At 67.0% G+C, this 53724-nt stretch carries 61 protein-coding genes and 7 pseudogenes (2 of these 68 cut by a window edge); 31 read left to right on the plus strand and 37 right to left on the minus strand.

Annotation, left to right across the window (positions count from 1 at the left end):
- The 5 genes in view from PIB19_RS18775 to PIB19_RS18795 are tightly spaced (at most 46 nt apart) and all read left to right on the plus strand, a layout consistent with a single transcriptional unit that may run on beyond the window.
- Window positions 1–260: the 3' portion of a retropepsin-like aspartic protease family protein gene (locus PIB19_RS18775; RefSeq protein WP_271238552.1), read on the plus strand. Its footprint begins 223 nt before the window's first position; the window shows 260 of its 483 coding nt (coding positions 224–483); the start codon falls outside the window, past its left edge; its stop codon occupies window positions 258–260.
- A gap of 46 nt (window positions 261–306) precedes the next feature.
- Window positions 307–1206, plus strand: coding sequence for a DMT family transporter (locus PIB19_RS18780; RefSeq protein WP_271238553.1), 900 nt, complete (start codon window positions 307–309; stop codon window positions 1204–1206).
- Window positions 1203–1679 (plus strand): GNAT family N-acetyltransferase, encoded by a 477-nt coding sequence (locus PIB19_RS18785; RefSeq protein WP_271238554.1) that lies wholly within the window; start codon window positions 1203–1205, stop codon window positions 1677–1679. The genes PIB19_RS18780 and PIB19_RS18785 overlap by 4 nt, the downstream gene beginning before the upstream one ends.
- Window positions 1680–1682: 3 nt before the next feature.
- Window positions 1683–2000: a DMT family transporter gene (locus PIB19_RS18790; protein WP_271238555.1), complete on the plus strand. Its 318-nt coding sequence runs from the start codon at window positions 1683–1685 to the stop codon at window positions 1998–2000.
- Window positions 2000–2374: a TfoX/Sxy family protein gene (locus PIB19_RS18795; protein WP_271238556.1), complete on the plus strand. Its 375-nt coding sequence runs from the start codon at window positions 2000–2002 to the stop codon at window positions 2372–2374. The genes PIB19_RS18790 and PIB19_RS18795 overlap by 1 nt, the downstream gene beginning before the upstream one ends.
- A 321-nt stretch (window positions 2375–2695) precedes the next feature.
- Here the strand turns inward: PIB19_RS18795 and PIB19_RS23210 are convergent.
- The 3 genes and pseudogenes from PIB19_RS23210 to PIB19_RS18810 all read right to left on the minus strand — a co-directional run bounded on the left by PIB19_RS23210 (window position 2696) and on the right by PIB19_RS18810 (window position 5910).
- Window positions 2696–3351, minus strand: a pseudogene (locus PIB19_RS23210) (DUF1345 domain-containing protein).
- A 52-nt stretch (window positions 3352–3403) separates the two neighbouring features.
- Window positions 3404–3986 (minus strand): annotated as a pseudogene (gene ppa, locus PIB19_RS18805) (inorganic diphosphatase).
- A 34-nt stretch (window positions 3987–4020) separates the two neighbouring features.
- Window positions 4021–5910, minus strand: a complete 1890-nt coding sequence (locus PIB19_RS18810; RefSeq protein WP_271238557.1) for a M61 family metallopeptidase — start codon at window positions 5908–5910, stop codon at window positions 4021–4023.
- 127 nt (window positions 5911–6037) lie between these two features.
- Here PIB19_RS18810 and PIB19_RS18815 point away from each other — a divergent pair, with 127 nt between their 5' ends.
- Entirely contained in the window at window positions 6038–7330 is a 1293-nt protein-coding gene (locus PIB19_RS18815) for a methyltransferase family protein (RefSeq protein WP_271238558.1), read from the plus strand.
- Window positions 7331–7459: 129 nt separating this feature from the next.
- Window positions 7460–8383 carry a CsgG/HfaB family protein gene (locus tag PIB19_RS18820; protein WP_443018643.1) on the plus strand — a complete coding sequence of 308 codons (924 nt, stop codon included), beginning with the start codon at window positions 7460–7462 and terminating at the stop codon, window positions 8381–8383.
- Between the two features lie 52 nt (window positions 8384–8435).
- Here the strand turns inward: PIB19_RS18820 and PIB19_RS18825 are convergent, their stop codons facing one another.
- The 5 genes from PIB19_RS18825 to PIB19_RS18845 form a co-directional block, all read right to left on the minus strand.
- Window positions 8436–9812: a glutamate--cysteine ligase gene (locus PIB19_RS18825; protein WP_271238559.1), complete on the minus strand. Its 1377-nt coding sequence runs from the start codon at window positions 9810–9812 to the stop codon at window positions 8436–8438.
- 58 nt (window positions 9813–9870) lie between these two features.
- Complete coding sequence (locus PIB19_RS18830; RefSeq protein ID WP_271238560.1) at window positions 9871–10611, minus strand: 16S rRNA (uracil(1498)-N(3))-methyltransferase; 741 nt, start codon at window positions 10609–10611, stop codon at window positions 9871–9873.
- Between the two features lie 159 nt (window positions 10612–10770).
- Complete coding sequence (locus tag PIB19_RS18835; protein WP_271238561.1) at window positions 10771–11028, minus strand: EF-hand domain-containing protein; 258 nt, start codon at window positions 11026–11028, stop codon at window positions 10771–10773.
- Entirely contained in the window at window positions 11025–11300 is a 276-nt protein-coding gene (locus PIB19_RS18840) for a hypothetical protein (RefSeq protein ID WP_271238562.1), read from the minus strand. The genes PIB19_RS18835 and PIB19_RS18840 overlap by 4 nt, the downstream gene beginning before the upstream one ends.
- 22 nt (window positions 11301–11322) lie before the next feature.
- Window positions 11323–11559, minus strand: coding sequence for a hypothetical protein (locus PIB19_RS18845; RefSeq protein WP_271238563.1), 237 nt, complete (start codon window positions 11557–11559; stop codon window positions 11323–11325).
- A 117-nt stretch (window positions 11560–11676) separates the two neighbouring features.
- On the opposite strand from PIB19_RS18845, the pseudogene ubiA reads away from it, so the two are divergent.
- The 3 genes and pseudogenes from ubiA (at window position 11677) to PIB19_RS18860 (ending at window position 14759) form a co-directional block, all read left to right on the plus strand.
- Window positions 11677–12590, plus strand: a pseudogene (ubiA, locus tag PIB19_RS18850) (4-hydroxybenzoate octaprenyltransferase).
- A gap of 44 nt (window positions 12591–12634) precedes the next feature.
- A complete protein-coding gene (locus PIB19_RS18855) occupies window positions 12635–13981 on the plus strand; it encodes a TldD/PmbA family protein (RefSeq protein ID WP_271238564.1) in 1347 nt (448 codons plus the stop codon).
- On the plus strand, window positions 13974–14759 hold the full coding sequence (locus PIB19_RS18860) for a 3'(2'),5'-bisphosphate nucleotidase CysQ (RefSeq protein WP_271238565.1): 786 nt from the start codon (window positions 13974–13976) through the stop codon (window positions 14757–14759). Before PIB19_RS18855 ends, PIB19_RS18860 begins: the two co-directional genes overlap by 8 nt.
- 6 nt (window positions 14760–14765) lie before the next feature.
- Here PIB19_RS18860 and PIB19_RS18865 read toward each other — a convergent pair whose 3' ends face one another.
- Window positions 14766–15548: a class I SAM-dependent methyltransferase gene (locus PIB19_RS18865; RefSeq protein ID WP_271238566.1), complete on the minus strand. Its 783-nt coding sequence runs from the start codon at window positions 15546–15548 to the stop codon at window positions 14766–14768.
- Between the two features lie 87 nt (window positions 15549–15635).
- On the opposite strand from PIB19_RS18865, the gene PIB19_RS18870 reads away from it, so the two are divergent.
- Window positions 15636–16079 (plus strand): Rrf2 family transcriptional regulator, encoded by a 444-nt coding sequence (locus PIB19_RS18870; protein WP_271238567.1) that lies wholly within the window; start codon window positions 15636–15638, stop codon window positions 16077–16079.
- Here PIB19_RS18870 and PIB19_RS23215 read toward each other — a convergent pair.
- From PIB19_RS23215 to PIB19_RS18885, 4 genes are all read right to left on the minus strand, one after another.
- The gene (locus PIB19_RS23215) at window positions 16049–16474 is read right to left on the minus strand and encodes a hypothetical protein (RefSeq protein WP_336297188.1); all 426 of its coding nucleotides are present in this window, start codon (window positions 16472–16474) and stop codon (window positions 16049–16051) included. The two genes, PIB19_RS18870 and PIB19_RS23215, sit on opposite strands and share 31 nt — an antisense overlap.
- Window positions 16471–16773 carry a hypothetical protein gene (locus PIB19_RS23220; protein WP_336297189.1) on the minus strand — a complete coding sequence of 101 codons (303 nt, stop codon included), beginning with the start codon at window positions 16771–16773 and terminating at the stop codon, window positions 16471–16473. The genes PIB19_RS23215 and PIB19_RS23220 overlap by 4 nt, the downstream gene beginning before the upstream one ends.
- A 4-nt stretch (window positions 16774–16777) precedes the next feature.
- Window positions 16778–17983 carry a toxic anion resistance protein gene (locus tag PIB19_RS18880; protein ID WP_271238568.1) on the minus strand — a complete coding sequence of 402 codons (1206 nt, stop codon included), beginning with the start codon at window positions 17981–17983 and terminating at the stop codon, window positions 16778–16780.
- Between the two features lie 98 nt (window positions 17984–18081).
- The gene (locus tag PIB19_RS18885) at window positions 18082–18645 is read right to left on the minus strand and encodes an NADPH-dependent FMN reductase (RefSeq protein ID WP_271238569.1); all 564 of its coding nucleotides are present in this window, start codon (window positions 18643–18645) and stop codon (window positions 18082–18084) included.
- 97 nt (window positions 18646–18742) lie between these two features.
- On the opposite strand from PIB19_RS18885, the gene typA reads away from it, so the two are divergent.
- On the plus strand, window positions 18743–20566 hold the full coding sequence (gene typA, locus PIB19_RS18890) for a translational GTPase TypA (protein WP_271238570.1): 1824 nt from the start codon (window positions 18743–18745) through the stop codon (window positions 20564–20566).
- A gap of 45 nt (window positions 20567–20611) precedes the next feature.
- On the opposite strand, the pseudogene pgeF reads toward typA, so the two are convergent.
- From pgeF to lgt, 4 genes and pseudogenes are all read right to left on the minus strand, one after another.
- Window positions 20612–21372, minus strand: a pseudogene (pgeF, locus tag PIB19_RS18895) (peptidoglycan editing factor PgeF).
- Between the two features lie 10 nt (window positions 21373–21382).
- Window positions 21383–21892 carry a GNAT family N-acetyltransferase gene (locus PIB19_RS18900; RefSeq protein WP_271238571.1) on the minus strand — a complete coding sequence of 170 codons (510 nt, stop codon included), beginning with the start codon at window positions 21890–21892 and terminating at the stop codon, window positions 21383–21385.
- Window positions 21889–22941: a class I SAM-dependent methyltransferase gene (locus PIB19_RS18905; RefSeq protein ID WP_271238572.1), complete on the minus strand. Its 1053-nt coding sequence runs from the start codon at window positions 22939–22941 to the stop codon at window positions 21889–21891. Before PIB19_RS18905 ends, PIB19_RS18900 begins: the two co-directional genes overlap by 4 nt.
- A 20-nt stretch (window positions 22942–22961) precedes the next feature.
- A complete protein-coding gene (lgt, locus tag PIB19_RS18910; RefSeq protein ID WP_271238573.1) occupies window positions 22962–23846 on the minus strand; it encodes a prolipoprotein diacylglyceryl transferase in 885 nt (294 codons plus the stop codon).
- Between the two features lie 120 nt (window positions 23847–23966).
- Between lgt and PIB19_RS23770 the strand changes: the two genes are divergently transcribed.
- From PIB19_RS23770 to PIB19_RS18930, 6 genes are all read left to right on the plus strand, one after another.
- Window positions 23967–24935: a molybdopterin cofactor-binding domain-containing protein gene (locus PIB19_RS23770; protein WP_443018644.1), complete on the plus strand. Its 969-nt coding sequence runs from the start codon at window positions 23967–23969 to the stop codon at window positions 24933–24935.
- The gene (locus PIB19_RS23775; RefSeq protein ID WP_443018754.1) at window positions 24872–25837 is read left to right on the plus strand and encodes a molybdopterin cofactor-binding domain-containing protein; all 966 of its coding nucleotides are present in this window, start codon (window positions 24872–24874) and stop codon (window positions 25835–25837) included. The genes PIB19_RS23770 and PIB19_RS23775 overlap by 64 nt, the downstream gene beginning before the upstream one ends.
- Complete coding sequence (locus tag PIB19_RS23780) at window positions 25816–26199, plus strand: molybdopterin cofactor-binding domain-containing protein (RefSeq protein ID WP_443018645.1); 384 nt, start codon at window positions 25816–25818, stop codon at window positions 26197–26199. The genes PIB19_RS23775 and PIB19_RS23780 overlap by 22 nt, the downstream gene beginning before the upstream one ends.
- Window positions 26196–27203 (plus strand): ferrochelatase, encoded by a 1008-nt coding sequence (hemH, locus tag PIB19_RS18920; protein ID WP_271238574.1) that lies wholly within the window; start codon window positions 26196–26198, stop codon window positions 27201–27203. The genes PIB19_RS23780 and hemH overlap by 4 nt, the downstream gene beginning before the upstream one ends.
- Window positions 27204–27237: 34 nt before the next feature.
- Window positions 27238–27960 carry an acetoacetyl-CoA reductase gene (gene phbB, locus PIB19_RS18925; RefSeq protein ID WP_056610712.1) on the plus strand — a complete coding sequence of 241 codons (723 nt, stop codon included), beginning with the start codon at window positions 27238–27240 and terminating at the stop codon, window positions 27958–27960.
- Window positions 27961–28351: 391 nt separating this feature from the next.
- Window positions 28352–29323: an esterase-like activity of phytase family protein gene (locus PIB19_RS18930; protein ID WP_271238575.1), complete on the plus strand. Its 972-nt coding sequence runs from the start codon at window positions 28352–28354 to the stop codon at window positions 29321–29323.
- A 380-nt stretch (window positions 29324–29703) separates the two neighbouring features.
- Here PIB19_RS18930 and rpmB read toward each other — a convergent pair whose 3' ends face one another.
- Window positions 29704–30006: a 50S ribosomal protein L28 gene (rpmB, locus tag PIB19_RS18935; RefSeq protein WP_056610718.1), complete on the minus strand. Its 303-nt coding sequence runs from the start codon at window positions 30004–30006 to the stop codon at window positions 29704–29706.
- Window positions 30007–30167: 161 nt separating this feature from the next.
- Here rpmB and PIB19_RS18940 point away from each other — a divergent pair, with 161 nt between their 5' ends.
- Genes PIB19_RS18940 through PIB19_RS18950 form a run of 3 tightly spaced genes read left to right on the plus strand, consistent with a single transcriptional unit; the run spans window position 30168 to window position 31135 of the window.
- Window positions 30168–30461, plus strand: a complete 294-nt coding sequence (locus PIB19_RS18940; RefSeq protein WP_271238576.1) for a hypothetical protein — start codon at window positions 30168–30170, stop codon at window positions 30459–30461.
- The gene (locus PIB19_RS18945; RefSeq protein ID WP_271238577.1) at window positions 30461–30643 is read left to right on the plus strand and encodes a YqaE/Pmp3 family membrane protein; all 183 of its coding nucleotides are present in this window, start codon (window positions 30461–30463) and stop codon (window positions 30641–30643) included. The genes PIB19_RS18940 and PIB19_RS18945 overlap by 1 nt, the downstream gene beginning before the upstream one ends.
- Before the next feature lie 60 nt (window positions 30644–30703).
- On the plus strand, window positions 30704–31135 hold the full coding sequence (locus PIB19_RS18950; protein WP_271241034.1) for a nucleoside deaminase: 432 nt from the start codon (window positions 30704–30706) through the stop codon (window positions 31133–31135).
- Between the two features lie 9 nt (window positions 31136–31144).
- Here PIB19_RS18950 and PIB19_RS18955 read toward each other — a convergent pair whose 3' ends face one another.
- Window positions 31145–31822, minus strand: coding sequence for an OmpA family protein (locus PIB19_RS18955; protein WP_271238578.1), 678 nt, complete (start codon window positions 31820–31822; stop codon window positions 31145–31147).
- 118 nt (window positions 31823–31940) lie between these two features.
- Here PIB19_RS18955 and PIB19_RS18960 point away from each other — a divergent pair, with 118 nt between their 5' ends.
- Window positions 31941–33260, plus strand: coding sequence for a hemolysin family protein (locus PIB19_RS18960; protein ID WP_271238579.1), 1320 nt, complete (start codon window positions 31941–31943; stop codon window positions 33258–33260).
- Between the two features lie 13 nt (window positions 33261–33273).
- Here PIB19_RS18960 and PIB19_RS18965 read toward each other — a convergent pair whose 3' ends face one another.
- The 10 genes from PIB19_RS18965 to hisB form a co-directional block, all read right to left on the minus strand.
- Window positions 33274–33924 (minus strand): helix-hairpin-helix domain-containing protein, encoded by a 651-nt coding sequence (locus tag PIB19_RS18965; protein WP_271238580.1) that lies wholly within the window; start codon window positions 33922–33924, stop codon window positions 33274–33276.
- 146 nt (window positions 33925–34070) lie between these two features.
- Complete coding sequence (locus PIB19_RS18970) at window positions 34071–35609, minus strand: amino acid permease (protein ID WP_271238581.1); 1539 nt, start codon at window positions 35607–35609, stop codon at window positions 34071–34073.
- Window positions 35610–35708: 99 nt separating this feature from the next.
- Complete coding sequence (locus PIB19_RS18975) at window positions 35709–36086, minus strand: histidine triad nucleotide-binding protein (RefSeq protein WP_271238582.1); 378 nt, start codon at window positions 36084–36086, stop codon at window positions 35709–35711.
- The gene (locus tag PIB19_RS18980; protein ID WP_271238583.1) at window positions 36076–36396 is read right to left on the minus strand and encodes a phosphoribosyl-ATP diphosphatase; all 321 of its coding nucleotides are present in this window, start codon (window positions 36394–36396) and stop codon (window positions 36076–36078) included. Before PIB19_RS18980 ends, PIB19_RS18975 begins: the two co-directional genes overlap by 11 nt.
- 32 nt (window positions 36397–36428) lie before the next feature.
- Window positions 36429–36623 carry a hypothetical protein gene (locus PIB19_RS18985; RefSeq protein WP_271238584.1) on the minus strand — a complete coding sequence of 65 codons (195 nt, stop codon included), beginning with the start codon at window positions 36621–36623 and terminating at the stop codon, window positions 36429–36431.
- Window positions 36624–36668: 45 nt separating this feature from the next.
- Window positions 36669–37427 carry an imidazole glycerol phosphate synthase subunit HisF gene (hisF, locus tag PIB19_RS18990; protein WP_271238585.1) on the minus strand — a complete coding sequence of 253 codons (759 nt, stop codon included), beginning with the start codon at window positions 37425–37427 and terminating at the stop codon, window positions 36669–36671.
- A gap of 120 nt (window positions 37428–37547) precedes the next feature.
- Window positions 37548–38279, minus strand: a complete 732-nt coding sequence (hisA, locus tag PIB19_RS18995) for a 1-(5-phosphoribosyl)-5-[(5-phosphoribosylamino)methylideneamino]imidazole-4-carboxamide isomerase (protein WP_271238586.1) — start codon at window positions 38277–38279, stop codon at window positions 37548–37550.
- Window positions 38267–38869 carry an imidazole glycerol phosphate synthase subunit HisH gene (gene hisH / locus PIB19_RS19000; RefSeq protein ID WP_271238587.1) on the minus strand — a complete coding sequence of 201 codons (603 nt, stop codon included), beginning with the start codon at window positions 38867–38869 and terminating at the stop codon, window positions 38267–38269. Before hisH ends, hisA begins: the two co-directional genes overlap by 13 nt.
- Entirely contained in the window at window positions 38866–39138 is a 273-nt protein-coding gene (locus PIB19_RS19005) for a YciI family protein (RefSeq protein WP_271238588.1), read from the minus strand. Before PIB19_RS19005 ends, hisH begins: the two co-directional genes overlap by 4 nt.
- Complete coding sequence (gene hisB, locus PIB19_RS19010; RefSeq protein ID WP_271238589.1) at window positions 39138–39725, minus strand: imidazoleglycerol-phosphate dehydratase HisB; 588 nt, start codon at window positions 39723–39725, stop codon at window positions 39138–39140. The genes PIB19_RS19005 and hisB overlap by 1 nt, the downstream gene beginning before the upstream one ends.
- Before the next feature lie 100 nt (window positions 39726–39825).
- Here hisB and PIB19_RS19015 point away from each other — a divergent pair, with 100 nt between their 5' ends.
- From PIB19_RS19015 to PIB19_RS23225, 6 genes and pseudogenes are all read left to right on the plus strand, one after another.
- Window positions 39826–40308, plus strand: a complete 483-nt coding sequence (locus PIB19_RS19015; RefSeq protein WP_271238590.1) for an SspB family protein — start codon at window positions 39826–39828, stop codon at window positions 40306–40308.
- Between the two features lie 125 nt (window positions 40309–40433).
- Window positions 40434–41829, plus strand: a pseudogene (gene fumC / locus PIB19_RS19020) (class II fumarate hydratase).
- An 85-nt stretch (window positions 41830–41914) separates the two neighbouring features.
- The gene (locus PIB19_RS19025) at window positions 41915–42109 is read left to right on the plus strand and encodes a hypothetical protein (RefSeq protein WP_271238591.1); all 195 of its coding nucleotides are present in this window, start codon (window positions 41915–41917) and stop codon (window positions 42107–42109) included.
- A 48-nt stretch (window positions 42110–42157) separates the two neighbouring features.
- Window positions 42158–42808: a guanylate kinase gene (gene gmk, locus PIB19_RS19030; RefSeq protein WP_271238592.1), complete on the plus strand. Its 651-nt coding sequence runs from the start codon at window positions 42158–42160 to the stop codon at window positions 42806–42808.
- 533 nt (window positions 42809–43341) lie between these two features.
- Window positions 43342–45312, plus strand: coding sequence for a TonB-dependent receptor (locus tag PIB19_RS19035; protein ID WP_336297190.1), 1971 nt, complete (start codon window positions 43342–43344; stop codon window positions 45310–45312).
- A complete protein-coding gene (locus PIB19_RS23225) occupies window positions 45282–45461 on the plus strand; it encodes a hypothetical protein (protein ID WP_336297191.1) in 180 nt (59 codons plus the stop codon). Before PIB19_RS19035 ends, PIB19_RS23225 begins: the two co-directional genes overlap by 31 nt.
- Window positions 45462–45522: 61 nt before the next feature.
- Here the strand turns inward: PIB19_RS23225 and PIB19_RS19045 are convergent.
- The 6 genes and pseudogenes from PIB19_RS19045 to PIB19_RS19070 all read right to left on the minus strand — a co-directional run bounded on the left by PIB19_RS19045 (window position 45523) and on the right by PIB19_RS19070 (window position 49544).
- Window positions 45523–46201 (minus strand): annotated as a pseudogene (locus PIB19_RS19045) (ATP12 family chaperone protein).
- Entirely contained in the window at window positions 46198–46416 is a 219-nt protein-coding gene (locus PIB19_RS19050; RefSeq protein ID WP_271238594.1) for a hypothetical protein, read from the minus strand. The pseudogene PIB19_RS19045 and the gene PIB19_RS19050 overlap by 4 nt, the downstream one beginning before the upstream one ends.
- Complete coding sequence (locus PIB19_RS19055) at window positions 46413–47072, minus strand: HAD-IA family hydrolase (RefSeq protein ID WP_271238595.1); 660 nt, start codon at window positions 47070–47072, stop codon at window positions 46413–46415. The genes PIB19_RS19050 and PIB19_RS19055 overlap by 4 nt, the downstream gene beginning before the upstream one ends.
- Before the next feature lie 201 nt (window positions 47073–47273).
- Window positions 47274–48377, minus strand: a pseudogene (locus tag PIB19_RS19060) (RluA family pseudouridine synthase).
- Window positions 48374–48751, minus strand: coding sequence for a fluoride efflux transporter CrcB (crcB, locus tag PIB19_RS19065; RefSeq protein WP_271238596.1), 378 nt, complete (start codon window positions 48749–48751; stop codon window positions 48374–48376). Before crcB ends, PIB19_RS19060 begins: the two are co-directional and overlap by 4 nt.
- A 58-nt stretch (window positions 48752–48809) precedes the next feature.
- Window positions 48810–49544, minus strand: a complete 735-nt coding sequence (locus PIB19_RS19070) for a hypothetical protein (RefSeq protein ID WP_271238597.1) — start codon at window positions 49542–49544, stop codon at window positions 48810–48812.
- Window positions 49545–49660: 116 nt separating this feature from the next.
- On the opposite strand from PIB19_RS19070, the gene PIB19_RS19075 reads away from it, so the two are divergent.
- Window positions 49661–49876, plus strand: a complete 216-nt coding sequence (locus PIB19_RS19075; protein WP_271238598.1) for a hypothetical protein — start codon at window positions 49661–49663, stop codon at window positions 49874–49876.
- Between the two features lie 191 nt (window positions 49877–50067).
- Here PIB19_RS19075 and PIB19_RS19080 read toward each other — a convergent pair whose 3' ends face one another.
- Together PIB19_RS19080 and PIB19_RS19085 are read right to left on the minus strand one after the other, a co-directional pair.
- Complete coding sequence (locus tag PIB19_RS19080; RefSeq protein WP_271238599.1) at window positions 50068–50598, minus strand: glycine zipper 2TM domain-containing protein; 531 nt, start codon at window positions 50596–50598, stop codon at window positions 50068–50070.
- A gap of 168 nt (window positions 50599–50766) precedes the next feature.
- Entirely contained in the window at window positions 50767–51591 is an 825-nt protein-coding gene (locus tag PIB19_RS19085) for a class I mannose-6-phosphate isomerase (RefSeq protein ID WP_271238600.1), read from the minus strand.
- Between the two features lie 166 nt (window positions 51592–51757).
- Here PIB19_RS19085 and PIB19_RS19090 point away from each other — a divergent pair, with 166 nt between their 5' ends.
- Window positions 51758–52567: an outer membrane protein assembly factor BamD gene (locus tag PIB19_RS19090; RefSeq protein ID WP_271238601.1), complete on the plus strand. Its 810-nt coding sequence runs from the start codon at window positions 51758–51760 to the stop codon at window positions 52565–52567.
- Between the two features lie 168 nt (window positions 52568–52735).
- Window positions 52736–53724, plus strand: the 5' portion of a protein-coding gene (recN, locus tag PIB19_RS19095; RefSeq protein ID WP_271238602.1) for a DNA repair protein RecN. Its footprint extends 673 nt past the window's final position; only the first 989 of its 1662 coding nucleotides appear in the window; the start codon lies at window positions 52736–52738; its stop codon lies off the right edge, out of view.

Consider the following 53724-nt stretch of genomic DNA (forward strand, 5'->3'; position numbering starts at 1 on the left):
TGGTGGCGCTCACGCTCGACGATGCACGTCGCGCCAGAGTGAAGTTCGATCCCGACCAGTTCGAAGTGGTGGCACGCGGCGCCGCGGGCGACGTGATGGGCCAGCGGGTGATGATCGACGACATCGTCCTCGACGGGAAACGGGTGCGCGACGTGCACGCGGCGGTGATCGAGGATCTCGACGTGTCGCTGCTCGGCCAATCCTATCTGCGAAAGCTGCGTTCGGTGCACCTGACCGGCGACGAGATGCGGCTCCGCTGACAGGCGGCAGGTGACGCGGCCGCATGCGCCCGCTATTGCCCGCAGCATGCGGGTCCCTGCCACTGTTGCTCTGGGTGCGGCGTCCGCCGGAATCGCGCTCTATTCGATCATGGACGCGGTGATGAAGGCAGTGTCGATCGAGATCGGCGCGTACAACACCCTGGTCTGGCGGCTCGGCGTCGCGGTGCTGCTGACCGGCGCGGCCTATGCCTTCACGCGGCCCACCTTGCCGAAGCGCAGCACGATGAAGGTGCATTTCGGCCGCAGCGTCCTCGTCGCGGTGATGGCGATCTCCTTCTTCTGGGGCATCGTCCGCGTGCCGCTGGCCGAGGCGATCGCTTTGTCGTTCATCGCCCCGCTGATCGCGCTGGGGCTCGCGGCGGTCTTCCTCAAGGAGCAGATCGGGGCGCAATCGGTGTGGGGATCGCTGCTCGGGCTCGCCGGCGTGGCGGTCGTCGTCGCCGGGCGCGTGGGCGGCACGCACAGCCGCGAGACCGTGATCGGCATGATCGCCGTGCTCTTCTCGGCGGTGGTCTATGCGATGAACCTCGTCGTCGCGCGGCACCAGGCACAGCTCGCAAAGCCGCTCGAAATCGCTTTCTTCCAGAATTTGTTCGCGCTCGGGCTGCTCGCGCTGGCGGCGCCGTGGTGGCTCGCCGTGCCGGCGGCGCAGCATTGGCCCGGGATCGTCACGGCGGCCCTGCTCGCGATCGTCTCGCTGCTGCTGCTTTCCTGGGCCTATGCCCGCGCCGAAGCGCAGGTCTTGCTTCCGGTCGAATATACCGCCTTCATCTGGGCGTCGCTGATGGGCTGGTGGATGTTCGGCGAGAAGGTGACCGTCGCCACTTTGGCGGGCACCGTTTTGATCGTCGCGGGTTGTCTGCTCGCGGCACGAAAGCAAGGCGGCCGCGGTGCCGCTCCCGAAGCAGAGGCTGTACTCCCATGATTCATATCCGTCCCGCCACGCCTGCCGACGTGCCGCTGATCCTGGGCCTGGTGCGCGAACTCGCCGAGTTCGAGCGCGAGCCCGAGGCGGTGGTGGCGACCGAGGAACTGCTGGCGGCGGCATTGTTCGGTGAGCGCCCGGCGGCCGAGGCCGTGATCGCCGAAATGGACGGCACGCCGATGGGTTTCGCCTTGTTTTTCCAGAATTTCTCGACCTGGACCGGACGGCCGGGCATCTATCTCGAAGATCTGTACGTCACGCCGGCGGCGCGCGGGGCGGGCGTGGGGACCGCATTGCTGCGACATCTCGCCGGCATCGCGCTCGACCGCGGTTGCGGCCGGTTCGAATGGGCGGTGCTCGACTGGAACGAACCGGCAATCAACTTCTATCGCGCCATGGGCGCGGTCGGCATGGACGAATGGCGCGTCCAGCGCGTTGCGGGCGATGCGCTGGTGAAACTCGCAGGGAGATAGAAGATGGCGTGGATCTGGCTCATCCTCGCTGGTTGCTTCGAGATCGGCTTCACCACTTGCCTTCGCTATGCCGATGGCTTCCGCAACATTCCCTGGACGCTCGGCTTCCTCGTTTCGGCGACGCTGTCGATGGTGCTGCTCGAGACGGCAGCGCGCACCATCCCGATGGGGACCGCTTACGCGGTGTGGACGGGTATCGGCGCGGTCGGCGCGGTGGTGGTCGGCATGCTGTGGTTCGGCGAGCCGGCCACCGTCCTGCGCTCGCTGCTGATCCTCGGCGTGGTGGCCTGCATCGCCGGGCTCAAGCTGACGGCGCAATAATGGCGGTCGATGAGGACCTTGTCGCCTGGATCACCGAGGCGCTCGAACCAGTCGGCACCGTGACGATGCGCCGGATGATGGGCGGCGCGACGCTCTATCTCGCCGGCGCGCCGTTCGCGATCGTCACTTCGGACGGCGTGCTGCGGTTCAAGGCCGATGCCGAGAGCGACGCATTGTGGGACGCCGCAGGCTGCGAGCGCTTCAGCTACGAATTCCCGAACGGCCGGATCGGCACCATGAATTATCGCCGCGCGCCGGACGACGTGTACGACGATGCCGACGCGATGCGCGAATGGGCGGCGCTGGGGATCGCTGCCGGGCAGCGCGCGCCGAAGAAGAAGCCGAAGAAGGGCCAGGACAGCCTCGGGTCCTAAATTGACTCTTTTGGCCGAAACGGCGCGCATCACGTAATATTCTTTCGCGAAGCGGAGCGGGGTTGCGGACCTGTCAAAGAGCGGCGGGACTTCTTCCCGACGGCGCGAGCGAAGCAGGTGAAATCCTACATTGCAAGGTGGGATGCGCTCCCTCCCTGCAAGGGAGGGGCTGGGGGTGGGTGCGAGCGCAGCGAGCCCTGCGATGCGCATGGAAGAAAGAAAAGACCGGGCATCGAGCCCGCTCTTTTCTACCCACCCCCGACCCCTCCCTTGCAGGGAGGGGAGGTCCGAATGGAATAGCGGCCCCGTCGCCTATCAGCCTTACGATCCCCCCAGCACATTGATCGTGAACGCGACGATGCCGAGGTTGAACACGAATGCCGCGAGGCAATGCAGCGTCACCACCTTGCGGATGCCGCGGTCGGTGACGCTCACGTCGCTGGTCTGGAAGGTCATGCCGAGGCAGAAGGCGAAATAGACGAAGTCCCAATAATCGGGCTCGGGCTCCTGGGGAATTCGAGGCCCGCGGCATCGCCGCCGTCGCCGGCGCGGTAATAGAGATGGGCGTAGTGCAGCGTGTAGATGGTGTTGCTGAACACCCAGCACAAAATGATGGTGCCCACGATCAGCGCAATCGATCGCATGTCGGGCGTGTCGCCCTCCATCAATATGCTGGCGACCGCGACGAAGACGACGAGGCTCACTGCGAGAGTGAGGAACAGCAGCAACAGCCGATTGGCGTCGTTGCGGCTTGCCGAGCGACGCATGTCATCCGAGCGATGCCGCAGCAGCGGCAGCACGGACAGGAGGAAGATCGAGGAGCCGGCGTCGAAACCGACCATCACCCCCGTGCGCAGCCCCAGCGCGGGGATCGCGAAGAACAGGGCAATGGCAGTGGCGGCGATGAACAGCAGGAAACGCGGCGGCGCGATCACATTGCCGATCGCCTTGCCGTGCGCGAGATTCTTTCGTGCCATCGCCGCCCCTCCATGGCCTTCGCCACCTCCCCCGGCGGGGAGAGGGGCAGGATCAGCCCTGCGGCGTGTCGACGCCGGTCGCGTCGACCGATTCCGCCGCGGCCGTCTTGTCCGCGTTGTAGCGGTCGATCGCCTCGAGGGTAATCCGGCGCGCATCCTCGGCGCCGCCCCAGGTGCCGATGCGCACCCACTTCTTCTTCTCGAGGTCCTTATAGTGGGTGAAGAAATGCTCGATCTGCTCCATCACGATGCTGGGCAGATCGTCCTTTTCCTCGATGTCCGAATAATAAGGAAAGGTCTTGTCGTCGGGGACGCAGACCAATTTCTCGTCGCCGCCGGCTTCGTCCTCGAGGTTGAGCACGGCGATCGGGCGCGCGCGCACGACGCAGCCCGGGATGAAGGGCGAGCGTGCGATCACCAGCGCGTCGAGCGGATCGCCATCCGGCGAGAGCGTGTGGAACGAAGCCGTAATTCGCCGGATAGCGCATCGGCGTGTGGAGGATGCGATCGACGAACAGCGCGCCGCTGGCCTTGTCGAATTCATATTTCACCGGCTCGCCGCCGGTCGGGACTTCGATGATGACGTTGAGAGTGTGCGGCGGATTCTCGCCCACCGGGATCAAGTCGATACGCATTTCGGACCTTGCTTGGTTGGCGCCGCGCCCCGTCTCAGCGGGGCTGCAGCAACTTGTCGAGGCCAGCCTCTCCCGTGGCCGTCTTCACGAGGTGCGGATAGCGAAGCCCGCCATGATAGTCGATGGCGACTTCGCGGTAGCGATCGCCGCTTTTGAGCAGCAGCTTGATCGGATCCTTCGAACCCTTGGCGTCCTTGACTGCCTGCTTCAGGCGATCGCCGGTGTAGGCGCGGCCGTTCACAGCGACGATCTCGTCGCCGAGGTCGATGCCCGCGTCGAACGCCGGGCTGTCCCAGGCGACGGTGCTGATGCCCTTGGGACCCAGGGACAGTCCCAGCGAGTAAGCGAAATCCACGCTGGTCTTCGGCGTCGCCTTGTTGGGCTCCTCGGTATAGACCAGTTTGTAGCCGTTGCGCTCGAACCCGGCGAGCGGCGCGCGCTCGGACACCTGGTTCACGCGCTGGTCGAGCAGGGCGCGCCAGTCATAGGGCTGGATCGCGCCCAGCGTGCGGACGACGTCGTCGAAATTGTAGGTCACTTCGCCATAATCGCCGTCGCGGCCCTGGAAGAAGGCGCGGGCGAAATCGTCGATCGACTTGGTGCCCTTCGATTGCTCGCGCAGGATCGAATCGACTTCCATCCAGATCAGCAGGCCCTCGTTGTAATAATCCTCGGAACGCTGCCAGCTGACCCAGCCCTTGGGCGCGCGCGGCGTGATCACCGGATCGTTGGTGGTGTCGCCCATCGGCCGCCACGTGCGGGCGAGACGATTGTCGAGGCTGGCCATGATCGCGGCATAGCCTTCGAGCGTATTCTCCTTGGTCACCAGCCCCGAGCGCGCCTGGAAGACATAGCCCCAGAACTGGGTCTGGCCCTCATAGACCCAGAGCAAAGAGCCCCGGGTCGGGGTGCGATAATCGGGTGCCCAGAGATCGGCGCCGCGGCGATATTTGCCGTCCCAGCTATGGGTATATTCGTGGGGCAGCAGGTTACGGCCGGTGGGATTTTCGTCCCACTTGATGAAATAGCCCGGCTTCACGCCGTTCTCGGAGCTGCGGTGATGCTCGAGGCCGATCCCGCCCAGCTCGTCGCTGATCGAGAGCAGGAAGTGATAATGGTCGTATTGCTGCGATCCCATCGTCTTGACCGCCTGATCGACGAGGCGCTTGTGGGCGTCGATCTGCTCGGGCTTGGCCTCGAGTTCGTCGGGGCTGTCGGCGAAGACGTCGAGCGTCACCCGCGGGCTCAATTCGATCGGGCGGTAATAGCGGCCGGCGAGCACCGGCGAATCGACCAGCACTTCGTAGTTGGTCTTCTCATAGGTGTAGGTCGATCCGGTCACCTTCGACGGCAGGCCGGAGGCGGCGGACCAGCCCTCGAGATATTTCACCTTGGCCTGCACCGGGATGCGGCGCACGAAATAGCCCGCCGGATAGAGGCTCATTGAATTGAACTGGAGGCTCATCATCGCGGGCGTCATGACGATGCGGCCCTGATCGCCCGAGGTGGCCGAGGCGAACTGGAATTCGAGATCGAGCTTCTTCGCGCCTGAAGGCACGTCGATATGGAAGGCGAAGACGTCGACGGGGTCGCGCTTCCATTGCAGCCGCTTGCCGTTGGCGCTGATCTGCAGCCCGGTCAGCTTCTCGATCTCGCCGCGGGGGCCGTGCTTGCCCTGCAGCCATTTGGGATAGAGCAAAACCATGTGCCCGCTCTTGGCGACGGGGATGGTCTGCTTGACCCGGAAGATGCCGCGCTGGGTGTCGGTCGCGTCCACGTCGAGCAGCATCGTGCCCGGATAGGCCATGTCGCGTGCCTCGGGGATCGTATCGACGATCGGCACCGGCTGGGGCGCGGAGTTCTGCGCGATGGCGGGGGCGGTGGTGGCGAGAAGAAGAGCGGCGAACGGCGGCGCACGATGCATTGTTGGCGACCTCATCGGAGGAAGGGATGGCGGCACTTAGGCCCTGAAATCACAGGCGGTAAAGAGGCGTGCAGGCGCGCCGCATCCTTCACCGCTCCCTAACCATTGCGGCCTAGATGTTTCGGCCATGTATCACGACCCCGCACTCGCCGCGCGCGCCAAGGCCGATCCGCGTCCGCGCTCGGCGGTGAGCGGCGCCGTCGGGCTGGTCGGGCTGATCGGCATGACCGCGTGGGTGGGCGTCGCGCATGTCTTCAGGCTGGACGGGCCGTTCTCGGCGCTGGTCAACGTCGCCGCCTGCGCGCTGCCGATGGTGATCTGGTCACTCGCGGTCGACAAGGTGCATCGCAATCCCTCGACCGGGATCGACTGGAGCCTCAAGCGGCCGTGGCGCGAGACGCTCGACGTGTCGGTGACCAAACTCACCGGGCTGTGGCTGACCTGGGGCGCGATCGCCGCGATCTATGCGCTGAGCCGCGTCTGGGGCGAGACTCGCTATGCAAACTATCCCTTCGCGATGTCGTGCTTCGTCGCAGTGGCGCCGGCGCTGTTCGTGCTCTCGGTGCCCTATGTACTCTGGCTCGACCGGAAGCTGACCGATCCGCGCGACGGGGCCTGGTCGCTCGGCGCCTGGGCAATGGGCGCGGAGGGCTGGGACCGCGAGGCGATCTTCAACCATCTGCGCAGCTGGGCCGTGAAGGCGTTCTTCCTCGCCTTCATGATCGCGATCGTGCCGCCGGGCTTTGCCGAGTTCGTTTCGATCGATCCGATGACGGTGCTGCGCAATCCGGTGGGGCTGGCGATGTATCTCGTCACCTTCATGTTCGTGATCGACGTGGCGTTCGCGACCGCGGGCTACATCCTGACCTTCCGCCCGCTCGATGCGCATATCCGCACCGCCAATCCCTATGCGGCGGGCTGGACCGCAGCGTTGATCTGCTATCCGCCGTTCCTGCTGATGGGCGAGGGCGGGCCGCTCGATTATCACCAGGGCACTGCCGACTGGTCCTATTGGCTGGACGGGCATGCGTGGCTGCTGGGCGCGCTCGGCGCGATTTTGGTTGTGCTGACTGCGATCTATGCCTGGGCGACGATCGCGTTCGGGCTGCGCTTCTCGAACCTCACCCATCGCGGCGTGCTGACCCATGGCCCTTATGCCTGGACCCGGCATCCGGCCTATCTCTCGAAGAACCTCTTCTGGTGGCTCTCGACGATGCCGTTCCTCGCCACCACCGGCTGGCACGACGCAGTCCGCAACGCCGCGGTGATGGCGTGCGTCAGCGGCGTCTATTACTGGCGCGCCAGGACCGAGGAGCGCCACCTCGGCGGCGATCCCGCCTATCAGGAATATTCGGCGTGGATGGCGCGCAATGCGCCGGTGCCGCGCCTGGTCGCCCGGGTCACCGGCCGGCGCCCCTGAGCGTTGCGATCCGCCATCGACTTGTCGCGCGGGACTAGCCTTTGCGTCATTTCGCACATATGCGCAGTCCTGGGCATTTGATCATGAGTAAAGGGGAATCCGATGAAAGCGTTATTGTTCGCGGTTTCAGTGGCAACCGTGGCCCTGGCAGTTACGCCGGCCGCCGCGCAGGGCGCCCGCGCGTCCAAGGGCCAGAAGATGCAGGAAGCTGCCGCGGCCGACGTGCCGCGGTGCACGCGCAAGCTGGGCACCGTCGCGATCATGGACGGCGACGATCCCAGCTATTGGACCCAGAACCAGCTGGCGCCGCCGCAGAAGCTGCTGCGCGTGCTCGTCCAGCGTTCGGGCTGCTTCAACATCGTCGATCGCGGCACCGGGCTCAATGCCGCGACGCGTGAGCGCAACATCGGCGCCGGCCTCGGCATGCAGCGCGGCTCGAACGTCGGCCAGGGCCAGATCAAGGCGGCGGACTATGTGCTGGTCGCCGAGATCCAGAGCGCGAACAGCAACGTCAGCGGCGGTGGTGCCGCCGCGGGAATCGGCGGGCTGGTCGGCGGTCGCGTCGGCGGCCTGCTCGGCGGCATCAAGAGCAAGAAGATGGAAGCCAATACCCAGCTTTCGCTGACCAACGTCCGAACGACCGAGACGATCGCCGTCGAAGAGGGCTATGCCGCCAAGAGCAATCTGTCGTTCGGCGGCGGCGGCTTCCTCGCGATCGGCGGCGCGGTCGGCGGCGGCTATGACAACACCGATATCGGCCGCATCGTCACATTGTCGTTCATCCAGGCGTATAGCCGGATGGTCACCGGGCTCGGCCTGGTGCGCGACGGCGACCAAGGTACGGCCGGCGCGACGCCGACCAAGACCTTCACTGCACAGGCTCCCGTCGCGTTGCGGGCATCCGCCTCGGCCTCGGCCAGGGTCCTCCGGACGCTGCCTGCGGGCGCGATCGTCTATCCCACCGGCACCAAGAATGGCCTGTGGTGGGAAGTCGCCGACGAGAACGACAATGTCGGCTGGGTGCTCAATACCAAGCTGGCGCCGTCCAACTGACGCACGTGAAATTCCTCCTCGCGCATGCGGGGAGGAATTTCAGCGGGACGCTCTAGAACTTCGCTTCTTCGTAGACACGAGTGATGTCGCCGCCCCAATCGCCGTTGAAGCGATCGAGCAGCACCTGGGCGGGCACCTTGCCGGTGCGGACGATCTCGCGCAGCGGATCGAGGAAGCCGCTCTCGTTATCGCCCGAGGCATTGATCCGGGCGCGGGCATTGAGCCCCGCCGCAGCGATGTCGAGCACTTCGCCGGCGATGTCGCGCAGCGTGCCACCGCCGGGGATCGGGGCATCGAGCGCGCGCTTCGGGACGGCGCTGCGCAGCGCCTCGCGCTCCTCCATCGACCAGTCCTTGACCAGCTCCCACGCCGCATCGAGCGCGGCATCGTCATAGAGCAATCCGACCCAGAAAGCCGGCAGCGCGCAGATCCGCCCCCAGCGCCCGCCATCCGCGCCGCGCATCTCGAGGAACTGCTTCATCCGCACTTCGGGGAAAGCGGTCGACAAATGGTCCGCCCAATCGTCGATCGTCGGCTTGTGGCCGGGATAAGCAGGCAATTCGCCCTTCAGGAAATCGCGGAAGCTCTGCCCGGCGGCGTCGATATATTTGCCGTCGCGGTAGACGAAGTACATCGGCACATCGAGCGCATAATCGGTGTAGCGCTCGTATCCGAAGCCGTCTTCGAACACGAAGGGCAGCATGCCGGTGCGTGCCGGATCGGTGTCCGACCAGATATGGCTGCGGAAGCTCAGGAAGCCGTTGGGCTTGCCTTCGGTGAAGGGCGAGTTCGCGAAGAGCGCAGTCGCCAGCGGCTGGAGCGCGAGCCCGACGCGGAACTTCTTCGCCATGTCGGCTTCGGAGGCATAGTCCAGATTGACCTGGATCGTGCAGGTCCGCAGCATCATGTCGAGCCCGAGATTGCCGACCCGCGGCATGTGGCGCAGCATGATCTCATACCGCCCCTTGGGCATGATCGGCAGCTCGGCGCGCGTCTTGTCGTGCCACATGCCGAGGCCGAGAAAGCCGATGCCGAGCCGGTCGCCGACTTCCTTGACCTGCTGAAGGTGACGCCCGGTTTCGGCGCAGGTCTCGTGCAGATTCTCGAGCGGGGCGCCCGAAAGCTCGAACTGGCCGGCCGGCTCGAGGCTGATCGCGCCATCGGGGCCCGAGAGCGCGATGATGTTCTCGCCCTCATAGACCGGTTTCCAGCCATAATGGGTGAGGCCGATCAGCAGCGCGTGGATGCCGCCGGGCTCCTCATAGCTGGGCGCGCGATGATCGGGCGTCTTCCAATAGACGAACTTCTCGTGTTCGGTGCCGATCCGCCAGCGGTCCTTCGGCTTCTCGCCGCGGGCGAAATATTCCACCAGCTGAGCACGGTCCTCGATGACCGCTGCGTTGCTGTTCGAAACGGTCTTCGTGCTCATCCGCGGGCCTTTAGCTGCGCGTGAGGGCACGCGCCAGTGGCAATTTCGTACCGTTCGGTCACCAATCCCCGACCGTTCCCATCCAAAGACTTACGGCCGCTGCCGCCGCGGTTTCGGCGCGCAGAATACGCGGTCCCAGCGCGATTCCCACTGCTTTCGGATGCGCACGGATCGCCTCGCGCTCCTCGGGGTCGAAGCCGCCTTCGGGACCGACGAGGATCGCGGCGGGGCCGGGATGGGCGCGCATCGCTTCCAGCGCCGGCAGGCCGCCGGTCTCGTCGGCGAAGAACAGGGTGCGCTCGCTCGGCCAGTCGCGCAGCATCGCGGTCAGCTTGACCGGCTCGACCAGCTCGGGGAGCGCGGTGCGGCCGCATTGCTCGGCGGCCTCGATCATATGGCTGCGCAGCCGGTCCAAATTGAGCTTGTCGACGACTGCGCGACGAGTGAGCACCGGCGCCAACCGCGCGACCCCGAGCTCGCACGCCTTTTCCGCGACCCAGTCGATCCGGCCTTTCTTGATCGGTGCGGCGCAGAGCCACAGGTCGGGCACCGGCTCGCGCTCGCGCAGCCGCTCGGTCACGTCGAGCACGAGATCGCGCTTGCCCATAGCTTGCGTGATGCCGAGCCATTCGCCGGTTTTGTCGTCGAACAGCTTGACCGGATCGCCGGCCTTCATCCGCATCACCTGGATCAGGTAATGCGCCGGCGGGCCCTCGATGCGCAGCGGGCCAGGGGCGAGCTCGGTCTCGACGAACAGGCGCGGCGTGGATTGCGGGGGCCAGGCGGGGGTTGCGGGCATTCGCATTCCCTAGCCGCCCGTCCCCCTCCGTCACCCCGGCGACATGCAGATCAGCTGACGGCGCTTCGACAGGCTCAGCGCGAACGGGGAGGGCATGGCCCGCCATCCGTTCGCCCTGAGCTTGTCGAAGGGCGTGTGGAAAGAAAGGCGATCGGCGGCCTATTGCGGAGCCTCCGGAATATCCGCCCGCGCGCCCTTGTCGTCGCCGCGCAGGCCGCGGCCGCCGAAGCCTCGCGACAATTTCGGCAGTTCGGCCTTGTCGATCTTCCCGTCATGGTTGGTATCGAGCATCGCGAAGCGCTGAGAGGCGGCCTTGGCGAACTCGGCCGGATCGACGCCGCGATTGAGGTTGCGATCGGCGACGGTCACCGGCTCGGGATAAGCGAGATAGCCGAAGCGCGCCGCGCCCTGCTTCATACCGATGCTCGGGTCGCGACCGGGACGCGGCCCGTCCTCGCCATCGCCGCCGCCCGGACCGCCCCTCCGGGGCCACCGCCGCCATGGCCGCCATGCCGTCCACCGCCATGGCCCCGACCGCCCGGCCTGCGCCCGCCACCACCACCGCCAAATCCGCTGGTGCGGATCTCGGGGGCGAGCACGGTCTCGTAGCGCTCCACATCGTCGGGATCGATCTCGCCGTCCTTGCGCACATCGAGCAGCGCGAAGAAGCGCGCGGCGTCGGCGATCATTTCGTCCTCGCTGAGTGCACCGTCATGATCTCGCATCGGCGCCGTCGAACCAGGCGTCCTGCGGCGCGGGGCCGCCGGGCGTGCCGCGAAAGGGTTCGCCCATCGGACTGATGAACAATGGGCCGCGATGCGGACCGCCCGGTGGAGGACCGTCCGGACGCCATTGGCCGGACGGCGGGCCTTCGGGCGGCGCGTCCTGCGCCCATGCGCTGCCGGTGACCGCGAGCACGATCAGACTTCCCAACACCAGTGCACGCATATCCCGCCTCCCGCGATCGAGCTTTCGGGGATCCCTGCGCGCGCTTTGTCGCCGGAATATGCCGGATTGTTGCAATCGCCCGCTTGATCTTTGCCCGGCCAGCGCGAAGACGGGGCCATGGCCGCCGCACCCGAGATCGTCCCCGACACCGAGCATCGCGGGCTGGTCGGGATGCTTCCCGCCGCCGTGCGCCCTATGCGCTGCTCGCGCGGTTCGATCGGCCGATCGGCTGGTGGCTGCTGTTCTGGCCCGGCGCCTGGGCCGTCGCGCTATCGGGAAATGCACTCGTCCGCTGGGACCTGATCCTGTGGTTCCTGCTCGGCAGCATCGCGATGCGCGGCGCGGGTTGCGTGTACAACGATATCGTCGACCGCGACCTCGACCGGCAGGTCGCGCGCACTGCCAGCCGCCCGCTCGCCAGCGGGGCAGTGTCGCTCAAGGCGGCGTGGATCTGGCTGGTGTCGCTTTGCCTGATCGGACTGGTGGTGCTGATCCAGCTGACTCCGCTCGCGGCCGGCGTCGCGCTCGGCAGTCTTATCCTGGTCGCGGCCTATCCCTTCATGAAGCGAGTCACCTGGTGGCCCCAGGCCTGGCTCGGGCTGGTATTCTCCTGGGCCGCTCTGGTCGGCTGGGCCGAGGCACCCGATTGGGGCTGGCTGCCCGGGCTGCTGCTCTATGCCGGCTGCATCTTCTGGGTGATCGGCTACGACACGATCTATGCGCTGCAGGATGTCGAGGACGACGCTTTGGTCGGCGTGCGTTCCTCCGCACGGCGGCTCGGCAGCCATGTTCGGGGCGGTGTTGCGGGCTTCTATGCCGTCGCGCTGGCATTGTGGGGCACCGCTTTCTGGCAGCTTCGTCCCGATCCTGTCGCGCTCGCGGCGCTGCTGCCGATGGCCTTGCATCTCGGCTGGCAGGTGGTGACCCTCGTGCCCGCCGATGGCGCCAATGCGCTCCATCGCTTCCGCTCGAACCGCAACGCGGGGCTGCTGATGTTCGCTGCCTGCTTCGTGGTCGGCCAGACTCTTTGACCTGTCTCTTTGACGTCAGCGGGTCGGCTCCCTAAGTCGCTGCGATGCTGACCGAGTCCCAAGCCTGCGAACGCGTCCACGACATCGTCGACAGGGCGCGTGCCGCGGGTGTCGACGCTTCCGACGCAGTGTTCGCCGCGGATCGTTCGCTGTCGGTTTCGGTGCGGATGGGCGCGCTCGAGGATGTCGAGCGTTCCGAAAGCGAGGAGCTGGGGCTGCGCGTGTTCGTCGGGCGGCGCTCGGCGAGCGTCTCGACTTCGGACCTGAGCAACGAGTCGCTCGATGCGCTGGTCGAGCGTGCGATCGCGATGGCGCGAGAAGCGCCGGAAGACAAATGGGCCGGGCTCGCGCCGCAGGAGCGGCTGATGCACGGCAGCCCGCCTCTGCTCGACCTCGACGACGGGGCCAACGACGCTCCCGAAACGCTGAGAGCACGCGCGCTCGCCGCCGAGGATGCCGCGCGTGCGGTTCCGGGCGTGACCAACAGCGAGGGCGGGAGCGCGAGCGCGAGCCGCTCGGTGATGGCGATCGCCACCAGCCACGGCTTCACCGGCGCCTATGCCCAGACCGGCCACGGCATATCGGCGAGCGTGCTCGCGGGCAGCGGTGGCGCGATGGAGCGCGACCATGCCCATCACAGCGCGCGCCACGCGTCGATGCTCGAGGCCCCCGAGGCGATCGGGCGGCTGGCGGGCGAGCGCGCGGTGGCCCGGCTCGATCCCGCCAAGGTGCCGAGCGGGGCGATGCCGGTGGTATTCGATCGCCGCGTCTCGGCGGGGCTCATCGGCCATCTGCTCGGCGCGATCGGCGGTTCGTCGATCACGCGCAAGACGAGCTTCCTGCTCGATTGCCTCGGCCAGCAGATATTCGCGAAGGGCGTGACGATCTGCGACGATCCGCACCGCCCGCGCGGGCTGCGCTCGCGGCCCTTCGACGGCGAGGGGCTGCCGGTGCTGCCGATCAAGCTGGTCGATCAGGGCATGCTGGAGACCTGGCTGCTCGACAGCGCCTCGGCGCGTCAGCTCGGGCTCGAGCCGACCGGCCATGCCTCGCGCGGCATCGGCGGCGCACCGGGGGTGGCGCCGAGTAATCTCTACATGCAGTCCGGCAGCATCCCGCCCGAGACCCTGGTCGGCGAAATCGATCGCGGCATCCTCGTCACCGAGCTGATCGGGCAGGGCGTCAACGGCGTCACCGGCGATTACAGCCGCGGCGCGGCGGGCTTCCTGATCGAGAAGGGTGAGATCACGCGGGCGGTGTCCGAGATCACCATCGCGGGCAATCTGAAGGACATGTTCCTCGCGCTCACGCCCGCCAACGACCTGGAATTCCGCTATGGCATCAACGCGCCGACCTTGCGCATCGACGGGATGACGATCGCCGGTGAATGAGTCCGATCTCGCCGCCGAAGTCGCGAACATCGCCGCCGATGCGGGGCGGTTCGCGATCCGGCTGTGGAACACCGATTTCCGCCGCTGGGAGAAGTCGCCGGGCAATCCGGTGTGCGCCGTCGATCTCGAAGTCGACGGGATGCTGCGCTACCGGCTCGGCGAATTGCTTCCCGATGCCGGCTGGCTCTCCGAAGAGACGATCGACAGCGCCGCGCGGCTGGATGCCGAGCGTATCTGGGTGGTCGATCCGATCGACGGGACGCGCGACTATCTGCGCGGGCGGCCGGGCTGGGCGGTCTCGGTGGCGCTGGTCGAGCGCGGCAAGCCGGTGATCGGCGTGCTCGACGCACCGGCACGGCAGGAAGTGTGGACCGCCGAGGCCGGGAAGGGCGCCTTCCGCAACGGCGAGCGGCTGCGGGTAGCCGAGCGTGATCAGCTTGTCGGCGCGCGGGTGCCTGCGGACCAGCTCTCCAAGGTCGACCATGACTTGGTGATGGTCGCCAAGCCCAATTCGATCGCATTGCGTATCGCTATGGTCGCGGCGGGCGAAGCCGATCTGCTCGCGACGATCCGCTGGGGTAATGAATGGGACATCGCCGCGGCGGTGTTGCTCGCCAGCGAGGCGGGGGCGGCGGTGAGCGACGCGTTCGGCCGCCCGCTCGATTTCAATACGCCTGATGCGCAGGCGTTCGGCGTGCTGGCCACGGCACCGGGCATCCACGCCGCGGCGGTCGAGCGGCTTGCCGACCGCGCGAATGAAGCGATCGGCAAGCCCTGAGGCGCGTCAGGGGCGCGTGGCTACCGCGATGAGCGCGGTCGACGGCACTGGCAGCACCTCCCGCCCGTCCGCGCGCCGATAGACTTCGTCGATCACTGCTTTCTGGTCGTCCGCACCGAGTGCGGCCCAATCCTCGCTCAGCCCGAACTGCGTTTCGGGAACTAGATCGGTCATCCGGAGCAGATAATCGTGCGTCATCGTTTCGATGATCGGCGCGACATAGCCCGCGGCGACCATCTCCGCGGCGAGCGTCTCGGGCTTGCCGAGCCAGGTCAGTCCTTCGGGCAGGCCGGTCCGCCAATCGCGTTCCGGGAATAATGCGCGGACGACCTGCGACAGCAGCAGATGCGTCGCCGCGCCTTCGCTGATCCAGGTGGCGACCACGCCATGCCCGCCCGGCCGGGTGACGCGCGCCATCTCGGCCAGCCCCTTGCGCCAATCGGGGAACATCATCACGCCGAACACGGAGAAAACCGCGTCGAACGAAGCATCGGGCAGGTCGAGCGCCTGGCCGTCCATCGTCCGGCCTTCGAGATTGGGCAGTTCGTGCGCAGTCACGCGCGCCACCATGCCGGGCGAGAAGTCGGTCGCGAGCACCTGCGCACCCTGCCACGCCGCCGCCAATGCGAGTGCTCCGGTGCCGGTCGCGACGTCGAGAAGGCGGGTCTGCCGCGTCACTTCGATCCGCGCGAGCGCCGCCTCCGCGAAGGGCGCAGTGAACGGGTGCGCGGTCTCCTCATAGTGCCTGGCCAGGTCGTTCCAGCGATCGGGGTCGTTCATTCGGCGCATTTCCACACTCCCGCGAATCATGTAACATCAAATGTATCATGATGAGCACTGCTTGCCAAATGCGGTGCGGGCTCCAAGGATCGGACGATGCGACGCGACAGCCGGCTTTCCCGAATGCTCCACGTGCTGCTCCACATGGCGCGGCATGACGGGCCGATGACCTCGGACGCGATCGCGACGATGCTGCGGACCAATCCGGTGGTCGTCCGCCGCACGATGGCGGGGCTGCGCGAGGCGGGCTATGTCCGCTCGGAAAAGGGGCATGGCGGCGGCTGGGTGCTCGCCTGCGATCTCGATGCGATCTCGCTGCTCGACGTCCATCGCGCAGTCGGCGGGCCGCAGATCTTCGCGATCGGCAACGAGGCCGGGCCGACGCATTGCCTGGTCGAGAAGCTGGTCAACGAATCGCTGGCGGATGCGCTGAGCGAGGCGGAGAAGTTGCTGATCGCGCGGTTCGGTTCGGTGAGCCTCGGCCAGCTCGCGCGCGACTTCGACGCGCGCTACGCCGGGCCGCTGCCCTCGTCGCCCTGATATTTGATCTGGAGATAGCGGCCGCGCGTCGCGAGCAAATCCAAGTCGCCTTGTGCGAGCTGGGCGGACATTTCGGCGATCTCGTCGTCGATCACCTGCAGGCCCTGGGCGAGCTGCTGATCGGGCGTGAGCCCGTTGCGCTCGACCCGGCGCAGCGGCTCGGGCACTCGCGCATAGCCCTTGATCAGCTCGGGGAGCTGCTCGCCGACCAGCTTGCGTACTTCGCCGGCCGCCGGGGATTGCTCGTCGAGCAGGGCCAGCTGCGGGGCGAGAAACTCCAGCTTCACGCCGATCGAATCGACCAGCCCCTGCACCGGCGCGGGCAATGCGGGGCGCTGCGCATCTAGCCAATGCTCGGTGGTGCGCGGCAATGCCTTGAGCGGCACCTGCGTCAATTGCTCGATCTCGGGAGTGCCGCCCCCGCGGGCAGCGCCGCGAAGACGATGGTCGCGACGATCAGCAGCAATGCGACGAGCATCGCGCCCATGATCCCCAGAGGCGCGACGGCGAGCGCAAACACGATCGCGCCGGCAAGGATCGCGCCGTCGGCGATCGCGATCCGGCCGACCCGCCGGACCACCTCCGCCTCGCGCCGGCGGCGCAGCCTCTGGTCGGCCGCGCTCGCCGGCGCGCGGGCCCGGGAGCGCTCGATCAGCTCGTCGGCACGCGCGCGGAGGCGATCGACATCGGTCACGGGCTTACATCGCCTCCAGCTTGAACGTGTCGGCGGGTGCGCCGCCCTGGTTCTGCGCGGCGCCCTCGGCCCGGGCGATATAGCCCTTCGACTTCTCGACTTCGTTCGAGAGCGTGTTGACCGTGGTCTTCATGCTGTCGAGCGCCTTCAATTTGAAGGTGTCGATCGCGTCCATCGTGTCGTAGATGTTCTGGAAGGCGCGCTGGAGCGTCTCGACGGGGATCGTCGAATTGGCCGCCTGCTCATGGATCGCGGCGGTGTTGCTCTTGAGCAATTGTCCGGTCGAATCGATCAGCCCCGCGGTCGTCGTGTTGATCGCCGTGATCTGGTCGAGCACGAGCTTCTGGTTGGTCAGCGCCTGCGCGACGGTGACTGCGGTGCGCAGCGCGGAAACCGTCGTGGTGGAGGCGCGGTCGACGCCCTTCACCAGCTCGACATTGTTCTTCTTGACCAGATCGAGCGCAAGATAGCCCTGCACCGTCACTGCCATCTGGGTGAGCAGGTCCTGGGTGCGCTGGCGGACATAGAAGAGCGCGGTCTCGCGCAGCGCCTTCGCCTTGGCGGGATCGGTGTGGTCGAGTTCGTTGGCCTTGTCCTCGATCTTGGCGTCCATCGCCTTGGACAGATAGATCATCTGCTCGAGGCGACCCATGGCGTTCCAGAGGTTCGCGCGCTCGGTGTCGATCGCGGCATTGTCCATCAGCAGCTCGTCCTTGCCGCTGGACAGGCTCTTCAGGATGCCCTGGATGTGGCTCTGCGACGACTGGTATTTGCGGAAATACTGCTTGAGCGGCGAGCCGCCGAACAGTTTCGACAGGAACCCGTCATTGCCGCCGATCAATTTGCCGTTGCGGCCCGGATCGAGCTCTTCGACGGTTTTCCGGAGCTGGAGCAGATCGGCACCGACGCCGGTATCGGTGCTCATCGCGCGCACCGGGCGATCGAGGAAGCGATTGGACTGGCCCGCCGCGTCGCGGATTTCCTTCTGCCCCATCGCGGCGATCGCATCGACGCGCTTGCCGAATTCGGGCGAGTTTACGTCCTGCGCGACCAGATCGTCGATGAAGCCTTCGACGCGCTTTTCGAGCTCGTTCTTCTTGGTGTCTTCCACCGGAACCAGCCCCGCGGCCTTTTCGGGCGCAACCACTTTCACCGGGTCGGGCGCAGTGAGCACCAGATCCTGTTCGGCCACTGCAGTCTCGGTCGCCATTCCAAACCCTCCAAAGCTGTCGCGGACACCCATAAGGGGTTCGCGGCAGCTATCCAAGTGTGTCAGTTAAATAGTACACCCCGAGCCATTCGCCAAGATCAGCGCGCCGCCTTGAGCGCGTGGCCCCACCACAGGAGTTCGTCGAACAAATGGCCGGTCCAGCGCAGGTCCTTGTCGTCACCCGTGAATACCCCGGCCTTCACCTTGCCCCACACGCCCATGATGTGGACCGATGCCTCGAGCGGCGCCATCTGCAGCTCGCGGGTCACGCAGGTCAGCAATTCGATCGATCGTGCCCCGCCATTGCCGCCATAGCCCACGAAGGTGACCGGCTTGCGGTTCCATTCGGCATAGACGAAGTCGAGTGCGTTCTTGAGCACGGCGGGCGGCCCGTGATTATATTCGGGGCAGATCAGGATATAGCCGTCGGCGCTCGCGATCTTTTCCGCCCAGCGGATCTGGAGCGGATCGGTGTACTTGCCCTGCGCGGGCGCGTGCGGGAAGGGATAGAAGGGCAGATCCCAGTCCTTGAGGTCGATCAGCTCGCAGGCGAGGCCTTCGCGCACCACGGCCTGCTCCAGCACCCAGTTGGCGACAGGCTCGGCCATGCGCCCTTCTCGGACACTGCCCATGATGACGAGAATGCGGAGCGGTTCGGCCATGTGTTTATCCGTAGCGGCGCGAAGACTTCCCGCAACGCACAAATTGCGCTAAGGGCGCCCCGCGAAACCGCCTTTTGCGGCCAATCAGGATATACGCATGAACCTCCGCAACGTGGCGATCATCGCCCACGTCGATCACGGCAAGACCACGCTCGTCGACCAGCTCTTCCGCCAGTCCGGCACGTTCCGCGACAACCAGCGCATCGAAGAGCGCGCGATGGACTCGAACGACCTCGAGAAGGAGCGCGGGATCACGATTCTCGCCAAGTGCACCTCGGTCGATTGGGAAGGCACGCGGATCAACATCGTCGACACCCCCGGCCACGCCGATTTCGGCGGCGAGGTGGAGCGGATCCTGTCGATGGTCGACGGCGTCATCCTGCTGGTCGATTCGTCCGAAGGCGCGATGCCGCAGACCAAGTTCGTCACCGGCAAGGCGCTGGCGCTGGGCCTGCGGCCGATCGTCGTGGTCAACAAAATCGACCGTCCGGACGAGCGCATCCAGGAAGTGCTCGACGAAGTGTTCGACCTGTTCGTGAGCCTAGAGGCGACCGACGAGCAGCTCGACTTCCCGGTGCTCTACGCCTCGGGCCGCAACGGCTATGCCAATGAGTCGCCGGATCTGCGCGAAGGCACGCTGGCGCCCTTGTTCAACAAGATCATCGAGCATGTGCCGCCGCCCTCGGCCGATCCGGACGGTCCGTTCAAGTTCCTCGTGACCCTGCTCGACCGCGACAATTTCCTCGGGCGCATCCTCACCGGCCTGGTGTTCTCGGGTTCGGTCAAGACCAACCAGCCGATCCACAGCCTCGATAATGACGGCAAGGTCGTCGAGACCGGGCGCGCGACCAAGATCATGACCTTCCACGGTCTCGAGCGCGTGCCGACCGACGAAGCGCAGGCGGGCGACATCATCTCGATCGCGGGGCTGACGCACACCACCGTCTCGAACACGATCTGCGACCCCTCGGTCTCCGAGCCGCTCCACGCCCAGCCGATCGATCCGCCGACGCTGAGCATGCGTTTCGCGGTCAACGATTCGCCGATGGCGGGCCGCGAGGGCACCAAGGTGACCAGCCGCATGATCCGCGATCGCCTGTTCCGCGAAGCCGAGAGCAACGTCGCGATCAAGGTCACCGAGGCCGACGACCGCGACTCGTACGAAGTCGCCGGCCGCGGCGAGCTCCAGCTCGGCGTACTGATCGAGACGATGCGCCGCGAGGGCTTCGAGCTCGGCATCAGCCGTCCGCGCGTGCTGTTCGGCACCGACGAGGACGGCAAGAAGACCGAGCCGTACGAGACCGTCATCATCGACGTGGACGAGGAATATTCGGGCACGGTCGTCGAGAAGATGAACATCCGCAAGGCCGAGATGACCGACATGCGTCCCTCGGGCGGCGGCAAGACCCGCATCACTTTCTCGGCGCCTTCGCGCGGGATGATCGGCTATCACGGCGAGTTCCTGTCGGACACGCGCGGCACCGGCATCATGAACCGGCTGTTCGAGAAATACGGCCCGCACAAGGGCAATATCGAGGGCCGCAAGAACGGCGTGCTGATCTCGAACGGCTCGGGCGAGGCCAACAGCTACGCGCTCGGCCCGCTCGAGGAGCGCGGCATCCTGTTCGTCGGACATGGCGAGGCGCTCTACGAGGGCATGGTGGTCGGCGAGAACGCCAAGCCGGATGACCTCGAGGTCAATCCAATGAAGGCGAAGCAGCTCACCAACTTCCGCGCATCGGGCGGCAAGGACGACGCGATCCGCCTGACCCCGCCGAAGAAGATGACGCTCGAGCAGGCGATCGCCTATATCGACGACGACGAGATGGTCGAAGTCACGCCCAAGTCGATCCGGCTGCGCAAGCGCTATTTGGATCCGCACGATCGCAAGCGGGCTTCGCGCGCCAAGCAGGCGGCCTGAGTTCGAAGGGCGTCCGGAGCGATCCGGGCGCCCTTTTCGCGAGGGCTACAGCCCGATGATCGCGATCTGCCGGCCGTAATCGGGCTCGCCGCGGTGCGTGGCGCGGCGGAAGCTGTAGAAACGGTCCGCGTCCGAATACGTGTCGAGCCCGAGCGTCTCGACGGTGCGGATTCCGCGGCGGCGAGGCGGTGCGCGACATAGGCTTCGAGATCGAACTGGTGGTGCCCGGGCCTTCCGTCGGCGAAGAAGCGTTCGTTGGCGGGGTCGGCCTCGGCGAAGCGGCGGAAGAAGCCGTCATCGACTTCGTAGCTGGCGCGGGCGATGCACGGGCCGACCGCGGCGGTGATGCGCTCGCGCTTTGCCCCCAAAGTCTCCATCAGGGCGATCGTCGAATCGGTGACGCCGCCGATCGCGCCCTTCCATCCGGCATGCGCCGCGCCGACGACGCCGGCCTCGCGATCGGCGAGGAGCACGGGTGCGCAGTCCGCGGTCAGGATGCCCAATGCGAGCCCGGGGCGATCGGTGACGAGCGCGTCGGCGCGCGGGCGCAGGCGATCGTCGAACGGCTCGATCACCGCGACGGCGTCGGGTGAGTGGACCTGATAGACCGTGACCAGCCGACTGCCCGGAAGCACGGCCTCGGCGGCGCGGCGGCGATTTTCGGCGATCGCCTGCGGATCGTCGGCCGAACCGGTGCCGACATTGAGTCCGGCCACGACGCCGGTCGAGACGCCGCCGCTGCGGCCGAGAAAGCCGTGCGAAACGCCGTCGAGCGCGCGAGCGCGAATGACTTCGACCTGGTTCATAGATCCGGGTTCACAGATCGAGGCTCCAGATGCGATCGTCGTCGACATGATCGCCGACGCGGAATTCGTATTTGCCGATCTCGCGGAAACCGTAGCGCGCGTAGAAACGCTGGGCGCGGTGATTGTCGACATAGACGCTGAGCACCATGCGGGCGAAGCCGCGCGCGCGGGCAGTGGCGATCGTCCAGTCCATCAGCTCGGGCGCCAGGCCTTCGCCTTGCCAGCGGCCGAGGACATAGAGCTGGTGCAGCTCGATCGTGTCGCTGGTCCAGTCGCCGGGGAAATCGACCGGGCCGATCTTGGCGAAGCCCGCCACGGCATCGCCGTCGAGCGCGACGCGGACGCTGAAGCGCGGATCGTCGAGCTGCGAGGGCAGGCCGTCGGCGCCGAAGGCCCGATCGAGGAACAAAGCGAGATCCTCGGCGCGGTAGAGACTGCCGAACGTATCGGTGAAGCAGCGCTGCGCCATTGCGGAGAGCGCGGGGCCGTCGGCGGGCAGGGCGTCGCGGTAATGGATCATTCGAACCCCTCGGGAATGGGCCAGCCCGGAGCGGTGAGGGCAACGACCTTGAACAATTCGCCCATCGCCTCGTCGCCGATCAGCCGGTCGCGGTCGATCGCCAGCGATTCGGCGCGGTCGGGGGATGCCCCGGCGAGCGCCTCGGTGCGCGCCTCGATGCCGAGCGCCTTGAGGAACGCGCCTTGCGTCACCGGGCCGTGGACGACCAGCCCCTCGGCCTCGGCGGCTTCCTTGAGCGTCGCGAAATCGACATGGGCGGTGAGGTCGGCCTCGCCGGGCTCCTCGAACGGATTGGCATAAGCGTGCCCGCGCACCGCCTGGAGCGTGTCGCCGATCGCCGGGCCCTCATAGCCATAGTCGATGATCAGCGCGGCGCCGCCCTGCGCGGTCAGCCGGGCGGCGAGTCCGCGCAGCACCGCGACGCCGGCAGGCGAGGTCTCGAGGATCGATCCCGGTGCGGCCCCGCGCAGGTCGGGCGGGATGATCATGTCGAAGCTGCGGTCGCCGGCGACCGGCAGGAACAAGGTGTCCTGGCACGCGACCAGCCGCTCGTGCCAGCCGTCCTCGGTGGCGACGAGTTGGCGGATCGGCAACGCGTCGAAGAATTCGTTGGCGACGATGAGCAGCGGCCCGTCTTCCGAGATTCCGGTGAAGCCGAGATGCCATTCGGCGCCCGGCACCCGCTCGGCCTGCGCGGCGCGCAAGGTCGGGCTGGTCTCGATGAAGTCGACCGGCGGTTCGAGTCCCGCCTTGGCCATTGCGCGCAGCGCATCGGCGGCGAGCGTGCCGCGGCCGGGGCCCAATTCGACATAACGCGCCACCGGCCGTCCGGCGCGGTCCCACAGGTCGGCGAGCCACAGCCCGATCAGCTCGCCGAACATCTGGCTGATCTCGGGCGCGGTGGTGAAATCGCCGCGCGCGCCCAGCGGATCGCGCGTCGCATAATAATGGGCGTTCGCCGCGCCCATGAATTGCGACAGCGGGATGGGGCCCGCCATCGTGATCGCGCGGGCGAGGCGTTCGGGGAGGAGCGGTTCGGAGTTCGTCATATCCATTCGGGACGACAGGATTACGCCACGCTCTCCGACCCCGCGATCGGCTCGACACGCTTGCGGCGGCGATTGGCGGTGGCGATCAGATAGATGCCGCCGACGATCATCGGGATGCACAGCCACTGGCCCATGTGCAGGCCGGTCGCGTCGACCAGCCAGACGAGCTGGGCATCGGGCTCGCGGAAGAACTCGACGAAGAAGCGGCACAGGCCGTAGCCGAGCACGAAGATGCCGACGAGCTTGCCGGGCTGGTAGCGCGAGTCGGTGCGCCAGAAGAAGAACCACAGGATGACGAAGAGCAGGATGCCCTCCAGTCCCGCCTCGTAGAGCTGGCTCGGGTGCCGTGCGGGCTCGGGCAGGCCGGTCTGCACGGTGTTGCGGAAGACGATCGCCCAAGGAAGGTCGGTGGTTTTGCCCCAGAGTTCGCCGTTCACAAAATTGGCGAGGCGGCCGAAGAACAATCCGAACGGCGCGACGCAGGCGACATAATCGTGGATGCGCAGCCAATCGAGCCCCTGGCGCCGCGCGAGCAGGATGATCGCGACCGTCGTCCCGATCACGCCGCCGTGGAACGACATGCCGCCGTCCCACAGCCGGAAGATTTGCAGCGGCGATTGAACGATCATCTCGGGCGCGTAGAACAGCACGTAGCCGATCCGCCCGCCGAGGATGATGCCGAGCGTCGCATAGAAGACGAGATCGTCGGCATGGCGGCGGGCCATTGGCGCGCCGGGCTGGGCGAGCAATTTGAGCAGGTACCACCAGCCGACCAGGATGCCGGCGATGTACGCCAGCGAATACCATTTGATCTGGAAGAAGCCGAGATTGACTGCGACCGGGTCGAGCCCGAGGTCCTTGAAGTGGAGATGGTCGCCCGCGGCGGCGAGAAGGTGGAGCAGCACGGTCTTGTCGTTCCCCGGCAATCGATCTTGCCGCAGCGATAGAGCAGCCGGGCGGCAAACCCAACGCCTTTCACGCGGCTGGCGTCGAGCGAAGCTGCGCGATACAGCGGGGCGATGGCGGTGGACACCAGCACGCGCAGCAAGCTCGACCGGCGGACGCTGCTGATCGGCGGCGGCGTCGGAATCGGGCTGGTCGTCGCCTGGGCGGCGTGGCCGCGCACCTATCTCCCCAATCTTACTCCCGCGCCGGGCGAGAGCCTGTTCGGCGCATGGCTCAAGATCGGCACCGACGGCCATGTCACGGTCGCCGTCCCGCAATGCGAGGAAGGGCAGGGGGTCTATACCGCCATGCCGCAGATCATCGCGGACGAGCTCGGCGCGGACTGGAAGATGGTGGGAGTCGAGCCCGCGCCGCTCAACCCGCTCTACGCCAATCCGCTTGCCGCGGAGGAATTGTTCGCGGCCGCGCTGGGGCCGCTTCCGGAGGCGCTGCGCCGCGCGCATGTCCGGCGGTCCGGACTGATGCTCACCGGCGCCTCGACTTCGATCCGCAATTTCGAGGGCGAGCTCCGGCACGCCGGCGCGGCGGCGCGGGTGCTGCTGGCCAAGGCGGCGGCGAAGCGCTGGGGCGTCGACTGGAAGGCCGTCGGCACCTTCAACGGTCTCGTCTATCAGGGCAATCGCAAGCTCGGCTTCGGCGTGCTCGCGGCCGAGGCGGCGGAGCAGAGCCTGCCGGACGACGTACCGCTCAGAACGGGGAAGGGCCTGGGCTCTTCGGCCAGCCGCTGCCGCGGCTCGATGCGCCGCCCAAGATCGACGGCAGCGCCAACTTCGCCGCCGATATCCGGCTGCCCGACATGGTCTATGCCTCGATCCGGCAGGGCCCCGCCGGCGAGACCGGGCTGGTCAAGGTCGATCGTGCCGCTGCCAACCGGATCCGCGGCATGCTCGCAGTGGTCACCACCGACGATTGGGTTGCTGCGGTCGCCGACAATTGGTGGGCGGCGGACCGCGCGATCGATGCGATGCGGCCGCGCTTCAAGACGCCCGAGCCAGTGGTCAACAGCGATTCGATCGAACAGGCGCTGAGCGCCGCGCTGGACGGCCAGGGCACGCGCATCGCCGAGGCGGGCGATCTCGCGGCGCAGTTCCGCGGGGCGCAGGTGGTCGCGGCCGAATATCGCGTCGGCCTCGCGCTCCACGCACCGTTGGAGCCGATGACCGCGACCGCGGTCCACCGTGACGGGCGGCTGACCCTGTGGCTGCCGACACAGGCGCCGGGACTTGCCCGCGCGGCGGCGGCGCGCGCGGCGGGGCTCGACGAGGGATCCGTGATCCTCCATCCGACGATGGCGGGCGGCTCGTTCGGCGCCAAGCTCGAAACCGACGTGGCGGCACAGGCGGCCTTGCTCGCGATGCGGATCGGTCGGCCCGTGCAGCTCACTTGGTCGCGCGGCGAGGATTTCCGGCGCGATCGCTTCCGTCCCGCCGCCGCCGGGCGGATGACCGCGCGGCTTAGTCAGCAGAAGCAGCTCACCGGCTGGCTCGCCAAGATCGCCGCGCCGGCCACGGGCCGCGAGCTTGCCGGGCGACTGCTGCGCGGCGCCGCGCTTCCCGGCATCGGGCTGACGCTCAGCGGCAGCGATCCCGGCGCGGTGGAGGGCGCGGTGCCGCCTTATGCGATTCCCCATCTCGCGGTGGACCATCATCCCGCCGAGATCGGCGTGCCGACCGGCTATTGGCGCTCGGGCGCCCATAGCTACACCTGCTTCTTCACCGAGAGCTTCCTCGACGAGCTCGCGCATATCGCCGAGCAGGACGCATTGTCGTTCCGCATGGCGATGCTTGGGGACAGCCGCGGCTGGCGCGCTGTCTCCAGACCGTGGCGCAACTCGGCGGCTGGCAGGGTGGGCAGCCGGGCAGCGGGCAGGGGATCGCGTGCCACAGCTTCCGCGGCTCGCACATCGCAGTGCTCGCCGAGGCGCAGCTGACCGGCGATCGCCGCGTCAAGGTCGAGCGACTGGTGGCGGCAGTCGATTGCGGGCGGATGGTCAATCCCGATCTCGTCATGCAGCAGATCGAGGGCGGGCTGCTGTTCGGGCTGGCCGGCGCCGTGGGCTGTTCGACCGGGTTCACCGAGAATGTCGCCGATGTCCGCGACATCACCGAGCTTCGCCTGCCGACGCTCGCCGACTGCCCCGACATCACCGTCGAATTGATCCGCAACGCCGACGAACCCGGGGGCGTGAGCGAGCTCGCGGTGCCGCCGGTCGCGCCGGCGATCGCCAATGCGCTGCAGGCGGCGACGGGCGTGCGCTTCCGGCGGCTGCCCTTGCTATCGGACATGGAATGATCCCGCCGCCCGATCATCCGAAGATCCCGCCGGCCAGGGTGGGCGTGCTGCTCGTCAATCTCGGCACGCCCGACGCGCCCGAGGCAGGCGCGGTGCGGCGCTATCTCGCCGAGTTCCTATCCGACCGCCGCGTGATCGAGATCCCCGGGCTGGTCTGGAAGCCGATCCTCCACGGGATCATACTGCGCACGCGCCCGGCCAGATCGGCGCATGCCTATCGGCAGGTGTGGCAGGAGGGCGGCTCGCCGCTCGCCGCGATCACCCGCGCGCAGGCCGAGGCGCTGCAGGGCGCGTTCGGGCCCGATGTGATCGTCGATCATGCGATGCGGTACGGACGCCCGGCGCTCGGCGAGCGGCTGCGCGCGCTCAAGGAAGCGGGCTGCGAGCGCATCCTGATCGCACCGCTCTATCCGCAATATTGCGCGGCGACGACCGCGACCGCCAACGACGCGGCCTTTGCCGAGCTGGCGAAGATGCGCTGGCAGCCGGCGCTCCGTACGCTGCCGCCTTATCATGACGACCCGGCGCATATCGCCGCGCTGAAGCAATCGGTCGAGGAATCGCTCGCCGCACTCGATTTCGAGCCGCAGTCGGTGCTCGCCAGTTTCCACGGCATGCCGGAACGGACCCTGCATCTTGGCGATCCCTATCATTGCCATTGTCAGAAGACCGCGCGGCTGCTGAGCGAGGCGCTGGGACGTGAGCTGACCGTCACTTTCCAGTCGCGCTTCGGTCGCGCCAAATGGCTCGAACCCGCCACCGATACGGTGCTGGCGGGGCTTCCGGGCAAGGGGATCACCCGGATCGCATTGGTCGCGCCCGGCTTCTCCGCCGATTGCGTCGAGACGCTCGAGGAGCTGGCGATCCGCGGCCGCGAGACCTTCATTGCGGCGGGCGGCACGCATTTCGCAGTGCTGCCCTGCCTCAATGCAAGCAATCCCGGGATCCTTATGCTCAAGAAGATATTGGAACGGGAACTTGCGGGCTGGGCAGACGCTCCCTAGCGTTACGTAACGACAACGGAGAGGATGGCGAAAAATGGCACGCGTAGCGATCGTGACGGGTGGAACGCGCGGTATCGGCGAGGCGATCAGCCTTGCGCTCAAGGACGCGGGCATGACGGTCGCTGCCAATTATGCCGGCAATGACGAGAAGGCGAAGGCCTTTACCGAGCGCACCGGCATCAAGGCCTATAAATGGGATGTCGGTGATTTCGACGCGTGCGCCGCGGGCGTGGCGCAGGTCGAGGCCGAGCTCGGGCCGGTCGACGTCGTCGTCAACAATGCCGGCGTCACCCGCGACGGCACCATCCTCAAGATGAGCCGCGACATGTGGGAGGACGTGATCCGCATCAATCTGGGCGGCTGCTTCAACATGGCGCACGCCACCTTCCCCGGCATGCGCAGCCGCAAATGGGGGCGCATCGTCAATATCGGCTCGATCAACGGGCAGGCGGGGCAATATGGCCAGGTCAATTATGCCGCCGCCAAATCGGGCATCCACGGCTTCACCAAGGCACTGGCGCAGGAAGGCGCTCGGGCAGGGGTGACGGTCAATGCGATCGCGCCGGGCTATATCGACACCGACATGGTCGCGGCGGTTCCGCCCGACGTACTCGAGAAGATCGTCGCCAAGATCCCGGTCGGCCGGCTCGGCCAGGCGAGCGAGATCGCGCGCGGCGTGGCGTTTCTGGTGTCGGAAGAGGGTGGATTCGTCACCGGATCGACGCTGTCGATCAACGGCGGGCAGCATATGTACTGACGGGCGCAGGCGCGGCAACGTCCGCGCCGATGCGTAGCAGCGCCCCGCCTTTCTTAATCCTCCCTCGCTTTAGCGGGGAGGTGGCATGCGCAGCATGACGGAGGGGCGTAGCCGCAAATACATCGCTTGCGGCCACGCCCCTCCACCACCGCCTTCGGCGGCGGTCCCCTCCCCGCTTCGCGAGGGAGGATTTAGGGGTGTCACAAACGAAAACGGGCCGGTCCCCGTGGGGAACCGGCCCTCGGTCCTCGATACGCAACGCGAGGACCTCGATACGCAAACTACGGCGCCGCTATATCCCAATTCCCTTTGCGCCAGCTGAACGCGCTGGTTATCTGGCGTTCATCTTTCTGCGCTGGCTCCGCCGCAGCGAGCGGCTATGACGCGGCCAATGCGTCTCGCTTTCCCGCTTTCCGTCCTTCTGATGCTGACCGTCACATCCTCGGGGGTCGAGCCGCGCCCGGTTCTGGGCGATCGGCCCGTGATGTGGGCGAAGCCGGTGCTGCTGGACGCGTCGGACCCGGCCAGGCAGCGGGTGGGGGCGCTCACCTATCTGGGCGGCCTCGCGCTGACGAGCCCGGATCCGGCGTTCGGCGGCTTCTCGGCGATGCGCGTGGCGGGCGAGCGTTTCACTTTGCTCAGCGACGGCGGCAATATCGTCGATTTCCGCATGGGGGCGGACTTGCAGCCGCGCGACGTGCGCTTCGCCGATCTGCCCGGTCCGGGCACCGGCGCGATCAAGCGCCACCGCGATTCCGAATCGCTGACCTGGGATTCGCAGAGCGGCCGGGCATGGGTCGGCTTCGAGAATCGCAACGCGATCTGGCGATACGACGCCACGCTTGCGCACAAGGAACGCAGTGTGCGGCCCGCCGCGATGGCCGATTGGTCGATCGCCGGCGGTGCGGAGGCGATGGTGCGGCTGCGGAACGGCCAGTTCATCGTGTTCAGCGAGACCGCCCGCCCCAAGGGATTGCGCGATGCGCGTATCGTGCTGCGCTTCGCGGGCGATCCCACCGAGATCAAAGGCGCTCCCCTGCGCTTCGCGTATGTGCCCCCGGCGGGATATGATCCCACCGACACCGCCGAGCTGCCCGACGGCCGGCTGCTGGTGCTCAATCGCCGCCTGTCGCTGGCCGGGCTGTTCACGGCGAAGATCAGCCTGATCGATATCCGCGGCGTCCGGCCGGGCGGCGTGGTCCGGGGAGCCGAGATCGCCAGCTTCGAGCGGCCGCTGCTGCACGATAATTTCGAGGCGCTGGCGATCACGCAGGAAGGCGCGGACACGATCGTCTGGATCGCGTCGGACGATAACGGCCAGTTCTGGGAGCAGTCCTTGCTCCTCAAGTTCCGTCTGGATTAAGGGTCCGCACCCCTCCCCGCAATGGCCATGACGGAGCGGATTTTGGCGCACAGGGAGGAATGAGGAGGGAGCGGTGCGTTGCCACCGTGACCGACGAATGACGCTGCTGTGCGCCAAAATCCGCCCGCCGCTTCGCGGTCGCCCGGAGACGAACGCTGGACTGCGTCAGCTCACTTGCACGGGCCACCAGCCCGCGCTGCGCGAGCTTTCTTGCCAGATGGCCAGGTGAAGCTGCCCCCGGGCAGCTTCAGCCAATGGCGGCCTGACCATCGTCTCCGGGCGATCCTGGCCATTGCGGGGAGGGGTGCGGACCCTCTGGACAAGCGAAAAGCCCGCTCCCCGCCAAGGGAACGGGCTGACGCCAGTTCGCCGAAGAAGTGTTAGGCGGCGGCCTTCTCGGCCGGCGCGGCCGCCTTGCGCACTTCGCGCTTCAGGCGGCGTGCGCGCAGCGACAGATCGTCGTCGCTGGCCTTGAGCAGCCAGTTGTCGAGACCGCCGACATGCTCGACCGAACGCAGGCCGTGCGTCGAGACGCGCAGGCGGATGCTGCGGCCGAGCGTATCCGACATCAGCGTCACGTTCTGCAAATTGGGCAGGAACGTGCGCTTGGTCTTGTTGTTGGCGTGGGAGACGTTGTGTCCCACCTGCCGGCCCTTGCCGGTCAGCTCGCAAATGCGCGACATCGCTTCAAATCCTGGTTTTGGGCATAAGCCGGAAAGGCCGCGCCGATAGCGGGAATGGGGGTGCGTCAACCGATTCGCCGATCAAACCGCTCGACGGCACGCAACCCACATGGCCGGTCGGGCGTTATTACGCAAACGATTCGATCCGGGAGAAGAAGACAATGCGCGCAATTCTGGTCCTTATCGGGCTCATCGCCGTCGGAGTCGTGGTGCTGATGTCGCTCGGCATGCTGCGGATCAATCAGCGGCAGGGCGCGAGCCTGCCCACCGTGACGCTGCAGGCGGAGGGCGGCCAATTGCCCAAATACAGCGCCGAGACCGGCAGCGTCGGGATCGGCAACACGGCGAAGACGGTCGAAGTGCCGACGGTGGAAATGAAGAACGCGACGGTGGTCCTGCCGACGATCGAAGTAAAACAGGCTCCGGGCGCGTCGCCCACGCCGGCGGCGAAATAATGCACGCCGGGCGCATCGTCGCGGCGGTGCTGCTGCCGCCGCTCGGCACCTATCTCGCATGCGGGCCCGGGCGGGACTTCTTGATAACGTGCGGGCTTACCGTGCTGGGCTTCCTGCCGGGCGTCGCCTTCGCGTTGTGGACGGTGCTGCGGGACGAACGGCGGGTGGCGGCCGCGGCATAGGGCTTTCGCCGAAAGAGACAGGGCACTAGTCACGTGCCTGTGTTTCCGCTTCCCGAACAGATGCGCACAGCGCTGGATGCCGCCGCGAGGGCCGGTGCGGCGGGCGAAGTGCCGGTGGGGGCGGTCGTGGTGCACGACGGCAGGATCGTCGCCGTCGCCGCCAATGCGCCGCGCACGCTCCACGATCCGACCGCGCATGCCGAGATGCTGGCGATTCGCGAGGCGGCGCGAATCCTCGGCCGTGAGCGGCTCGAGGATTGCGATCTGTGGGTGACGCTCGAGCCCTGCGCGATGTGTGCCGGGGCGATCGCCCATGCCCGCATCGCGCGGCTCTATTACGGCGCGAGCGACCCCAAGGGCGGCGCGGTGGAGCACGGCCCGCGATTCTTCGCGCAACCCACCTGCCACCACCACCCAGAAATCTATGCGGGCATCGGTGAAGTCGAGGCCGGCGCGCTGCTCAGGGATTTCTTCCGCGAGCGGCGCGCCTGATCTTCCGTCTCAGCCCAGGTCCTGCTGTGTGACGGGCACCAGCTTGATCTCGACCCGGCGATTGGCCGCCTTGCCTTCCTCGGTGTCGTTGCTCGCGATCGGCTGGCTCTCGCCGAAGCCGCGCGTGCCGAGCCGGGCGCTCTGCACGCCGCGCATCGTCAGATAATCGGCGACGGCGCTCGCCCGGCGCTGCGACAGGTCCAGATTGTACGAGTCGCTGCCGGTCGAATCGGTGTGGCCGTACACGTCGACATAGGTCTGGTTATATTGCCGGAGCACATCGGCGACCTGGTCCAGCGTCGTGCGGAACTGCGGCTGGATGCTCGATTGGTTGGTGGCGAAAGTAATGCCCGAAGGCATGTTGAGCACCAGGTCGTCTCCCTGCCGGATCACATGGACGTCGGTGCCTGCGGTGCGGCGGCGCAGTTCCTGCTCCTGTCGGTCCATATATGTGCCGATGCCGGCGCCGGCGAGGCCGCCGATGCCGGCGCCGATGATCTTCTCGGTGCGATCGTTGCGCCCGCCGACGAGATCGCCGAGCAGATAGCCACCCACCGCGCCGCCGACGCCGCCGATCGCGGCCTTCGACACGCGGCGCTCGCCGGTCACCGGATCGGTGACGCAGGCGGCGGTCAGCGTGGTTGCGGCGAGTGCGGCCGCGATCAGGACCTTGCTTGCATAGCCCATTATTTCCTCCCGAGTGGAACGGCTTGAGCCAGCAAAACCCGTCGTCGCGCCATGTTGTTCCGCCTGCGCATCGATATGCGCCGCAGCTAGCGGTTGTGAAGCAAGGTCGAGTGCGGATATGGAGGGCGCGCACCATGCCAGCCCCTTCCCCTGGATCGACGTCGCGATCATCCTCGTGCTGATCGCCGTGAACGGCGTCTTCTCGATGTCCGAACTCGCGATCGTCTCCGCCCGCCCTGCCCGGCTCGAGGCGATGGCGCGGACCAATCGCGGCGCCGCGACTGCGATTCTGCTTGCCGCCGATCCGGGCAAGTTCCTCTCGACCGTGCAGATCGGCATCACCCTGATCGGCATCGTCGCCGGTGCTTATTCGGGCGCGAGCCTCGGCACCCCGGTGGCGGAGCGCATCCAGGGCCTTGGGCTCTCGGCCGAGACCGCGCACACCCTAGGCATCGCGATCGTGATCGCGATCACCACGTATGCCTCGCTGGTGGTCGGCGAGTTGGTTCCCAAGCAATTCGCATTGCGCTCGCCCGAGCCGATCGCCGCGATCATGGCGATCCCGATGCTGTGGCTCAGCCGGATAACCGCGCCGGTGGTGTGGCTGCTCGACAAGTCGAGCGCGCTGATCTTCCGCGTGATCGGGCTCAAACGCGAATCGGAGAACCGCGTCACTGCCGAGGAGCTTCATCTGATCGTCGCCGAGGCGAGCAAGTCGGGCGTGATCGAGGAGCATGAGCGTTCGATCATCTCGGGCGTGGTCCGCCTCGCCGATCGTCCGGTGCGCGAAGTGATGACGCCGCGCACCGATGTCGACTGGCTCGATGTCGATCTCGACGCGGACGGGATCCGCGACGCGCTGCTGGCGACGCCGCATACCCGGTTGCCGGTGGCCGAGGGATCGGTCGATGCGGTGATCGGCGTGGTGCAGGCGCGCGACATCGCCGCGGCTTTGTTCCGCGGCGAGCCGCTCGAACTCAGGCGGCTTATGCGCCCCGCGCCGGTGCTCCCCGACCAGGTCGATGCGATGGATGCGCTGGGCGCGCTGCGCCGTGCCGAAGTGCCGATGGGGCTCGTCCACGACGAGTACGGCCATTTCGAAGGCATCGTGACGCCGGCCAACCTGCTCGCCGCGATCGCCGGCGATTTCGCTTCGGACGCCGAGCCGGGCGACAGCCCCAGCCTGATCGTGCGCGAGGACGGATCCCTGCTCGTCTCGGGCCAGATGCCCGCCGACGCGCTCGCCGAGCGGCTGGGGATCGAATTGCCCGAGGACCGCGACTATGCAACCGTCGCCGGCCTCGCGCTCGCGGTGCTCAAGCACCTTCCCGACGAAGGCGAAGTGTTCGCCGAACAGGGCTGGCGCTTCGAGATCGTCGACATGGACGGTCGCAAGATCGATAAGTTGCTGGTGCGCGAAGCGCGCAAGAGCGCCTGAGCCTCAGGCCGGTTCAGAGCTTCCCGAACACCGCTTCGTAGCCGGCGGTATCGCCGCGGGCGAGGAAACCTGCCTGCTCGATCCAGCGATCGCGGTGGATGCGGCCCTGGAAGGTGCCGAGCTCGGCGTCGAGGGCGGCGGCCTGTTCGGGCGTCAGCGCGGCGATCTGCGCGAAGCTGGTGACGCCGAGCGCGTTGAGGCGTTCCGCCAGCTTGGGGCCCACACCCTTCATGCGCGTGAAATCGTCGGTACCTGCGGGCGCGACTTCGGGTTCCGAGGCCGCGAGCGATGCCGGAGAGGCATCGAGCGGGGCCGCCGCGGCGATCGGTTCGTCGGCGAGCGGCGCGGGTTCCGGCGCGGGCTCGGGTGCTGGCGGAGGCGGTGCCGCGATCACCGGCGTTTCGGCGATCGGCGGCGGCGCGGGCGCTACCAGCGGCGCGGTCGGGTGCGCCGTTGGAGTCTTCGGGTCGCCCGCATTATGGAGTTCGCCGCGCTCTTCCAGCTGATCGCGCGCCTGCTGCCGACGCCTGGCGAGCCGCGTGCCCCAGGCGAGGATGAACAACGCGAACAGCACGCCGAGGCCGATCAGCACGAAGGATGCCGTGAGCCATACCGGGCCGCCGTCGATGATCGGTCCCCCGGTCTGCCAAGCCGTATCGTTCATTCAACTCGCTCCCGACGCCATGCAGTCACGCATATCCCAATTGCATAGCGCCGGATTCTGCAGCGTCCAGCGAGGCAATCGTCAGCCACCCCAACGAAAAGGGCCGGAGGATCGCTCCCCGGCCCAATTCTAATGCTTTGCAAAGCTCAATGCGTGCCGGGCACCGGGGGCTCGAGCTCTTCATAGGCCTCGGGTTCATGAACATCGATGATCCCGCGGCCGACATGGCTCTTGCGGCGGCTGTACGCGAAATAGACCACCAGCCCGATCGCCGCCCAGATGAAGAACATCATCTTGGTCTCGTAGCCCAGGCTGTAGAACAGATAGGCACAGCCGAGGATCGCTATCGGCGCGGTTACGACAATGAACGGCGTCCGGAACGGACGGTGCCGGGTCGGGTCGGTGCGGCGAAGCACCAGCACCGCGATCGACACTGCGGCGAACGCAAACAGCGTGCCCGAGTTTGAGATGTCGGCGAGCTTGCCGACCGGGAAGAACGCCGCGAAAAGAGCCACGAACACGCCCGTCAGGATCGTGATGACGTGCGGCGTGTGGAACTTCGGATGGACCTTGGAGAGGACCGCGGGAAGCAGTCCGTCGCGGCTCATCACGAAGAAGATGCGGGTCTGGCCGAACATCATCATCAAGATGACCGAAGGCAATGCCAGGCCGGCCGCGAGGCCGATCAGATTGCCGATCTGCGGCCAGCCGATCTCGCGCAGCGTCCAGGCGAGCGCTTCCTTTGAGCAGACCACTGCATCGTGGCCGGTGGCGGCGACATTGGCGGCGCACGCCTGGGTCAGTTCGACGCTGCCGGGCGCCAGTGCCGCGCCATCCGTGCCCAGCATCGGCTGGGCCCCGACGCTGCCGATCACGCCGGCGGCGACGAGCAGGTAGAAGATGGTGCAGATACCGAGCGAGCCGATCAGGCCGATCGGCATGTTGCGTTGCGGGTTCTTGGTTTCTTCCGCCGCGGTCGAGACCGCGTCGAAGCCGACATAGGCAAAGAAGATCGACGCGGCGGCGGCGGACACGCCTGCGAAACCCAGCGGCGAGAAGGGCTCGAAATTCTGCATGTTCATCACCGGCACCGCCAGGATGATGAACAGCGTCAGCGCCGCCACCTTGATCCCGACCAGCACGGCGTTGACCATCGCGCTCTCCTTGGTGCCGATCACCAGCAGCCAGGTGACGAGCCCGGCGATCCCCATTGCGGGCAAGTTGACGATGCCGCCGTCATAGGGGCCGCGCACCAGCATATCGGGTATGTCGATCGCGAAGGCGTTCTCGATCAGCCCGACGACATAGCCGGACCAGCCGACCGACACCGCGCCCGCGGCGACGGCATATTCGAGGATCAGCGCCCAGCCGACCATCCACGCGATCAGCTCGCCCATCACGGCATAGCTGTAGGTATAAGCGGAGCCCGAGACCGGCACCATCGCCGCCATCTCGGCATAGCAGAGCGCAGCGACCGCGCAGACCGCACCGGCGATCACGAACGCCAGCATCATGCCGGGTCCCGCCTTTTGCGCGGCCTCGGCGGTGAGAACGAAGATGCCGGTGCCGATCACTGCACCGATGCCGAGCATCGTGAGCTGGAAGGCGCCGAGCGATCGGTGAAGCGATTTCTTCTCGGCCGTCGCCAGAATGGCGTCGAGTGGTTTTACGCGCCCGAATATCATTGAGTGGTCCCCTTGCGGCGCAACCCGCGCGCCGCCCCGAATATGAAAGGCGCGAGCCTAGCCGCAAAACCCGCCTGCGCAATCCCTTAGTGCAGCGGCTCAGCGCGCCAGCATCGGTCCCAGCGGGTGACCGGCGAAGATATGGACGTGGAGATGCGGCACTTCCTGATGCGCGTCCTGCCCGATATTGGCGAGCAGCCGATAGCCCGGCGCAACCATCCCCGCCGCGCGCGCGACATGCCCGACGGCGCGGACGAACCCGGCGATCTCGGCGTCCGGGGCCTTGGCCGCGAAATCGTCCCAGCTGACATAGGGACCCTTGGGGATCACGAGGATGTGCTGCGGCGCCTGCGGATTGATGTCGTGGAAGGCGAGGGCGTGATCGTCCTCGTACACCTTGTTCGACGGAATCTCGCCGCGCAGGATCTTCGCGAAGATGTTCTGATCGTCATAAGGCTGGGTGGCGTCAATCGGCATTTCGGCTGGCCTTTTCATCGATACCCGACACGCCCTCGCGGCGGGCGAGCTCGGCGCGGACGTCATCGAGGCTGAGTCCTGCATCGGCGAGCAGCACCGCGAGGTGGAAGATCAGGTCGGTGGCCTCGCTGACGATCCCGGGCCTGTCGTCTTCGATCGCGGCGATCACCGTCTCGACGGCTTCTTCGCCCAGTTTCTGTGCGATCTTGGCGCGGCCTTTTGCGGTCAGCCGGGCGACATAGGAGCTGTCCGGATCGCCGCCGCGGCGTTCGCGGATCACGGCTTCGAGCGCATCGAAAGTATCTGCCATGCCGCTCCGGCTGCGGGAGCGGCGCGCGGCTGTCAATCCTTGGGCGCTTTGCCGCGGAAGCGCGCGCGCAGCCGATTGCGAACGAACCAGACGCCGAAGGCAGCGCAGGCGAACAGCGCAAGGTCCGAAAGTTCGGGCATCGAGCGGGTGCCCGCGACGCCGGTATGCGGGGGCTCCTCCGCCAAGGCGGGGGTGGCGATCAGCAGGGCGAGGGCGATGCGGAGCATGAGGCGGGTGTAAGGCCGGGGAGTTGGAGAAGGGTTAAACGACTGTCAGCTCCGAACCGGAATCCCCGCCGCCGCCAGCGCGGCATGCGCCTCGGCGATGGTCGCTTCGCCGAAATGGAAGATCGACGCGGCGAGCACCGCCGATGCGTGACCATCGCGGATGCCCTGGACGAGGTGCTGGAGATTGCCGACGCCACCCGACGCCACCACCGGCACGGTCACCTGGTCGGCGATCGCGCGGATCAGCTCCAGGTCATAGCCGTCGCGGGTGCCGTCGCGGTCCATCGACGTGACGAGCAACTCGCCCGCGCCCAGCTCGGCGAGCCGCAGCGCGTGTTCGACTGCGTCGATCCCGGTTTCGCGGCGTCCGCCATGGGTGAAGACCTCCCAGCGCGCGCCGACGCGGCGGGCATCGACCGAGGCGACGACGCACTGGCTGCCCATCCGGTCGGCGATCTCGGCGACGACTTCAGGGCGCGAAACCGCGGCGGAATTGACCGCGACCTTGTCGGCGCCCGCGAGCAGCAACGCGCGCGCATCCTCGACGCTGCGCACCCCGCCGCCGACGGTGAGCGGCATGAAGCACACTTCGGCGGTGCGGCGGACGACATCGACCATCGTGCCGCGGCCCTCGTGGCTCGCGCCGATGTCGAGGAAGCAGAGCTCGTCGGCGCCCGCCGCATCATAAGCGCGCGCCTGCTCGACCGGATCGCCGGCGTCGATCAGGTCGACGAAGTTGACGCCCTTCACGACGCGGCCATTCGCCACGTCGAGGCAAGGGATCACGCGGGCACGGACGGTCATGACTTAAGCCCCCCTTCAGGGGAGGGGTTGGGGGTGGGGCCTGTCCGCGAGCATTGCGCCTGAGGCACTGCCCCACCCCAACCCCTCCCCTGAAGGGAGGGGCTAGTTCTCGTTGCGCCCTCATCGGGCCACCTCGATCGCCCAGGCGAGGTCGAGCCGGCCATCGTACAGCGCGCGCCCGGTGATGACCCCTTCGACACCGTCGTCGACGTGGCGCTTCAGCGCGTGGATATCGCCGATATCGGTCACCCCGCCGCTGGCGATCACCGGGATCGTCACTGCGCGGGCGAGCGCCACCGTCGCTTCGACATTGCACCCCTTGAGCAGACCGTCGCGGCCGACATCGGTGAACAGCAACGCCGCGACGCCGGCATCCTCGAAGCGGCGGGCGAGATCGACCACCGATACGTCGGACACATCGGCCCAGCCGCGCGTCGCGACCAGTCCGTCGCGCGCGTCGACCGCGACGACGATCCGGCCGGGATTGTCGCGCGCGGCTTCGCGGACGAGACCGGGATTCTCCAGCGCCGCGGTGCCGATCACCACGCGTTCGACGCCGAGATCGAGCCAGCGCCCGATCGATTCGCGGTTGCGGATGCCGCCGCCCAACTGGATCTTGCCGCCGAAACGCTCGAGAATCGATGCGACCGCCGCGCCATTGACCGATTCGCCCGCGAACGCGCCGTCGAGGTCGACGACGTGGAGCCATTCGGCCCCGGCATTCGCGAAGATCTCGGCCTGCGCGGCGGGGTCGTCGCCATAGATGGTGGCGCGATCCATATCGCCCTCGGCGAGGCGGACGACCTGCCCGGCCTTCAAGTCGATGGCGGGGAAGACGATCAAGGCCGCCATGCGAGGAACCTCTCCAGCAGCGCGATGCCGTAGCGCTGGCTCTTTTCGGGGTGGAACTGGACGCCGGCCATATTGTCGCGGCCGATTGCGGCGGTGACGGTGCCGCCGTGCTCGGTGGTCGCCAGCACCGAATCGCCCGTGAAGGCGAAGCTGTGGAGGAAATAGGCCTCCCCGCGCTCGATCAGCGGGTGATCGGCGGCGGGAATCACGTCGTTCCAGCCCATGTGCGGCACGCGCACGGCGGGCGAGGGTGGCAGCGCGCGAACCGTGCCGGGGATCCAGCCGAGCCCTGCGTGCACGCCATATTCCTCGCCGGTATCCGCCATCAGCTGCATGCCGACGCAGACGCCCAGGAAAGGGGCGGCTTCCTGCCGAACCCGGCGGTCGAGCGCTTCGATCATGCCGGGGATTGCGCGGAGGCCCGCGGCGCAAGCAGCGAAGGCGCCGACTCCGGGCAACACGACGCGATCAGCCTTCGCCACCGCATCAGGATCGGCGGTGATGACGAGCCCCTCGGCGCCCGCGGCCTTGAGCGCATTGTGGACCGAATGAAGATTGCCCGCGCCGTAATCGATCAGCGCGACGCTCACGGCAGCAGCGACTCCAGCCCCGGCGCCGCCATGCTGGGGGTGAATTCGACGAAGTCGTTCTCCGCGACGCCCGCCAGCCGGTACGGATCCTGCGCGGCCCAGGCTTCGACGTCGCTGCGTTCGCCGCGGGCGATCAGCACGCCGCCGGTCTCGGGCTGGCGCCCCGCAGTGATCAGCCGGTCCTCGGCCAGCGCTTCGCGGAGCCATGCGACATGCGCGTCGCGGTGCGGCGTCACGTCGCCGGTGTAGCGGAGCAGGACGATGATCATCAGAGGACGCCTTTGGTGCTGGGGATGACGTCCGCCTTGCGCGGATCGATCTCGATCGCCTCGCGCAGCGCCCGGGCGAGCCCCTTGAACGCCGCCTCGGCGATATGGTGGTTGTTGGTGCCGTAGAGCGTCTCGACGTGGAGCGTCACGCCGGCGGTCTGGGCGAAGCTGTGGAACCAGTGTTCGAACATCTCGGTGTCCATCTCGCCGAGTCGCTTCTGGCTGAACTCGGTCTTCCAGACGAGGAAGGGCCGGCCCGAAATGTCGATCGCTACCCGCGCGAGCGTCTCGTCCATCGGCGAGAGCGCGTCGGCGTAGCGGCGGATACCCTTCTTGTCGCCCAGCGCCTTGGCCACCGCCTCGCCGATCGCGAGGCCGGTATCCTCCACCGTGTGGTGCTGGTCGATGTGCAGGTCGCCGACGGTCTTCACATCCATGTCGATCAGCGAGTGGCGGCTCAATTGCTCGAGCATGTGATCGAAGAAGCCGATGCCGGTCGAAACCGCAAAGGCGCCGGTGCCGTCGAGGTTGACGGTGACGTCGACCGAAGTCTCGCTCGTCTTTCGGCTGATCGTGGCGGTGCGCATGGCGCCCCCATAGCGGTCGTGCGCGTCCAAGCAAAATAGCCTTGCTTGGGGGCAAGCAGCATACGCTTGACCCGGAGGCGCGAAACGCTACCCAAGGCCTATGACCGGTACCGTGCCCGACAGCCTGATTCCCTATGACGAGATCGTCCAGGAGGCGCTCCGTGCCGTGGTCGGCCGCGTGCTCGGAACGGTCGCCGCGACTCAGGCGCTGCCCGGCGCGCACCATTTCTACATCACCTTCAAGACCCACGCGCCCGGGGTGGACATCCCGCAGCGGCTGATCGAGCGCTTCCCCGACGAGATGACGATCGTCCTCCAGCACCGCTTCTGGGACTTGATGGTCGACGAGGAGAAATTCTCGGTCGGGCTGAGCTTCAACCAGGTGCCGGCGATCCTCAACATTCCCTTCTCGGCGATCACCGGTTTCCACGATCCAGCGGTCAATTTCGAGCTGCGCTTCCAGGCGCAGGATGTGCCCGAGGGCCCCGAGCCGCACGAAGAGGCCGAGAATGACGGCCCGACCGTGACGCCCGCGGACGACGGATCGAACGTCGTCTCGGTGGACTTCAAGCGGAAGAAATAGCGGGAACTACCTTTCCCGTTCGCCCCCGGACTGGATCCGGGGTTGGCGAAGCGCCGCACTTCCTTCTACAGCGCCCGCGAAAAGAAGAACCGCCCTTCGACAAGCTCAGGGCGAACGGAGGTTGTGTGACTCAAGAAACCCGCACCGAAACCGATCTCGATCGGCGCCATCGAAGTTCCCGCCGACGCCTATTGGGGCGCGCAGACGCAGCGCTCGATCGAGAATTTCCCGTTCGGCGCCATGGAGCGCATGCCGCTGGGCATCGTCCATGCACAAGCCATCGTGAAGCAGGCCGCGGCGCGGGTGAACCGCAAGCATGGCCTCGACGCGAAGATCGTCGATGCGATCGAGGCTGCGGCGCAGGAGATCGTCGCGGGCACGCTCGACGATCAGTTCCCGCTGGTGATCTGGCAGACCGGCAGCGGCACCCAGACCAACATGAACGTCAACGAAGTGATCGCCGGCCGCGCCAACGAAGTGCTCGCCGGCACGCGCGGCGGCAAGAGCCCGGTGCACCCCAACGACCATGTCAACATGAGCCAGTCGTCCAACGACAGCTTCCCGACCGCGCTGCATGTCGCGACGGCAATCGCGACGCGTGACCTGCTGGTCCCCGCGCTCGAGCAGCTGACCGCGTCGCTGACCGCCAAAGCCGAAGCCTGGGATCACATCGTCAAGATCGGCCGCACCCACACCCAGGACGCGACGCCCCTGACTCTCGGTCAGGAATTTTCGGGCTATGCCGCGCAGCTGGTGAGCTGCAAGGCGCGGGTCGAGGGCGCGTTGAACGGCAATATCCGCAAGCTCGCGATCGGCGGCACAGCGGTCGGCACCGGCCTCAACGCGCCCGAGGGCTGGGCCGAGGACATGGCCGCCGCGATCAGCGACATCGCCGGAACCCAATTCGAAAGCGCGCCCAACAAGTTCGAGCAGCTCGCCGCCAAGGACGGCCTCGTCTTCTTCTCGGGTGCGCTCAACACGCTGGCGGTGGCGCTCAACAAGATCGCCAACGACATCCGCTTCCTCGGCTCGGGCCCGCGCTCGGGGCTGGGCGAGCTGTCGCTGCCCGCCAACGAGCCCGGCAGCTCGATCATGCCCGGCAAGGTCAACCCCACCCAGTGCGAATCGCTGACGATGGTCGCCGCGCAGGTGATCGGCAACAATCAGGCAGTCACGGTCGGCGGCATGCAGGGGCATTTCGAGCTCAACGTGTTCATGCCGCTGATCGGTGCGAACGTGCTGCGCTCGATCCACTTGCTCGCGGTGGGCATGACCAGCTTCGCCGAGCGCTGCGTCGACGGCACCGAGGCCAACGAGAAGCAGATCGCCGATCTGGTCGGCCGCTCGCTGATGCTGGTGACCGCGCTGGCGCCGGTGATCGGCTATGACAATGCCGCCAAGATCGCCAAGAACGCGCATGAGAAGGGGCTGACGCTCAAGGAATCCGGGCTGGCGCTCGGGCTCGTGGACGAGGCGACGTTCGACCAATATGTCCGCCCGGAGACGATGGTCGGGCGCTGATCGACGCTTTCCTCCCTTGCAGGGAGGGGAACAAGGTTGGTCTTCAACCGCTTACCCTCCGACCATGTAAGCGAGGGAGTATCCAATGATCGGCGACGCAATTGCAGGATGGATCGGCAACAAGATCGATCGCCGCGACGGCAAGGGCGGTGCGCTCGGCGCCATCGCGGGGGTGCTCACCTGGAAGGCCACCAAGCGAATCGTTCCCGCCGCGATCGTGCTCGGCGCGGTGGCGTATGGCGCCTACAAGCTTTCGCAGAATTCGAACCCGCCGGTGTGACGTGACGCTCTGACTTGACGGGGGCGAGTCCGCACGCCAGTAGCGCCCATGCCCCACCGCACCGAGAACGATCCGCATAAATTCCGCCGCCGCGGCGTCCTCTTCGTCCTTTCCTCGCCTTCGGGCGCGGGCAAGTCCACGATCGCGCGGAAACTGCTCAAGGCGGATCCGTATCTCGAAATGTCGGTGTCGTACACCACGCGGCCGATGCGCCCGGGCGAAGTCGACGGGGTCGACTATCATTTCGTCGATCTCGAGAAATTCCGCGAGATGGTCTCGAACAACGAGTTCCTCGAATGGGCGCACGTGTTCGACCAGCGCTACGGCACCCCGCGCGAGGGCGTGAACAAGATCCTCGCCTCGGGGCGCGACGTATTGTTCGACATCGACTGGCAGGGCGCGCAGCAATTGTTCCAGCTCGCCGGCGGCGACGTGGTCCGCGCCTTCATCCTGCCGCCGTCGCTCAAGGAGCTGCACGAGCGCCTGATCCGCCGCGCGACCGATACGGTCGAGGTGATCGACGCCCGCATGGCCCGCGCCACCGCCGAGGTCAGCCACTGGGACGGCTATGACTATGTCCTGGTCAACGACGACGTGGAGGAGTGCTTCGAGTCGGTGCACACGATCCTGAAGGCCGAACGGCTGCGGCGCTCGCGGCAGACGGGGCTGATCGGGTTCATCCGCGGGCTGAACAAGTAAAGCGACGGCGCTGCCCCGGGGCAGGTCGCTATTCCAGGCCGTTCGCGATCAAGGTGAGGGCGACGCGCCACCGCGCGGCATCTTGCGAACCGAAAGTCACACTAAGGTCACACTGACGCGCATGTTCCGGCGGCGAATGGGCCCTGCGGGAAATCACAAAGGTCTGGCCCGGAAGCGCCTTGCGTTCCGATTGCACCGACATTGTCAAAGAGCGGCCGCCGGGCGGCAGCGCCTCGATCCCAGCAAACGAAATCCTACATTGCAAGGGGCGATCAGCACCCACGATCCATAAAATTTCCCACGACGACAGCGTCGGCCTCCAGCGAGCGACCTATAACTCGGGAGCAGGAATTGCTGCGGGGAAATGGGAAAATTTCATGAAGCGGTTTGATCTATCGGTTTGCTTTGGCGCGCTCGTTGTATCGCTCCTGGCCAGTTCGCAGGGGCATGCACAGACGAGCGATGCGAATGCAGTTGCGCCGACGACCCGACCGGTCGCTGCCAAGACGGCTGCGCGAAACGAAGACGAGATCGTGGTCACCACGACTGCGCAGAAAAGGTTCGAGAACCTTCAGAACGTTCCGCTCGCGGTTCAGGTGATCTCGCCGGACCAGCTCGAGGCGCAGGGCGTCCGGCATTTCCAGGATCTGGGCAAGGTCGCGCCGTCGCTGACGATCCGGACGGCAGAGCACCCGGTCAACGCCAACGTGTCGTTGCGCGGCGTGGGCACCTTTGCGTTCGGCATCGGCGTCGAGTCGAGCGTCGCGGTGACGGTCGATGGTGCAGCAGTCCCCTTCCAGGCGCGCGCCTTCGCCGACCTTCCCGACGTGGCGCAGATCGAAGTGCTGCGCGGGCCGCAGAGCACATTGTACGGCAAGGCGGCCTCGGCCGGCCTGATCAAGATCATGACGGTCCAGCCGACCGACGCGTTTCACATGCGTGCCAATACGCTGGCCACCACCGACAGCGAATTTGGCGGCAATGTCAGCATCACCGGGCCGATCAGCGAGACGCTCGGCTACGTACTGTCGGCCGGCTATACGAACTGGGGCGGCAATGTCCGCAACCTGGTCAACGACAAGAAGGCGAACGGCCGCGAGACGCTCAACAGCCGCGGCAAGCTGCGCTGGAAGGCCTCTCCGGACGTCACCTTCACGCTGTCGGGCAATTATATGAACGGCAACACCACCGTCGGCCGCCCGTTCATCCGCATGGCGCCCGGCGCGCTGCTGCGTAACCAGCCTGGCCTGACGCCCGCCGTGGCGTTCCCGGGCGTGACGATCGACGAGAAGAACCAGGATGTCAGCAACAACTCTCCGTCGCGCACCAAATATTGGGGCTGGGGCACGCTGCTGCGTTCCGAGGCCAATATCGGCAAGATGAACATTTTGTCGCTGACCTCGTACGATCGCTTCCGCCTCGACGATTATCTGGACCATGACGACACGTCGGCGCCGGGCCCGTTCGGCAGCAATATCAACGTCGGCGCGTTCAAGTCGCGGCTGTTCACGCAGGAGCTTCGCCTGCTTTCGCCGGGCGACGAGGCGTTCCGCTATGCATTGGGCGTCTATTACGCCAATGTCGGCTTCGAGCGCCCGTTCAAGCGCGGCCCGGCCTTCTCGCCCGCCGACTGGGAAGCCACTTCGGGATCGCGCCAGATCGCCGGCTTCGCCCAGATCGACTGGGAATTCCTGCCGCATCTGACCGCGACTGCGGGTGGTCGCGTCCAGAACGAAGCGATCAAATACACCTTCCACGACAAGATCGCCGCGACCAACTTTGCCGGCGATGCGAGCGACAGCACCGCCACCTATCGCCTGGGTCTCAGCTATCAGGTGACGCCGGACGTCATGTTCTTCGGCAGCTATACGACCGGCTACAAGGGGCAGACCTATGATCTGACCACCGGCTTCAATGCCGCGCGTGCGGCGGCCGGCCCCATCCGGCCCGAAACGTCGCGCGACAAGGAATTCGGCCTGCGCACCCAGTTCTTCGATCGGCGTGCGACGTTCAACGTCACCTATTTCGACACCGATTATACCGATCTGCAGGCGCAATCGATCGAGACGGTGAACGGCACGTCCAACTTCCGCCTCACCAATGTCGGCGGGCTCAACACCAAGGGTCTCGAATTCGAACTCGGTGCCCGGGTCACGCACGACCTGAGCTTCAACGGCGCGGCGACCTATCTGGACGCGACCTACACGTCGTTCCCGGCCGCCCAATGCTATGTGCTGCAGACTGCCGCGCAGGGCTGCGTCGGCACGCCGGCCAGTCAGAATTTGACGGGCACGCGGGCGGTGCAGTCGCCGAAATGGAAGGCATCGGCGGGCGCCGAATATGCGCCGGCGCTGGGGGCGGCCTCAACGGCGTCGCACAGGCGAGCTGGCAATATCAGTCGAGCCTCTATTACGTCGCCCGCGATCCGCAGGCTTTCCAGCCGTCGTTCAGCGTCTTCAACGTCGGTCTGGGCGTGCGCGCATATGATCGCCGCTGGGAACTGACGGCGTTCGTCAACAACCTGTTCGACAAGCAATATTTTCAGTCGCTGGTGAATTCGGCGGGCAATTACGGCAACCGGGTCGCCACGCAGGCGCTGCTGCCGCGCGACTTCCGCCGCTATGGCGGCGTGCGGTTCGGCGTGAACTTCTGACGTCGAAACGGGGCGGGACCGGTTCCCGCCCCTATCGTCACCCGATCGGAAAAGCGTCGCCCTAAAGCAGCCCCAGAAACCGCGCGCCCGCGTCGAAATCCGCGCGGTGCGCGTCGCGCGCCTGGGTTGCGAGTTCGTCCTCGCCCCATTGCTCGGCCTGCCAGTCCTCGTCGATCTGCGCCGCGCGCCACGCCGTCTCGCGGTCGACGGCACCTTCGAGCAGCGCCAGCGCGGCGACCAGCGACCCGCTGACCGTCACCAGCGGGGACAGGCCCGCGAGGCGGAATGCGTCGAGCGCTGCCACGGCCTCGTGCAGCCGCGCCACGGTCGCGGCCGGCTGTGCGCGGTGCATCACGCCGGCGGTCGTCTCGAAATGCACGTCGTAGCGTCCGCGCGCCCATTCGAGCAGCGGGTCCCATGCGGCCATTTGCCGCTCGACCAGAGGCGGGGTCCTTCGGCGCGGTAATAAAGCAGGTCGCTCTCGCCATAGGCCGCGAGCCCCGCGGCGAAGGCCGTGGTGTCGGGCGCGATCCGGTCGATCGCCGCGTTCGCCAGCCCGGTCAGCGGCATCGCGCGCGGGTCGATCGTCTCGCCTGCCGCGCGCCATTCCCCGGCCACTGCCTCGGCCAGCTGCGGCGTCGGCAGCGCGAGCGGCGCCCGGCCGGGGTGCGCACCGGCTTGCCGTCGAGCGCGATGCCGTTGCCCGGCTCGATCGTCACGTGCTTCCAGAATCGCTTCACGGCCGCGGCGTTCTCCAGCGGCGCGCCATCGCGCGCGGCACCACTGCCATGAAATATAACGAGGAAAGCAGGATCGCGCCGCCGAGCACGCTGCCTTCCCAGCTGTTCGAGCGCCCGGCGACGAGCAGCCCGAGCACGGCGCCCGCGGTCGCGAGCATGTTGACTCCGACGATCATGAAATAGCGCTTCTGCGCCAGGCGGTCGGCATCGGTCATAGGGCCTCCAGGTGCGCGGGCAGCGCGGCCGCATGATCGACGACATGGCCGGCGCCCGCCTGCCACAGTTCATGCATGGTGTGGTAGCCCCATGCAACACCTACTGCATGCGCACCCGCCGCGCGCGCCATCAGGATGTCGAAGCTGGTGTCGCCGATCATCGCGGTGGTTCCGGGCGAAGCGCCGGCCTCGGCCATTGCCGTCTCGATCATCGAGGGGTGCGGCTTGGAGGGGTGACGGTCGGCGGTCTGGAGCGTGACGAAGCGATCGTAGAGGCCGTGATGCTCGAGAATGTGCTTGAGCCCGCGATCGGACTTGCCGGTGGCGACGCCGAGCAGCCAGCCATTGGCGTCGAGCGTCTCGATCGCGTCGGCGACGCCGTCGAAAAGGGGTTCCGGGGCGAGCGCACCGCTCGCGCGCATCGCGAAGAAGGCGCGCTTATAGTCCTCGGCCATCGCCTCGTGCTGGCCCGCCTCGGCCTCGGGAAGCAGCTGCGCGATGGCGGGAACTAGGCTGAGCCCGACGATCCGCCGGATCGCCTCGCGCGGCGGCGGATCGAGCCGCGAGACGGCGAAGCATTCCTCCATCGCGCGGCAGATATTGGCCTGGCTGTCGACGAGCGTGCCGTCGCAATCGAAGAGCGCGAGGCGGTTCATCGGGAAAATCCTCCCCCGGAGGGGAGGGGAACCGCGAAGCGGTGGAGGGGTAGTTGCCCCAAGCGATATCGCCCGTGGAGATTACCCCTCCACCAAGCTGCGCTTGGTCCCAGCGCGAGGTCGAACATGCCCCGCATGTTCGAGGATCGTCCGGGGACGATCCGACCCCGCGCTCCTTCCAGGGAGGATTGATTAGCGACATCACTTCTTCGGCTTCGCCTCGCCCCTGCCGCGCCGTTCGCCTCGCCGTTCCTTGCGGACACCCTTGGCGTGTGCGCGGGCCTGCGCCTTTTTCTGTTCGCGGTTCATCGGCGGGCGGTCGTCGAGCGCGTCGGTGTTGCCCAACGCCAGGTCGAAGCCGAGCGTGTGCATCGATTCGGCGAAATGCTTCGGCAGCTCGGCGGTGACGTCGATCTTGCCCTCGTCGGGATGATCGATGCGGATGCGCCGCGCGTGCAAGTGCATCTTCCGGGAGATGCCGCCGCTCAGGAATGCTTCCTGCAGCCCGTATTTGCCGTCGCCGACGATCGGATGGCCGATCGCCGCCATGTGGACGCGCAGCTGATGGGTGCGCCCGGTGAGCGGCTGGAGCTCGACCCATGCGGTGCGGTTGCCGGCCTGCTCGATCACGCGGTAGCGCGTGCGGCTCGGCGCGCCTTCCTTCATGTCGACCTGCATCTTCTCGCCGCCGGTGCCGGGCTGCTTGCCGATCGGCAGCTCGATCAGCCCGTCCTCGATCTCGGGCACGCCCATCACCAGCGCCCAATAGAGCTTCTTCGCGCTGCGGCCGGAGAAATGCTTCGAGAAGAAGGCGGCTGCGCGCGAGGTGCGGGCGAGCAGCAATGCGCCCGACGTATCCTTGTCGAGCCGGTGGACCAATTTGGGTCGTCCCTCGGCCTCGAACTGGAGCGCGTCGAGCAGGCCGTCGACATGCTCGAAGGTCTTGGTGCCGCCCTGCGTCGCGAGGCCCGGCGGCTTGTTGAGCACGATCGCCTGCGAGATCCTGGTGGATCACCATCTCGCGCGCGAACGCGATCTGGTCGTCGCTGAGCGGGGGCGGTCCGATTTGGGCTTGGCGGCGCTGGCCTTGACCGGTTCGGCCGGGGGCACGCGGATCATCTGGCCGGTGGCGACGCGGTCGCCCGGATCGGCGCGCGCGCCGTCGACGCGGAGCTGCCCGGTGCGCGCCCAGCGCGAGACGATGTTGAAGCTGGTGTCGGGCAGATGCCGCTTGAACCAGCGATCGAGGCGGATGCCGTCGTCGTCGGCGCCGACGCGGAACTGGCGGACGTCGGTGCCGCTCATGCGATTGCCCTTGCGATGCCGAGGCCCAGTGCGAGCGCCGCAAGCGCGCCGATCACCGAGGCGAGGATATAGCCGAGGCCCAGGATCCAGTCGCCGCGTTCGAGCATCAGCATCACGTCGAGCGAAAAGGCCGAGAAGGTCGTGAAGCCGCCGAGCGCGCCGACGCCGAGCAGCAGCCGCCATTGCTCGCCATTTTCGCCGAAGCGCATCAGGCCGCCCGCGAGCAGGCCCATCAGCAGCCCGCCGATCAGGTTCACGGCCAGCGTGCCCCACGGATAGTTTGGCCCGAACAGGCCGAGCGTCGCACGCCCGACGAGATGTCGGGCGCCGGAGCCGAATGCGCCGCCGAGCATGACGAGAAGAAGAGAAGGCATGGAGCGCCGGTAGCGCTTAATGCCTCTCAGGGGAACCGCGCTGTTCGCGTGCGGCGCGTCAGGCCCCGTTATTGGCGACCAGATCCACGTCGGTGCCGCCGTCCCTGCGCGTAGTCAGGAACAGCACATAGGCGCCGTCGTCGCGGGCGCGGGTGCCGCCGAGGATGTGCTGCGCGCCGTCGACCTGATGCTCGGCGCTGTACCCGGCGCGGACGGCTTTGGTGTAATACCAGTCGAGCAAAGTCTGCATCGGCTGGGCGGCGGAGAAGCTGACGACGCGCAGTGCGCAATTGCCCGGTGCGCCCGCAGCCTCGGTCACGCGTGCCTGTGGATAGAGCGGCAGATCGGCCGGAAGCCGCTGCGCCCAGCTCGCCGAATATTTGAGCGAACCCGCGCAGCCCCGCGTCCGCGCATTCTTCTGGCGCGCGGCGATTCCGGCGAGCGTCACCGATTCGCGTGCCGCGGCGCATTGGGGGCAATCCTTGCCGCTGACGGGCGGGGGCGTCCTGAGCAAGCCGGCGGTGTCGACCTTGGTGCCATTGGCGGCGACTGCGTCGTCGGGGATGCCGCCCGAATAAGGCTGGCTGGGTGGGCGCACCGCATCGCCATTGGCCTGACCGCCGAGCTGCGGGTCGACCATGATCTGGTCCTGCAGCGCGCCGGTGAGCGCCGGATCGGCGGCATTGCCCAATTCGGCGTCGCTCAGCGTGTTGTTGGCAATGTCTGCGCCGCTGCAGCCGGCAAGCGCGAGCGGCAGGAACACGAACAGGATGAAACCGATGGTGCGGAACATTACGCGAGGCGCTCCCTTGGGCATCGTCGCTTTGCCCGGCCAAGGTTAAGGAAGCGTTGGGAAACGCGGATGCGCCTTAGCTTGCCAACACACCTGATAGTCCCCATGTTCGCCCCATGCTGAACATTATCTCTATCCTGATCGGCCTGGTCGCAGGGCTGATCGCGCTGGTGGGCATCATCCCGGTGATCTCGCTGGTCAACTGGATCGCCTTTCCGATCGCGCTCGTGGGCGCGGTGATCGGCATGCTCTCGAGCAGCAATACCGGACGCAACCTCAATTTCCTGGTGCTGGCGATCAGCGGCTTGCGGCTCTTCCTCACCGGGGGCTGATCTAGAGCGAATTTGGGCTTGGTAGGCCCATGAACACCGTTCGCCCTGAGCTTGTCGAAGGGCTGCCCTTACTTTGCCCCGCGGATCGAAGAAGAACGGTGCTTCGACAAGCTCAGCACGAACGGGTGTAGTGCAACGAAAAGGCCCGACGCCGAAGCGCCGGGCCCTCTCTTGCCTGCGTGGCAAAGGCGTTAGCGGCAGCGGACCTGGCCGCGATCGACCGAGGAGCCGAGCGCCGCACCGGCGGCCGCGCCGAGCAATGTGCCGAGCGTGGCGTTGCGGCCGTTCGACAGCGTGTTGCCGAGGAGGCCACCGGCGACGCCGCCGATGATCAGGCCGGTCGTGCCGTCCGAGCGGCGGCAATAATAGCGACCGTCGTTACCGCGATAGACGCGGTCGTTCCGGCTCAGGCGACGCTCCTGATAATTGTTGCCGTCGCGATAATATTGATCGGCGTAATAAGCGCTCTGGCCGCGCGGCAGGCGGTTATAGTCGTAGTTGCGATACTGGCGCCAATCGCGGCCCTCGCGGCTGTTTCGCCAATCGCGACTGTCGCGGCTGTCGCGGCGATATTCGCGCTGCGCCTGCTGCATGTCGCGGCGGCATTCGCGCCTCTCGCGCTCATATTCGCGGCGGTTGTCGGCGCGGCGCAGCTCACGGTTGCAGTCGCGCTGCGCGTCGCGCACGTTTTCGCGATATTCCTGGCGGGGCGTCTGGGCCATCGCCGGCAGCGCCGGGATGGCCACGGCGGCAATGGCCGCGGCAAAAGGATACGCATGGATCAGCTCCTATTTTATTATTATCGTAGGTGCTGATCCAACGTACCGGCGCACCGCAGGGTTGCGTGAACGCGAAACTACGTTCCGTTCATCCGCAGGCCATGTCCGCGTTCAGATCCGCGCCGCACCCGGATACGCGAAGAGCAGGTCGCTCCCCATCTCCGCGTGGAGCTCGCATGTCCCTTCCAGCGTCACGCACTCGCCGGCGCGGAAGGCGACTCCATCGACCACGCCTTCGCCCGCGAGCGGAATCAGCCAGCCGGTAACGCCCTCGGGTAGCGTGAAGCTGCGCCTTCCGCCTTCCCAGCGTTCGAGCACGAATTTGGGCCCCTCGACGAGGATCTCGCGGTCGTCCGCGACCTTGCCCGGCATCGGATGCGGCACATAGGGCACCGGGTCCGACACCGCGACTCCGTCCTCGAGATGCAGCTCGCGCGGGCGACCGTAATCGTAGAGCCGATAGGTCGTCTCGCTGTTCTGCTGCACTTCGACCAAGGTGATCCCGGCGCCGATCGCATGGATCGTGCCCGAGCCGGAATAGAAGAAGTCGCCCGCCTTGACCGGCTTCCAGTCGAGCAGGCCCTCGATCGATCCGTCGAGCGCCGCGGCGCGCAGCGTCTCGCGGTCGATCGGCTCCCGCGTCCCGAGCGCGATCGTCGAATCGGGCTCGGCATCGAGGATCACCCAGCATTCGTCCTTGCCGCGCGGCAGGCCTTTCGCTTGCGCTTGTTCGTCGTTCGGATGGACCTGCACCGACAATTTCTCGCTGGTGAAGAGATATTTGATCAGCAGGTCGGGGGCGGCATTGCCCGGCGTCTGGAACCAGATCTCGCCCACTGGATCCTGGTCGGGCGCCGGATCGGCGAAGCCCGGCCACAGCGTGTGGCGTCCCCAGGGCTTTTCAACACGGTGCGTGGCGAGAAGCGTCGCAGTCACTCAATTTCCTCCCGATACTCGGATGCGCAATGACCAGCGCAACGCGCCCATGCGGGAGAAGGTCCCGCGAAAAAGCGCCCGCCGCACCGGCCGCCGCGGCCTATGACACAATCGCGCCGCGAAAAGGATTGTTTGACGCCACTACGCTCGGCTAAGACGCCCTCATATGCGTATTCCCCTTGCTCGCGCGCTCGCGCTCGCCCTCGTTCCGGTGCTTGCCTTCTCGGTCGCAGGCTGCGCCAAGCGCGGCGCGAAGACCGACCTTCCTTATGTCGCGCGCGACGTGGGAACGCTCTATTCGGCGGGCAAGCAGCGCCTCGACCAGCGCCAGTACAAGCTCGCCGCGGCATTGTTCGACGAAGTCGAGCGCCAGCATCCCTATTCCGTCTGGGCGCGCCGCGCGCAGCTGATGGGCGCGTTCAGCTATTATCTGAACCAGGATTATTCGGAGGCGGTCGCCTCGGCGCAGCGCTTCCTCGCGGTCCATCCGGGCAACCGCGACGCGCCTTATGCCTATTATCTGATCGGCATCAGCTATTACGAGCAGATCGCCGACGTCACGCGCGACCAGAAGATCACGCAGCAGGCGCTCGATTCGCTGGGCGAATTGACCCGCCGCTATCCCAACACCCGCTATGCCGCCGATGCGCGCCTCAAGATGGATCTCGTCCGCGACCACCTCGCGGGCAAGGAAATGGAGATCGGCCGCTTCTACGAAGGCCGCGGCCAGTGGCTCGCCGCGACGACGCGCTTCCGCACCGTCGTCGACAATTACCAGATGACCACGCACGTGCCCGAAGCGCTGCTGCGGCTGACCGAGGCCTATCTGGCGCTCGGCGTGCCGATGGAAGCGCAGAAGGCCGCCGCGGTGCTCGGCGCCAATTATCCCGGCACCGACTGGTACAAGCGCGCGTATGACCTGATGCAGAAGAATCAGGACAAGCTCGCCAAGGCGCAGAACCCCGCCGCGAGCTGAGTGCCATTCGGCGGATCGCGACAATGCCGTCACCCCGGCGAAAGCCGGGCCCCAGAGTTTCTCTGCCGTGTCGTGTGCGGCTCTGGATCCCGGCTTTCGCCGGGATGACGGCAAGGATGTGAGCCATGGCTTCCGTTCTTCCTCCGTTCCTGCAATAAGGCGCCGCGCATGCTGACGGCGCTCTCCATCCGCGATGTCGTCCTGATCGAGGCGCTGGACCTTGAGTTCGGCACCGGCCTCGGCGTGCTGACCGGCGAGACCGGCGCGGGCAAATCGATCCTGCTCGATGCGCTGGGGCTTGCGCTCGGCGCGCGCGGCGAGAGCGGGCTGGTGCGCCAGGGCGCCGCGCAGGCCGCGGTCACCGCCAGCTTCGAGACTCCGCCGCCGGGCGGCGCGATCGCCAATGTTATGGCGCAGAACGGGCTCGACCTCGAACCCGGCGAGCCTTTGCTCGTCCGCCGCATCGTCAAGTCGGACGGCGGCAGCCGCGCCTTCGTCAACGATCAGCCCGCCTCTGCCGGCCTGCTCCGCGAGCTCGCGCCGCATCTGGTCGAAATACATGGCCAGCACGACGATCGCGGACTGCTCAACCCGCGCGGCCATCGTGCCCTGCTCGACAGTTTCGGGCGGCTCGAAATCGGCCCTGTCGCGGTGGCGCATCGCGCGTGGCGCGAGGCCGAAGACGCGCTCGCGGTTGCCCGCGCCGAGCAGGATTTGGCCGAGCGCGACCGCGAATGGCTCGATCACGCCGTCACCGAACTGCGCGCGCTCGCACCCGAAGCGGGCGAGGAAGAGCGTCTCGCCGAACGCCGCGCGACGATGCAGCGCGGCGAGAAGGTCGCCGACGAGCTTCAGACGATCGCGCAACTGCTCGAAGGATCGGAAGGCGGGCTCAGCCAGCTGCGCCAGGCCGCGCGCGTGCTCGAGCGGATCGCCGACAGCCATGACGCGCTTGCCGAGGCGCTCGCCGCGATCGATCGTGCGATCACCGAGGGTGCCGAGGCGCAGGACCGGATCGATTTCGCCGCCGAGGCGCTGGCCTTCGATCCCGCCGCGCTCGAAGCCGACGAGACGCGGCTGTTCGAGCTGCGTGGCATCGCGCGCAAGCATCGCGTCCAGCCCGACGATCTGCCTGCGTTGCTGGAGGAATTGTCCGC

The sequence above is a fragment of the Sphingomonas sp. 7/4-4 genome, from assembly GCF_027941955.1.
In the GTDB taxonomy this organism is placed as follows: Bacteria; Pseudomonadota; Alphaproteobacteria; order Sphingomonadales; family Sphingomonadaceae; genus Sphingomonas.

Bases quoted from the DNA above. Each gene is read 5' to 3' on its own strand.
- PIB19_RS18780 (WP_271238553.1), top strand. From the start codon at position 307: ATGCGGGTCCCTGCCACTGTTGCTCTGGGTGCGGCGTCCGCCGGAATC.
- PIB19_RS18785 (WP_271238554.1), top strand. From the start codon at position 1,203: ATGATTCATATCCGTCCCGCCACGCCTGCCGACGTGCCGCTGATCCTG.
- PIB19_RS18790 (WP_271238555.1), top strand. From the start codon at position 1,683: ATGGCGTGGATCTGGCTCATCCTCGCTGGTTGCTTCGAGATCGGCTTC.
- PIB19_RS18795 (WP_271238556.1), top strand. From the start codon at position 2,000: ATGGCGGTCGATGAGGACCTTGTCGCCTGGATCACCGAGGCGCTCGAA.
- PIB19_RS18810 (WP_271238557.1), bottom strand. From the start codon at position 5,910: ATGCATCGTGCGCCGCCGTTCGCCGCTCTTCTTCTCGCCACCACCGCC.
- PIB19_RS18815 (WP_271238558.1), top strand. From the start codon at position 6,038: ATGTATCACGACCCCGCACTCGCCGCGCGCGCCAAGGCCGATCCGCGT.
- PIB19_RS18825 (WP_271238559.1), bottom strand. From the start codon at position 9,812: ATGAGCACGAAGACCGTTTCGAACAGCAACGCAGCGGTCATCGAGGAC.
- PIB19_RS18830 (WP_271238560.1), bottom strand. From the start codon at position 10,611: ATGCCCGCAACCCCCGCCTGGCCCCCGCAATCCACGCCGCGCCTGTTC.
- PIB19_RS18835 (WP_271238561.1), bottom strand. From the start codon at position 11,028: ATGAAGCAGGGCGCGGCGCGCTTCGGCTATCTCGCTTATCCCGAGCCG.
- PIB19_RS18840 (WP_271238562.1), bottom strand. From the start codon at position 11,300: ATGATCGCCGACGCCGCGCGCTTCTTCGCGCTGCTCGATGTGCGCAAG.
- PIB19_RS18845 (WP_271238563.1), bottom strand. From the start codon at position 11,559: ATGCGTGCACTGGTGTTGGGAAGTCTGATCGTGCTCGCGGTCACCGGC.
- PIB19_RS18855 (WP_271238564.1), top strand. From the start codon at position 12,635: ATGCTGACCGAGTCCCAAGCCTGCGAACGCGTCCACGACATCGTCGAC.
- PIB19_RS18865 (WP_271238566.1), bottom strand. From the start codon at position 15,548: ATGCGCCGAATGAACGACCCCGATCGCTGGAACGACCTGGCCAGGCAC.
- PIB19_RS18870 (WP_271238567.1), top strand. From the start codon at position 15,636: ATGCGACGCGACAGCCGGCTTTCCCGAATGCTCCACGTGCTGCTCCAC.
- PIB19_RS18880 (WP_271238568.1), bottom strand. From the start codon at position 17,983: ATGGCGACCGAGACTGCAGTGGCCGAACAGGATCTGGTGCTCACTGCG.
- PIB19_RS18885 (WP_271238569.1), bottom strand. From the start codon at position 18,645: ATGGCCGAACCGCTCCGCATTCTCGTCATCATGGGCAGTGTCCGAGAA.
- typA (WP_271238570.1), top strand. From the start codon at position 18,743: ATGAACCTCCGCAACGTGGCGATCATCGCCCACGTCGATCACGGCAAG.
- PIB19_RS18900 (WP_271238571.1), bottom strand. From the start codon at position 21,892: ATGATCCATTACCGCGACGCCCTGCCCGCCGACGGCCCCGCGCTCTCC.
- PIB19_RS18905 (WP_271238572.1), bottom strand. From the start codon at position 22,941: ATGACGAACTCCGAACCGCTCCTCCCCGAACGCCTCGCCCGCGCGATC.
- PIB19_RS23775 (WP_443018754.1), top strand. From the start codon at position 24,872: ATGCGGCCGCGCTTCAAGACGCCCGAGCCAGTGGTCAACAGCGATTCG.
- hemH (WP_271238574.1), top strand. From the start codon at position 26,196: ATGATCCCGCCGCCCGATCATCCGAAGATCCCGCCGGCCAGGGTGGGC.
- phbB (WP_056610712.1), top strand. From the start codon at position 27,238: ATGGCACGCGTAGCGATCGTGACGGGTGGAACGCGCGGTATCGGCGAG.
- PIB19_RS18930 (WP_271238575.1), top strand. From the start codon at position 28,352: ATGCGTCTCGCTTTCCCGCTTTCCGTCCTTCTGATGCTGACCGTCACA.
- rpmB (WP_056610718.1), bottom strand. From the start codon at position 30,006: ATGTCGCGCATTTGCGAGCTGACCGGCAAGGGCCGGCAGGTGGGACAC.
- PIB19_RS18940 (WP_271238576.1), top strand. From the start codon at position 30,168: ATGCGCGCAATTCTGGTCCTTATCGGGCTCATCGCCGTCGGAGTCGTG.
- PIB19_RS18945 (WP_271238577.1), top strand. From the start codon at position 30,461: ATGCACGCCGGGCGCATCGTCGCGGCGGTGCTGCTGCCGCCGCTCGGC.
- PIB19_RS18950 (WP_271241034.1), top strand. From the start codon at position 30,704: ATGCGCACAGCGCTGGATGCCGCCGCGAGGGCCGGTGCGGCGGGCGAA.
- PIB19_RS18955 (WP_271238578.1), bottom strand. From the start codon at position 31,822: ATGGGCTATGCAAGCAAGGTCCTGATCGCGGCCGCACTCGCCGCAACC.
- PIB19_RS18960 (WP_271238579.1), top strand. From the start codon at position 31,941: ATGGAGGGCGCGCACCATGCCAGCCCCTTCCCCTGGATCGACGTCGCG.
- PIB19_RS18965 (WP_271238580.1), bottom strand. From the start codon at position 33,924: ATGAACGATACGGCTTGGCAGACCGGGGGACCGATCATCGACGGCGGC.
- PIB19_RS18970 (WP_271238581.1), bottom strand. From the start codon at position 35,609: ATGATATTCGGGCGCGTAAAACCACTCGACGCCATTCTGGCGACGGCC.
- PIB19_RS18975 (WP_271238582.1), bottom strand. From the start codon at position 36,086: ATGCCGATTGACGCCACCCAGCCTTATGACGATCAGAACATCTTCGCG.
- PIB19_RS18980 (WP_271238583.1), bottom strand. From the start codon at position 36,396: ATGGCAGATACTTTCGATGCGCTCGAAGCCGTGATCCGCGAACGCCGC.
- PIB19_RS18985 (WP_271238584.1), bottom strand. From the start codon at position 36,623: ATGCTCCGCATCGCCCTCGCCCTGCTGATCGCCACCCCCGCCTTGGCG.
- hisF (WP_271238585.1), bottom strand. From the start codon at position 37,427: ATGACCGTCCGTGCCCGCGTGATCCCTTGCCTCGACGTGGCGAATGGC.
- hisA (WP_271238586.1), bottom strand. From the start codon at position 38,279: ATGGCGGCCTTGATCGTCTTCCCCGCCATCGACTTGAAGGCCGGGCAG.
- PIB19_RS19005 (WP_271238588.1), bottom strand. From the start codon at position 39,138: ATGATCATCGTCCTGCTCCGCTACACCGGCGACGTGACGCCGCACCGC.
- hisB (WP_271238589.1), bottom strand. From the start codon at position 39,725: ATGCGCACCGCCACGATCAGCCGAAAGACGAGCGAGACTTCGGTCGAC.
- PIB19_RS19015 (WP_271238590.1), top strand. From the start codon at position 39,826: ATGACCGGTACCGTGCCCGACAGCCTGATTCCCTATGACGAGATCGTC.
- PIB19_RS19025 (WP_271238591.1), top strand. From the start codon at position 41,915: ATGATCGGCGACGCAATTGCAGGATGGATCGGCAACAAGATCGATCGC.
- gmk (WP_271238592.1), top strand. From the start codon at position 42,158: ATGCCCCACCGCACCGAGAACGATCCGCATAAATTCCGCCGCCGCGGC.
- PIB19_RS19050 (WP_271238594.1), bottom strand. From the start codon at position 46,416: ATGACCGATGCCGACCGCCTGGCGCAGAAGCGCTATTTCATGATCGTC.
- PIB19_RS19055 (WP_271238595.1), bottom strand. From the start codon at position 47,072: ATGAACCGCCTCGCGCTCTTCGATTGCGACGGCACGCTCGTCGACAGC.
- crcB (WP_271238596.1), bottom strand. From the start codon at position 48,751: ATGCCTTCTCTTCTTCTCGTCATGCTCGGCGGCGCATTCGGCTCCGGC.
- PIB19_RS19070 (WP_271238597.1), bottom strand. From the start codon at position 49,544: ATGTTCCGCACCATCGGTTTCATCCTGTTCGTGTTCCTGCCGCTCGCG.
- PIB19_RS19075 (WP_271238598.1), top strand. From the start codon at position 49,661: ATGCTGAACATTATCTCTATCCTGATCGGCCTGGTCGCAGGGCTGATC.
- PIB19_RS19080 (WP_271238599.1), bottom strand. From the start codon at position 50,598: ATGGCCCAGACGCCCCGCCAGGAATATCGCGAAAACGTGCGCGACGCG.
- PIB19_RS19090 (WP_271238601.1), top strand. From the start codon at position 51,758: ATGCGTATTCCCCTTGCTCGCGCGCTCGCGCTCGCCCTCGTTCCGGTG.